The organism is Geothrix fermentans DSM 14018, assembly GCF_000428885.1.
GTDB classification, from domain to species: Bacteria; Acidobacteriota; Holophagae; order Holophagales; family Holophagaceae; genus Geothrix; species Geothrix fermentans.
Window position 1 is genome coordinate 54246 of record NZ_AUAU01000011.1, and the last position, 57081, is coordinate 111326.

Consider the following 57081-nt stretch of genomic DNA (forward strand, 5'->3'; position numbering starts at 1 on the left):
CCATCCTCCGCCAGATCGGCAACATCCTGGCCCTGAACCTCATCGTCCTGGCCGTCAAGGGTGACGAGCGCATCAGCCTCAGCGACATGCTGGCGAAGACCGAAGTCCTGAAAGTGGACCGCTGACGGTGATCCTCACCGGCCGGCAGATCCTCGAGGCCAGGGCCCAGGGCCGCATCCGCATCGACCCCTGGCGGGACGAGCAGCTGAATCCCAACAGCTACAACTTGCGCCTGGGGGACGACCTGGCGGTCTACACCGACCGCGAGCTGGACATGGCCAAGCCCAACGGCATCGAGTTCATGAAGATCCCCCCCGAGGGCCTGCTGCTGAAGCCGGGAACCCTCTACCTGGGCCGCACCCAGGAGTACACGGAGACCCACGGCATGGTGCCCATGCTGGAGGGTCGCAGCAGCGTGGGGCGCCTGGGCCTCTTCGTGCACGTGACAGCAGGTTTCGGCGACATCGGCTTCTGCGGCTTCTGGACGCTGGAGATCAGCTGCATCCAACCCGTGCGCATCTATGCCGGCGTGGGCATCTGCCAGATCTTCTACCACACGGTCAGCGGCGAGTACGAGAGCTACGAATCCGGCAAGTACCAGCGCAACTCCGGCATCCAGCCCTCGATGCTCTGGAAGGACTTCGTGAAGGAGTAGTCAGGACTGGGTCTGGAGCACCCAGATCCAGTTGGCCAGCAGCAGGGTTACCCCGGCGGCCAGCAGGGCCCCGCGCTCGCGGAGGGAGAGGTCCAGCCGCAGCGTCCGGCCCGAGACCGCCCGGAGCAGCAGCCACAGCGCGCCGAGCCCCAGGCCCAGGGCCACCAGGGGGTTCAGGCGGAGCGCCCCGCCCCAGTCCCCGCGCGCGAAGGCGAGCACCACCCGCGTGCTGCCGCAGGTGGGACAGGGGTGGCCCGAGAGCCGGTGGAAGAGGCAGGTCTCCAGGGAGGCGTGGCCCCGGTGCTCCAGGAAGGCGCCTCCCGCCACCAGCAGCAGCCAGGAACCCACCAGCGCCGCGGCCCACAGGGGGGGCCGCGGCAGCCGGGGGGCGGAGGCCCATCTGACCTTCATCAAACCTTCATCAAACCTGGGGCTCAGTGCCCGCGCATGGCCCCGAGGGCGGCCATGCCGCCGAAGAAGACCACCCACACGAGCGACAGGATGCCCAGCACGCAGCCGATGATCCCGAGGATCTTGGCGGCCTTGGTGAGGCCCTCGCCGCTGGGATCCATCCGGCCCTCGGCCATGGCCTTGAGGTCGTTGCCGCCCATGACCCAGGCGAGGATGGCGAAGATGATGCAGCAGACGATGCCGAGGATGCCGAACACAAGCAGCATGACGCCCCGGTGGGCCTTCACCGGCGCGGCGGACGTGTAGTCGTTCATTGGGGGCTCCTGGGAGCGGAAAGCCGGGGCGTGGCCCCGGGAATATGGGGGGAATGGGCCCAGTCTAGAGAGAGTGCGCGGCCTTGGGTAGGGGCGTCCTGGAGAAAAGCCGGTTCAGCCCTCCGCCGTCGGCCGCGCCTCTTCCCACAGCACCTCGAAGGGCCGCACCTCCTGCTCGATGCCCTTGAGCAAGGAGCCTTCCAGGGCCCGCAGGCACGCAGTGCCCACCAGTTCCGCCGTGCGGGGCCCGATGACGATCTGGCCGGGCTTGGCCACGCCGCTCTCCAGGCGGGAGGCCAGGTTCACGGTGCTGCCCATGACGGTGTAGTCCATGCGCTTCTCGCAGCCGATGTCCCCGGCGAAGGCCTCCCCGCTGTTGATGCCGATGCGCATCCTCAGCTCGGGGTAGCCCTCGGGCCGGGCCGCGTTCAGGGCGCGCAGGGTCTCCTGCATGGCTGCGGCGGCCTCCACGGCGTGCTTCGCGTGGTCGGGATCGGGGTTCGGCGCGCCGAAGAAGGCCATGATGGCGTCGCCGATGTACTTGTCGAGGGTCCCCCCCCGGCTGAAGATCTGGTCCGTCATGGCCTCGAAGGTGCGGTTGAGGATGCCCGCCAGCACCAGGGGTTCCATGCCCTCGCTCATGCGGGTGAAGCCCGAGATGTCGGCGAAGAGCACGCTGATCTGGCAGCGCTGGGCCTGAAGGGCCGGCGCCTCCTTGCTCTGGCTGGACTTGAGGATCTGGTCCACCACGGCGGGGCTGTGGTAGCGCTCCAGGCGCTGGCGGAACTTCGCCTCCCGTTCGCGCTGGATGCCCACGGCGGCGAAGTTGGCCATGGCGCTGAGCAGGTGCTCGTCCTCCCGCTTGAAGCTGCCCTTGCTGAGGCTGGTCTCCAGGTAGATCACGCCCAGGGCCTGGTTCTCCACGATGAGCGGCGCGCACAGGGCGGAGGTGATGCCGTGGATCTTGATGCTCTCGCCGGCGCTGAAGCGGGGATCCAGGCGGGCGTCCGTGGTGAGGATGGCCACGCGGTCCTTCATGGCCGTGCGGGCGATGGTGCGGCTGATGGGGTTGGGATTGAGCCCCGGCTGCTCCTCCCAGACCAGCTCGGGCACCAGCTCGCCCCCGGTGTCCGCCAGGAGGATGAAGCCCCGCTGGCAGGGGATCTGGGAGGTCACCAGGCTCATCACGGATTCCAGCAGCTCGGCCAGGCCCGCGGCCCGCAGCAGGGTGCCGGCCATGGTGGCCAGCCGCTGGAAGAGGCTCGCCGCGTCGCCCGCCGGGTGCTGGCCGCCGGCCTGGGCCAGCATGGCCTCCAGGCTGGCGTGGGGCACGAGGATGGAACCCGAGGCATCGAAGGCCCGGTCCTCCAGGGAGATGCGGGAGGTGCCCGGCCGGAGCGCCATGGCGGGACCCGCCCCGGAGGCGGCGTCCTGGTCCGGGATCCACCGCACCATGGCCTCGCCCAGCAGCACCGTGTCGCCGGGGTGGAGGGGCGCGGGCTCGGAGAGGGTGTGGCCGTTCAGCGACGTCCCGTTGAGGGACTTCATGTCCATGACATGGGGCTGGCCGTCCTTGAGGAAGACCCGGGCATGGATCCGGCTCACGGCATTGGCCTGGATGCGGATGGTGGCCTGGTCCCCCCGCCCGATGGTCACACCATCTTCCGTGAGGGTCACGGGGTGCAGGGCGCCGTCAACCTGGAGGGTGAGCTTCATGGCCAATCCGGAGGGGGCGTTGAGTTTAGCACGCGCTGCTGACCTCATCGGCCGGGCGCGGTATTCTATGAGGTTCATCCCGGACGGGGTGCGGAGGTCCGTTGACCAAAGTCGGTTTCATGTCCCTGGGCTGCCCCAAGAACCTGGTGGATTCGGAGGTCATGCTGGGGCACCTGCGCCTCAAGGGCTACCAGATCACCCCCGTGCTGGAGGAGGCCCAGGTACTGGTGGTGAACACCTGCGGCTTCATCGACGCCGCCAAGCAGGAGAGCGTGGAAGCCATCCTCCAGGCCGCGTCCATGAAGCAGCAGGGGGCCTGCGAGAAGCTCATCGTGGCCGGCTGCCTGGTGGAGCGCTACCGCGACGAGCTCATGAGCGAGATGCCCGAGATCGACGCCTGCCTTGGCACCCGGGACATCGAGCAGATCGCCGAGGTCATCGGCGCCGGCGCGGCCTACGAGCTGGATCCCAACCCCGACTACCTCTACACCGAGGCCAGCCCCCGGATGCTCACCACCCCCAAGGCCAGCGCCTACCTGAAGATCAGCGAGGGCTGCGACCACGCCTGCGCCTTCTGCGTCATCCCCCAGCTGCGGGGCGCCCAGCGCAGCCGCAGCATCGAGAGCGTGGTGGCCGAGGCGAGGAACCTGGTGGCCCAGGGCGTGCTGGAGATCAGCCTCGTGGGTCAGGACACCACGGACTACGGCCGCGACTTCGGCGATCCCGATGCCCTCGAGAAGCTGGTGCGGGCCCTGGGCCGGGTGGAGGGCCTGCGCTGGTTCCGCATCCACTACGCCTATCCCAACCGCCTCACGGACGGCCTTCTGCGCGCCATGGCGGAGACCCCGAACTGCGCCAAATACCTGGACATGCCCCTCCAGCACGCGGATGCCGGGATCCTCAAGGCCATGGCCCGGGGCGGCAGCCGCGAGTCCTTCCTGAAGCTCATCGAGAAAGTGCGCCGCATCGTACCGGGCATCGCCATCCGGTCCAACTTCATCGTGGGCTTCCCCGGCGAGGACGAGGCGGCCTTCGAGGAGCTGAAGGCCTTCGTGAAGGAGGCCCGCTTCGACCATGTGGGCGTCTTCACCTACAGCCCCGAGGAGGGCACCACCGCCCACGGCCTGGGCGACCCCATCCCCAAGCGCACCAAGGAGGCCCGCAAGCGCCGCATCCTCGAGCTGCAGCAGAAGGTCGCCCGGGAGAGGAACCAGGAGAAGGTGGGCCAGGTGATCGACGTGCTGGTGGAGGGCGCCCACGAGGAGACCGACCTGATCGTGAAGGGCCGCCACCAGGGCCAGGCCCCGGACATCGACGGCAACGTGCTGCTGGTGGACGGGGCGCCGCAGCCGAACACCATCCAGAAGGTGCGCATCGTGAAAGCCCACGCCTACGACCTCATCGGCGAAGTGGAGGAGGGCGGGCTCGAGGCCAGCACGGCGGCCTACGAGGCGGCCTTCCGGAACCGGAAGGGCTAAACGGGCCTGCGAAGGTCCTCGTAGCTACCCCGAATCCTTCCGATTTGGGGATCTCCGCATGCGCCTTCCGGCCCTGGCCCTCCTGTCTCTGCCCGTCCTGGCCTCCCAGGCGCCCAACCCGCCGCACCTGGCCATCCCCCGGCTGGCCCAGGCGCCCTCCATGGCCCGGGACGCGGACCTCTCCACCTGGAAGGACGCCCTGGTGATCACCGAGTTCGGCATGATCATGCCGGACGACCAGGGGGTGAACCGCTGGCCCACCATCGTCCACGCGGGCTGGGGCCCCGACGCCCTCTACGTCGCCATCGAGGCCAAGGACCCCGAGCCATCGAAGATCCACGCGGCGCGCCACATGCGGGACACCAACCAGGGCGACTTCGACTTCGTGGGCGTGGACCTGGACTCGTCCGGCAAGGGCCAGAGCATCGTCCGCTTCTTCGTGACGCCGCTGGGCGGGCAGATCGACGAGATCATGACGGACAGCGCCGGGGAGAACGCCTCCTACGACTGCCTCTGGGATTCCACGGGGGTGCTGACGCCGGACGGCTACGTCGTGAAGATGCGCATCCCCTACAGCAGCCTGCGCCGGCGGCCCGGCGACTGGGCCTTCCGCATCCTGCGCATCATTCCCCGGGAGCGGCGCTACGGCATCTCCTGGCCCCGCATGAGCAAGGACGTGCAGTGCGACATCTGCCAGATGGCCCGCGTCTCCGGGGCCCCGGTGGACAAGCCTGGCTCGCCCTTCCTCATCATCCCCTTCGCGACCTACAACCGCACCCAGTCCCTGGAGGCTGATCCGGCCGCGCGGCCGGAGTCCAAGGCCCGCCTGGGCATGGACGTCCGCTACGCCACCACGGCCCTGACCTTCGAAGGCACGTACCGGCCCGACTTCGCCACGGCGGACGCGGACGTGGACCCGCTCCAGATCAACAGCCGCTTCAAGGTGTTCTACCCCGAGCGCCGCCCCTTCTTCCTGGAGGGCATGGACCTGCTGGGCGTGCAGGGGGCCCAGCGCCAGTTCTTCAGCCGCTCCATCCAGAGCCCGCTCTACGGCCTGAAGGCCTCGGGGCAGAGCTCGCTGGCCAGCTGGACCCTGCTCCACGCCAAGGACGAGGACGGCGGCCTCATGCTGGGCGCCAACGGGGCCTCGGGCCTGGAGGGCCTCGCCACCCGAGACACCGCCGCCTCCGTGAAGTTCCAGACGGACAGCCGCGGCTCGGGGTTCTCGCTCCTGGGCACGGACAAGCGCCTGCAGGGCGGGCCCGACCGCACCGGCGGCCAGAGCGGCGGCATCTACCTGGACCAGTACCTGGGTTCCGAGTTCCACTTCATCGGGAGCGCCGTGGGGGCGACCTCCCGCCTGCCCCAGGCGGACGGGACGGTGGCCTCCCGCCGGGGCACCACCACCTCCGCCGAGCTGGACTGGAACACGCGAAGCTGGACGGCATGGGCCCTGACCCAGGCCACCAGCCCGGACCTGACGCTCCTCTCGGGCTTCACGGACCTCCAGGGCTACCGCCGTGACAACGCCGGCTTCGGCTGGCGGGGCAACTGGAACGACGGGCGGCTCTCCTCCGCCAATGCCACCCTGCGCTGGCGGCGCCTGACCTGGTGGAACGGCGATCCCATGGACCGCGCCCTGGGGCTCGACCTCTGGGTGGAGACCTCGGGACGCCACAGCTTCTTCCTCAACTGGGATGCGGCGGGCCGCACCTGGGCCGAGGACCGCGTCCGCTCCGTGGCCGCCCGCTCCCTCACCCTGGGCGGCAACTGGCGGCGGCTCTCCGCCGTGCGCTTCGGGTGGAACGCCACCCGGGGCCGCACCCTCGATCTGGCCACGGGAGATCCGGCCAAGGCCACCTCCGCCCAGCTCTTCCTCTACGGCACCGTGGCCTCCGTGTCCTACAACCTCACGGCCCTCCAGGCGAACCTGGACCGGGAGGAGGACGGGGCGCGCCTCATCCGCGCCCGGGAGCTGACGGCCACGGGAAGCTGGCAGCTGCCCGCCTCCTTCTACGTGAAGACCCAGGCCTTCGTGGTCCGCTACGACGGCACCCTCGCCGAGGGCGTGGACAAGTTCCTCAAGGCCTTCCTGGGCTGGCAGCCCAACGCCTTCACCAACGCCTACGTGGGCTGGTCGGGCCAGCGGCGGCGGGATCCCCTCGCCATCGTCCCCTCGGAGCGCATGGTGGAGCGGGGGGTGTTCGCCAAGCTGGCCTACGCCATGCAGTTCTGAAGCGGCGCCCCGCTACACTGGGGCCATGCTGGAACTCCGCGCCATCACACGCGCCTACGAACTCGGCGGCGAGCGCGCCGGCGTGTTCGGCGTGTCGCTGGAGGTCCCGCGGGGCTGCCTGGCCGTGCTGGCCGGCCCCAGCGGCAGCGGCAAGACCACCCTGCTCCAGCTGGCGGGCCTGCTGGATTCCCCGGACGAGGGCGAGGTGCGGCTGGATGGACAGTCTGTGTCCAGCCTTCCCGAGCCCGCCCGGTGCGGCCTGCGCCTCCGCCGTCTGGGCTTCGTGTTCCAGGCCTTCAACCTCGTGCCTGTGCTCACGGCCCTGGAGAACGCCATGCTGCCCCTGCAGCTCCAGGGCCTGGCCGAAGGCGAGGCCCGCCGCCGGGCCGGGGCCGCGCTGGACCGCGTGGGCCTCTCGGACCGCCTGCACCACCGTCCCGGCCAGCTGAGCGGAGGGCAGCAGCAGCGCGCCGCCATCGCCCGGGCACTGGCCCCGGACCCCCTGCTGGTGCTGGCGGACGAGCCCACCGCCAGCCTGGACCACGCTCACGGGGGCCCCCTCATGGACCTCATGGCCGAGCTGGCCGCCGAGCGCGGCACCACCTTCCTGGTGGCCAGCCACGACCCCGCCGTCATCGCCCGGGCCCACCGCGTCTTCCGGCTGGCCGACGGGCGGCTGGTGGAGGCTCCGTGATCCTCCCGCGCCTCGCCCTCCGCAACCTGCTGCGCCAGCGACGGCGCACGGCGCTCACGCTGATGGTGGTGGTGGCGGGCTTCCTGGCTCTCAGCCTCGCCGGGGGCTTCATGGCCCAGACCTTCCAGGGCCTCTCGGACGGCGCCATCCGCGGCGGCCTGGGCCACCTCCAGGTCATGGCCCCGGGCGGCCTGGAGGGCGACGAGGCCCAGACCCTGGAGAGGTCCCTGCCCGACGGCGAGGCACTCGCCGTGCGGCTCCGGCAGGATCCCGCCGTGGCCGAGGTGCTGCCCCGCATCCAGTTCATGGGCCTGCTCAGCAGCGGACCCAAGAGCGTGGCCTTCCTGGGCACCGCCGTGGACCCGGCCCTGGAGCCGAAGCACATGGCCTGTCTCGATTCGCTCAAGGACGGCGCCAAGGCCCCCGGCGGCGCGGGCTCCCGCTGGCTTTCCGCGGACCCGTCGGCCCGCGAGGTCATCCTGGGCACCGGCCTGGCCCGCAGCCTGGGCGCCTCCGTGGGCAGCCTGCTCACCCTCATGTCCACCACCCGGGACGGCGCCCTGAACGCCGTGGACGTGGAGGTCGTCGGCCTCCAGGACCAGGGGCTCAGGGAGCTGAACGACCGTGTGCTCACCGTGAGCCTGGCCACCGCCGCCCAGCTGCTGGACGCGGGGCCGGCCCGTTCGCGCCTCTCGGTGGTGTTGAAGCGTCCTGGCGATACGGCCGCCGAGCAGGCGCGGCTCCAGGCCCTGCTCCCGGACACCATCGTGAAGCCCTGGTTCGAGCTGGCCTCCTTCTACCGGCAGGTGAAGCTGCTCTACTTCGCCATCTTCGGTTTCATGGGCCTGGTGCTCTTCCTGGTGGTGCTGCTGGCCACGGCCAACACGCTGCTCATGTCCGTCATGGAGCGCGTCCGTGAGTTCGGCGTGCTGCGGGCCATGGGCCTCCAGGCCCGGCAGCTGCTGTCGCTCCTCCAGTGGGAGGGCGCCTTCCTGGGCCTGGCCGGGAGCCTCCTGGGCCTGGCGGCCACCCTGCTGCTGCGGGCGGGCCTCAACGCCCTGCACCTCCAGATGCCCGCCCCGCCGGGCACCAGCCACGGCTACGAGCTGGACATCCACCTCGTTCCCGCCGTCTATCTCGCGGTGGCCCTGGGCCTCCAGGCCACGCTCCAGGTGAGCGCCCTCTTCCCGGGCCTCAAGGCCGCCAAGCTCCGCATCGTGGAGGCATTGCGACATGTTTAAGGCACCCCACCATGTCTAAGGCACCTCGCCCCGCCTGGTGGCTGGCCACGGGCTTCGGCAGTGGCTACCTGAAACCCGCCCCGGGCACCTGGGGCAGCCTGGCAGGGCTCGCCGCCTGGCTCCTGCTGGTGTGGGTGGTCCGCGGCTGGGCCCTTCCGGCCTGGATCCTCCTGGCGGCGCCGCCGGCCCTCGCCCTCATGGCCGTGTGGGCCGCGGACGCCGTGGTGAAGGAGGCCGGCCAGGAGGACCCCTCCTTCGTGGTGGCCGACGAGTGGGCCGGCATGTGGTTCGCCCTCACCCCCCTGCTCTTCACGATGACGGTCCAGCCCCAGCCCTGGACCCTCTGGGCCGCCCGCCTGGTGGCCCCCTTCCTGCTCTTCCGCCTCTTCGACATCTGGAAGCCGGGCGTGGTGGACCGCTCCCAGCGCCTGGCAGGTGGCTGGGGCGTGGTGATGGACGACGTGCTGGCGGGCCTGCTCGCGGCCCTCATCGTCTGGCCCCTGGACCGCTGGCTGGGCGCCCAGTCGCTGCTGCACCCGGAGCTGTGGCGCTAGGTCCTCCGCACCAGCAGGATGGTCCGGTCGTCGAGGTAGGGCGCGCCGCGGGTGTGGCGGTCCAGCTCGTCCATGAGGTGGGCGTCGATGGCCAGCAGGGGCTCCGCGCGGCGTTCCGCGAGGAAGGCCGCCAGGGCGGCCTCTCCGAACTCCTCTCCGGCGGGGGAGGCGCTTTCCGTGAGGCCGTCCGTGTACAGGGCCAGCAGGTCCCCGGACCACATCTGCAGGGAGGCGGCCCCGTAGGGGTTGCCCGGCAGCATGCCGATGGGGAGCCCCTGGGATTCCAGGAGGTCCACCTCCCCGCCGCGGTGGATGAAGAGGCCGGGGTTGTGCCCCGCGTTGGTGTACGTCAGCACGCCCGTGGATGGATCCAGCAGGGCCAGGAAGGCCGTGATGAAGCGGCGGCCGTCCGTGTGCCGGGCCACGGCCCGCGAAAGGCGGAAGGCCAGGTCATCCACGGCCAGGTCCCGTTCCGTCCAGGCTTCCAGCGTGGCCTGCATGGAGGCCATCAGAAGGCCCGGCCCCAGGCCCTTGCCGCTGACGTCCGCCAGGCAGAGGAGCCACTGCCCATCCTGGCGGGGCCACCAGCCGAAGAGGTCCCCGGACACCTGGCGGCTGGGCAGGTTGTTGCCGTGCACCTCGAAGCCCTCCAGCTCCGGCGGGAAGCCCGGCAGGAGGCCCTGCTGGATGTGGCGGGCCAGGTCCAGCTCCTGGTCCACCTTCTTCCGGGCCAGGGCCTCCTCCCGCATGCGAGCCTGCTCCAGCTTCGCCGTGGCCAGGTGGGCGAGGGTGCTCGCCAGGCGCAGGTCCTCCTCGTCGAAGGGGGGGCGCGGGGGGCGGCAGTCCAGGTAGAGCAGGCCCTTCACCACCCCCCGGTGCTCCAGGGGCGTGACCATGGCCGAGGTGATGCCGCTGCTCACCAGCGAGGGCGAGGCCAGCCCCGGGTCGTCGCCCGCATCGTTGAACAGCACGGACTCCTTGCGCTTGAGGGCCGCCTCCACGAGGCTCTGGGCCAGCAGGATGGGCTGATGCCCCTCGGGGCCGCGGGAGGCCACGGTGAGGAGGCCGGCCTTCGCGTCCTGGATGAGCACCGCGGCGCGCCAGGGCCGGAGGAGGGTCCAGATCCGGTCCAGCAGGTGCGAGAGCAGGAGCTCCGGGGGGCTGTCCTCCAGGAGTTCCAGGGAGAGGCCCTGGATCTCCCGCACCACCTCCCGCAGGCGGAAGGTTCCGGGCGCCACGCCGCGGGTGGGCGCCGCCCGCAGCCGGTCCAGGGGCAGCACCAGGGAACCTGCCGAGGACGAGGCCTCCGCGTCCGGGTGGATGCGGACCCGGGGTCCGTGTTGCGGCGGCCCCAGGTTCAGGGGCACCTGCCCCAGCAGGATCTCGTCCCCCTCATGCAAGGGGTGGATGGACTTGATCCGCTCCCCGTTGATGGACGTCCCGTTCAGGGAGCCCAGGTCCTCCAGGTAGGGCAGGCCCTCCTTCAGGGTGATGCGGGCATGGTGGCGGCTCAGGCTGGCGTCGGCGATGACCACGTCATTCTGGGAGGAGCGCCCCACCGTCCAGGCGCCCCCGGCGCCTTCCAGGGGGAAGGGGGGCCGGCCGGGGATGTGCAGGACCAGGGGCTTCATGGGAGACCGGGATCACCTACGGAGACCATGCCTTGATCGGGCAGAGTACACCCTCACGCCAGTCCTCACATCGACTATTATTTTATCGACACGAAATGGTTCGACACCTGGAGGTGCCGGGCGGTTCAGCCGGCGGTTTCCGTGAGCAGTTGCTTCCACACGGTGGGCTCGCTGAGGCGGCCGGTCTCGTCGAAGTGGCGGCTCTCGATGAGGTAGCGGTAGCCCTGCTCGGTGAGGAAGAGCTGGCGGTTGCGCGCGAACTCCTGCTCCGTGGTGTCGCGGCTGATGAGCGAGTAGAAGTAGCTCACGTTGCGCTCGCCCTTGGGGCGCAGGATGCGGCCCAGGCGCTGGGCCTCCTCCTGCCGTGAGCCGAAGGTGCCGCTCACCTGGATGGCCACGGAGGCGTCCGGCAGGTCGATGGCGAAGTTGGCCACCTTGCTCACGATGAGCACCCGGAGCTGGCCTTCCCGGAACTGCCGGAAGAGCACCTCGCGCTCCTTCTCCGGCGTCTGGCCCGTGAGCACCGGCGCGCCGAGCCGCTCGCCGATGATGCGGAGCTGCTCCAGGTACTGGCCGATGATGAGGATGTTGTCGTTGGGATGGCCCGCCAGCAGCTCGTCCATCACCACCAGCTTGAGGCTGTTCTCGGAGGCGATGCGGAAGCGCTGGCGCTGGTCCGCCACGGCGTACTCCATGCGCTCGTCCGTGGGCAGCGGCACGCGGATCTCCAGGCAGTGGGCGGTGGCGATGAAGCCATCCTTCTCCAGCATCTTCCAGGGCACATCCACGCGCTTGGGGCCGATGAGGCTGAAGACGTCCTCCTCCTTGCCATCCTCGCGCACCAGCGTGGCCGTCAGTCCCAGCCGCCGCTTGGCCTGGAGCTCGGCCACGGCCCGGAATACCGGCGCGGGCAGCATGTGCACCTCGTCGTAGATCACCAGGCCCCAGTTGGCCGCCTCGAAGAGCTTGAAGTGCTCGAAGGGGCCGGTCTTGCTGCGGCGGTAGGTGAGGATCTGGTAGGTGGCGATGGTGACGGGCTTGATCTCCTTGGTGTCGCCCGTGTAGAGGCCCACCTGGTCCTCGGTGAGCGAGGTCTTGTCCAGCAGCTCCTGCTTCCACTGCTTCACGGCGGTGCCGTTGGTGGTGAGCACCAGGGTGTGGGTCTGAAGGCTGCCCATGCAGCCGATGCCGATGACGGTCTTGCCCGCTCCGCAGGGCAGCACCAGCACGCCGGCGCCGCCGTCGGGCCCGCCGCCGGCGTGGAAGACATCCACGGCCGCCTGCTGGTAGTGGCGCAGGCCGAAGGGCCTGCCGTTCTGCTTGGTGATGGGGGACAGTTCGAAGGGCAGCGGATCGCCGGGCTTGTAGCCCGCCATGTCCTGCACCGGATGGCCCAGGCGGATGAGCTGGAGCTTGGCCTCGCCCCGCATGCCCGTCTGGAGGTAGATGCCCTTCTCGTCCGGGTAGGGTTCCGCCAGCAGGCCCTGGAGGGACTTCTGGTTCTCCAGCTCCCAGAACAGACCCCGGTCGTCCATCTCCAGAGCCAGCCGGTCGCCCTTGGCCACCAGGCGCAGCTTGCCGTAGCGGGTGCCGTGGTCCTCGATCTCCTGCAGCAGGTTCTGGGGCACCGGGTACTTGGACCAGGTGTTGAGGGTCTCGATCATCTCGGCGCAGCTGACGCCCGAGGCCGAGGCATTCCACAGGCTCAGGGGCGTGATGCGGTAGGTGTGGATGTGCTCGGGGCTCTTCACCAGCTCTGCGAAGCGCGCCAGCTCGTCGCGCACCTGCTCGAAGACCGGGTGCGCCACTTCGAGCAGCAGCGTGCGGTCGCTCTGGACGATCAGCGGGTTATCGGGGCGGAGGGCGATCACGGTGGCGGCAGACCCAAACCTCCAGCCTAGGGGGGGGCGCCGGCAGGGTCAACGCAAGGCTCTCCCAGGGGGCGGGGTCCGGCCTCATAAAACCAAGCTGGCGCGGGGGTTTCGCCGTCGTATAGTTTGGAACCCACGGCCCCGGTCCGAACCCTTCCGGGCCGCATCTTCTCCTGGAGACGCCATGAACCCCCGGGCGACCAAATGCCTATCCCTGCTGCTGTTGTCGGCTGCCCTCTCGGGCCTGGCCGCCCAGGAGGGGAACCCCGGGGAGCGCCGCCGGGAGTTGCCCTACCGCAGGAGCCCCCACGCCCTGGGCGGCCATGACCGTGCGGACCTGCGGCGGGACTGGAACCTCTTCTGGTTCGGAGGCAAGGCCAGCCCCGCCTACCTGGACTTCAAGAACCAGGCGGCCATGCGCGAAGCCCGCGCCTGGGCGCCCCACCGTCTCCCGCTCGCCGGCGGCGCCCTCCCTGCGGCCACCGGCCCCTCGGGCGTGGGCGGCACCTGGACCAACCTGGGGCCCTTCTCCCAGCTCACCAGCACCACGCCGGACATCGACAGCGGCCGGCCCGTGGCCATCGTGGCCCATCCCACGGCCCCCACCCTCTACCTGGCCACCAGCGGCGGCGGCGTGTTCCGCTGCGACAACGCGGATCCGGCCAGCTCCACGGACTGGACCTGGTACTCCGTCACCGACGCCCTGCCCACCAGCAGCAGCGGCGGCAATGTCTCCGTGGGGGCCCTGGCCATGAGCCCCCTGGATCCGAAGGTCCTCTACCTCGGCGCCGGCGACTTCTTCGACGCCGAGGGCCGCGGCTTCTTCAGGACCACGGACGGAGGCTCCACCTGGACCGCCGCGCCGGCGAGCAGCCTCGGGAACGCCACCCGCTCCTACGCCATCCTCCCCCTGGACGCCAGCCGCATCCTCTGGGCCACCAACGACGGCCTCCGGATCTCCACGGACGGCGGTGCCACCTTCGCCGGCGCCACCGGCGGGCCCGCCACCGGGCAGGTCTGGTCCCTGCAGAAGGTCACCGCCTCGGATCTCGTGTGCTCCGTCGAGGCCACCAGCGGGAACACCAGCGTCGGGTCCATCTACTACTCCAGCAACGCCGGCGCCGCCTGGACCCTGGCCACCCTGCCCAGCGCCGCCACCCTGGGCTTCACGCCCGGCCGCATCACCACCCGGGCCGCCGGGGACGGAGCCACCGTCTACGCCATCCTGGAGGACACCACCAACGCCAGCAGCACCAAGGTCGCGCGGGGCGTCCTCAAGAGCACCGACAAGGGCGTGACCTGGGTCTGGCAGGCGGCGCCCACGGTGAGCGGCGGCCTCTTCCAGGGCACGGGCCCCACCATGTCCAGCGACGGCGGGCAGGGCTGGTACAACCACGGCCTCGCGGTGGATCCCAACAACCCGTCACGGCTCTTCGTGGGCGCCAACCTCGCCCTCTACCGCTCCATGGACGGCGGCCTCAGCTGGGTCCAGCTCACGCACTGGTACGGCAGCGGGCACGTCTACGCCCACGCGGACTTCCACGGCTCGGCCTGGTCCGCCAGCGGCGCCACCCTCTACTTCGCCAACGACGGCGGCCTGGCCGTGTTCCGGGATCCCTTCCGGGCCACGATCCCCACCGCCGCCTACGACCTGTCGTTCCTCGACAACCGCCGCAACAAGGGCTTGGCTTCGCACATGGCCTACAACGTGGGCTCCACGACGGCCGTCAGCCCCTCGGATTCCCGGTGGCGGGTCTCCCTCGGCCTCCAGGACAACGGCACCCGCCTGCGCCAGCCCGCCTCATCCGGCGGCGCCCTCACGGGCACCGAAGGCGTCTTCGAGGACAGGATCGGCGGCGACGGCTTCGCCACCCTCTTCCACCCCGCGGACGGAAACCAGGCGCTCGGGAGCATCTACTACACGGACATCTACCGCAGCACCGACGGCGGCGGCACCTTCAACGAATCCATCTCGGGCATCGCCGAGGCGAACAACCAGAACCTCGCCCCCTTCGCGCCCAAGCTCGCCCCCGGCGACACCGCGCGGCCCGCCGTGGTCTACACCTCCACCAACGGGAAGGTCTACCAGAGCACGACCTTCGGCGCGAGCTGGACGGCCCTGGGCACCAGCGGCCTCCCGGCTCCCCTCGACATGTCCTCCACCAACACGACCACGGAGCTGTTCATCCGGAACCTCGCGGCCGCCCCCGGCAGCCAGGGCACCCTCGGCATCGCGGCCAACCAGTCGCGGGTCTACCTGACCGCCAACGGCGGTTCCTCCTGGACCAAGGCGGGATCCCTGCCCGGGACCGGGGCCTCCCTGAGCAGCATCGCCTTCGACCCAGCCTCCACTTCCACCGTGTACGTGGGCTCCGTGGCCACCAGCGCCACGGCCAACCACCTCTGGAAGAGCACCAACGGCGGTGCCACCTGGTCCGCCATCGACACGGGCACCGGCTTCCCCTTCGGCATCCCCGTCCACGTGGTGAGGCCCGATCCCGTCACGCCCCAGAAGGTCTATGCAGGCACGGACTTCGGCGTCTACGTGAGCAGCGACGGCGGCACCACCTGGAACCGCTTCGGCAGCAACCTGCCCCTGGTGGCCGTGCGGGACCTGTACATCGCCCCGGATGGCACCTTCGTCCGCGCCGCCACCTACGGGCGCGGCGTGTGGGAGATCCGCACCGCCCTCAACCTCGATCTGAACGGGGACGGCGTCGTGGACCTCCGCGACCTGCTCTTCTTCGCCAAGTACTACGGCACCGCCAATGCCACCTGCGACCTGGACGGGAACGGCGTGGTGGACGACCAGGACCTCAAGCTCCTGCTGGCCGGCCTGTGAGGAGAACGACCATGACCCACCTGAAGACCCTCCTCACCGGTTCCGCGGCGCTGGGCCTGGCGGCCATGCTGGCGTGCGGCGGCGGAGGCGGAGGCTCCTCGGCGCCCCCGCCGGTGCCCACGGCCACGAGTCTGGGCTACACGGATCCCACCTCCGGCACCTACCAGCTCAAGAAGAACGCGGCCCTCTCCACCGCCACCCACCTGGTCCTTGACCTGGTGGGGCCCGCCTCCGGCACGGGCAGCGGCGTCACCGCCACCTTCAGCGCGGACACCGCCCGGGTGGCCTGGTCCAATGTCGCCGCCTCCGATCCCACGGGCACCTTCGTCCAGAACGGCACGGCCTTCTCCCTGGGCACCGATCCCCTGATCCTCAAGGGCAAGGCCAGCGGAGGCACCCTCCAGGTGACGGTGGCGCAGAAGGGCACCGGCAGCCCCGTCTCCCTGGGCGCTCCCCTGCTCCGGGTGGCGCTGGACCTCCGCCCCTCCCAGCTTCCGGGCGCCGTCAGCCTCAGCGCCGATGCCACCCGCTGCCAGGTGCTCGACGGCACCGGGACCATCGTCTCCCCCATCCCCGTGACCGTGGGCACCCTCGCGGCCCAGTGACCCGATGTGGCCTAGGCGTCGGGGACGCTTCATGCATCAATAGGCGAAGCAATCCCCAGATGCCGGCCCGTCCAGATCCCTAGACCGGATCCACGGATTCCGGCCCAGGAGCCGCCATGCACGCCTTCCCGACCCGATGCCTCCCCTTCGTGGCCCTGGCCGCGTTCCTGGCCTGCGGGGGCGGCGGGGGCGGTTCCACCCCGCCGGCCCCCGTGGGCCCGGCCATCAGCGCCGTGAATCCCGGCCACGGGAGTCCGGGGACCGCGGTGGTCCTCACGGGGACGAACCTCCTGGGCGCCTCGGCCGTCTCGTTCAACGGAAGCCCCGCGTTCTCCTACCAGGTCGTGAGCGCCTCCGAGATCGACGCCGTGGTGCCGGGCGGCGCGACCACGGGCCCCGTCCGGGTCACCACCACCGCGGGCTCCGCCACCTCGCCCGCCTTCACCGTCGACCCGTTCCAGGTCCCGACCCTCACCTCCTTCGCTCCGGCCAGCCTCCAGGCCGGAGCCACGGTGACGCTGACGGGCACGCACTTCGTGGGAACCACCCGGGTGCAGTTCAACGGTCTCGACGCGGCCTCGTTCACGGTCCTCAGCGACACGAGCCTCCAGGCCACGGCGCCCTCGGGGCTGACGGCGGGCACCCTGGCCGTGACCACCCCCGGCGGCATCGCGACCTCCGCCACGACCTACACCGTGGCCACCTCGGCGCAGGTGCTGCTGAACACCGGCTTCGAGCAGACCTCGCCCATCATCTGGAGAGGGGACGTCGGCACCATCCAGGGCGCCTCCGGCACCCAGCCGGAGGTGGTGCCGCACGGCGGGACCCAGTTCTCCTGGCTGGGTGGATACGGGTCCACGCAATCGGACCAGATCACCCAGGACCTCTACGTTCCGGCGACGGCCACGAGCGCCACGGCCACGTTCTACATGAAGATCGTCACCGCGGAGCCAGCCTCGGGCGGCGCCAGGGACTCCGTCCTCATCGAAGCGCTGGACACCAGCGGCGCCTCCCTCGGAACCTTGCTCACGCTGACCAACCTGGACGCCTCGGACTACAAGGCGCGCTCCGTGGACCTGCGGCCGTACCGGGGCCGCGTGGTCCGCCTCTCGTTCAAGAGCGTGGAGGATGCCCAGAGGGCCACCAGCTTCCTCCTGGACGATGTCCTGGCCAACATCCAGGCGCCCGCGGGCGATCTGGCGCCCCTCATCACCAGCTTCACGCCCAGTTCCGGCGTCGCGGGGGAGACGACCCTCCAGATCTCCGGCGGAAACTTCTTCGGCGTGACCGGCGTGGCCATCGGAGGCGCCATCGTGACCCCGACCCTCACGGACGGGACGAGCCTGGCCGCCGCGGTCCCCGCCAGCGCGTCGGTCGGAAGCGCTCCCATCCAGATCACCAACGCCATGGGCACGGGCACCTCCGCCCAGCCCTTCTCCGTGATCTACGGCGTGCCCGTCGTCACCGGCGTGAACCCGACCCAGGGGCCGGTGGGAACCCCCGTGGTCATCACGGGCAGCTACCTGGGCTATCCGGCCACCACCCTGACCCTGAACGGACTGGGCATCACGCCCGCCACCCTCAGCCCCTCCCGGATCACCTTCACCGTGCCCGCGGGGGCCACGAGCGGCAACCTGGTCATCAGCACGCCCGGCGGATCGGCCACCCGGCCCTTCACGGTCAACACCGCCGGCACCACCCTCGATCTCCACGTGGAAAACGTGCAGGTCACCCAGAGCACCCAGGATCTGAACGGGTCCGTGCCCCTCGTGGCCGGAAAGGACGCCTTCATCCGGGTCTTCGTGCTGGCCAACCAGGCCAATGCCGCCACTCCCTCCGTGAAGATCACGCTCATGGACCAGAACGCGGTGGCCGTCCCGGGCTATCCGAAGATCGTCGCACCCGCGCGGTCCAACGTCCCCACCTCGCTGGACGAGTCCAGCCTCGCCTCCAGCTGGAACCTGGCCGTTCCCGGAACGGACCTCACCATGGGGCTCAACGGGGTCTACCTGGTCAGCGCCGAGGTGGACCCGGCCGGCGGCATCCCCGAGGCCGACAAGTCCAACAACACGCTGGTGCGAAGCTACAGCGGGATCGCCGTTCCCGTCTTCCGGACCACCATCTTCCCGGTGGCGCTGGCCAACGGCACCGGCAACATCACCGAGGCCAACAAGGGCGCCTGGGTCGCCCGCCTCGCGAAGATGTTCCCCGTGGCCAGCACCGAGGTGGCCGTGGGCGCCACCTTCACCTCCTCCGTGACTCTCAAGACTGACGGCACCGGCTGGGACACCCTCCTGAACGAGCTCACGGCCAAGCACCTGGCCGATGGCGCCAGCGGACGCTACTATTTCGGCGCCATGAACGTCCCCTACAGTTCGGGCGTCGCCGGCGTGGGGTGGGCGCCCTACGCGAGCAGCCCCTTCCATTACCGCACCGCCATCGGATGGGACAAGACCGGCTATCAGGACGGAGGCAACTTCCCCGAGGTGTTCGCCCACGAGACCGGCCACAACATGGGCCGCCCGCACAGCCCCTGCGGCACCGCAGCCAGCCCCGATCCGGCCTATCCCTACCCCGGCGGCAGCATCGGCGTCTGGGGCTACGACACCACCACCGGCCAGCTGAAATCGCCAGCCACGGACAAGGACATCATGGGCTACTGCTCCCCCAACTGGGTGAGCGACTACGTCTACAAGAAGATCCTCGATTTCCGGAGCGGGCCCACGGGTCTCATCAAGGTGACGGATGAGGATGCCCCGCTCCCCCAGGACCAGTCCACGGCCCGGGAGTGCCTGATCGTCCGCGGGATCGTCCATGCGGACGGCCAGGTGGAACTGCTCCCGTCCTTCCGCACCCGGTCGCTGCCCACCTCCGCGCCGGAGCCGGGGGACTACACGCTGGAAGGCGTGGACCAGAAGAACCTCACCGTCTTCAGCACGCCCGTCGCGCTCATGGACCTGGGCTGCTGGCCCAAGGGCCGGGAGCGCCATTTCGTGATGGCGCTGCCCCTCGAAGCCGCCGTCCTGGACGCCGTCACCGGACTGCGGATGCTCCGGGCGGGCCGGCCGGTCGCGAGCCTCCGCGGCTCGGCCGCGGAGGCCGCGCCTCCTGAGGTCCAGCGCCTGCAGAACGGGAAGGTCCAGCTCACCTGGGATGTCTCGGTCCACCCCGCCGTCCTGGTGCGCGACGCCGATTCCGGGGAGGTCCTCGCCATCCTCTCCGGCGGCCGTCAGGCCTTCACGGCCAGAGCGAGGCGGTTCGAACTCGCCTTCGGCGACGGCGGCGGAGGACGGACCCTGCGCCTCAAGGCCCCCGAATAGGCGCGCCCGCGCAGGTAGAACCATCCAGCGCAGCGGTCGTTTTTTCCGCGTGAGCGTTCCGGGGTTCCGTGGGACACTGGAGGATCATCTGTACCCAGGTGTCCATGGCGCTCACCCACTACCAGCTCCTGTCGAACTGCTCGGATGAGCAGCTCAGGACCATCTGTGAGCGGCGCCGCCTGCCCATCCCCCTCCGCTGGGAGGACGAGGCCGAGGGCCGCGTGCGCCTGCTCAAGACCATGGTCTTCCACCTGGAGGACCACAAGCGGCTGTCGGACACCCTGGCGGATCTGGACAGCGCCTCCCTGGTGGCCCTCAAGCACCTCGCGGGCGAAGGCACGCTGCCGCCGCCGCCGGTCATCGAGGCCCTGCGCGCCCTGGGGCTGATCTTCCCGGACAGCGATGGCTGGGCCGTGGCCGAGCGCGTGGCCGACGCCCTGGACGACTTCGACGACGGGGCCCTGAACTTCCAGGCGCCGGAGGCCGTGAAGCTGCGGCCCGCCGAGCCCTTCCGCTTCTCCCTGGCGCTCACGAGCGTGCTGCTCCGCTGCGTGGCGGGCCTGCGGGTGCTCAAGGGCGGCCTGCCCGCCAAGAAGGAGCTGGGCCAGCTCATGCAGCGCAACGCCATGCTCCAGGAGGAGCAGGACGCCACGTTGCTCTTCACCCTGCTGCACCGCCTGGGCCTGCTGTGGAGCCGCGAGGGCCGCGTGGAGACGCTGCTGCCCGCGGTCACGAGCCATCCCCCCCGCTGGGTGGCGGAGCGCGCCTTCGCCAGCCTGCTGGAGCACGACCTCAAAGCCTGGGGCATGCCACCCGCCGAGGACCGGCACTTCCTCATGCAGCACCTGCTGGAGCGCCGGGGCCAGGCCCTGGCCGTCCAGCCCTTCCTCGCCTTTCTCAAGACCCTCCATCCCCTGGACGAGGAGCGCACCCGCACGGTGTTCCTGCCCTTCCTGGGGCGCATGGGCATCATCCAGGGCGACGAGGGCTTCGCGCATCTCAAGCTCACAGAGCACGGCGAGGCCCTGGCCCACGAGTACCTGCTGCGCGACCTGAAGGGCACCGCCGCCCACTGGCAGCCGCTGGAGCTGGACCAGCCCATGATCCTCCAGCCCACGCTGGAGCTGCTGACGCCCCTGCTCCAGAATCCCCATCGCCTGCTCCAGCTGGCCCAGCTGGCGGACGTGGAGGCCCTGGACGCCATGGGCACCTTCCGCGTGGCCCACGCCACCCTGGTGCGCGCCCTGGATGCGGGCGTGCCCCTGGAGGAGCTGGGCCGCCGCCTGGGGGCCTCCACCCAGACCCTGCCCCAGCCCCTGCTCCAGCTGCTGGAGGACCTCTCGCGCCGCGTGGGCGAGGTGGAGGTGCACCAGGGCGTGCGCCTCGTGCGCGCCCGCACGAGCCACCTGGCGGATGAGCTGAAGCTGCGTCCCGAGCTGGCGCCCCTGAAGCTGGCCTCACTCTCGGACACGGTCCTCGAGGTGCGCGGCGACGGCAACGCCCATGCCCTGCTCAAGCAGGCCGGCTTCATGCCCAAGCCCGGCCGCTTCCTGGCCCTGAGCGTGGACTCGGACGAGAAGTTCTACCTGTGGGCCCTGGCGGCCCTGGCCTTCGTGGACGAGAAGGGCATGAACCACCACCTGGAGCCCGTGCAGCAGATGGTGCGATCCGCCCTCCAGAAGCTCCACGACGAGGACCCGGCCCTCTACCAGGAGGTCCAGCGGCGCATCCCCATGCTCCACCTGGGCGGCGAGGACCAGCTGGCCGAGGAGGTGCAGCGCATTCTGGAATACGCCGCCGGCCACACGCTCATGGTGGAGCTCACCTACCTGCCCCCGGCCGCCCACCGCACCCAGCTGCGCCGCGTCTCGCCCCGCACCATCCAGGAGGACCACCTGCTGGCCTTCTGCCACCTCCACCAGGAGGAGATGGCCTTCCGGCTCACCCGCATCCAGGGCGTGAAGCTCCTCAACGAGCGCGGCTGGACGCCCGCGAATCACAGCCAGGCGGGATGAGAAAGGGCCGCTTCCGCGGCCCCTCCTCCACCCCCCCGGGTTGAACGGATCCTGGACTAGGGCTTCCCCTTCACCCGCTGGTAGTCGTCACCCTGGAACTTCAGGGGCTTCTCCACGGGAATGACCAAGTAGGGCTCGGCCTTCCGCCCCCCCTGCTTCGAGGCCAACTGAAGCTGCTGCTGGGCTTCTTCCTTCGCCTGGCGCTCCTGGGCCACTTCGGCGGCGTGAGCGGCGGCCATGCGGGTGAGCTCCTGCTCCTGGCGCTGGGCCTGGAGGGCCAGCCCGTCGGCCCGGTGCTTCTGCTGGAAGCCCCAGGTGCCCAGGCCGGCCAGGGCCGCCAGCAGGGGCAGGGCCGCGGCGGCCAGCAGGCCCCAGGTGGGCCGCTTGCGCTCGGTGCGGCGGCGCCGCTGGGCCTCCCGGCGCAGGTCGTCCGCCAGGGCGGCCAGCTCGGCGCTGGGGGCGGCGGGGGTGCTGGCGACGGCCACGGGCCCGAGGCCCAGGAGGTCGCGGAGCTCCGCCCGCAACTGGACATCCTCGGCGGGTTCGAAACGCCGGGCGGGATCAGACCAGGACATGCACGCCTCCAGAGGGATTGAGCTGATCTTTGAGCTGGGCCTTGGCCCGGTGGATGCGGGTCTTCACGGTGGCCTCGGGAATGCCGAGGATGTCCGCGATCTCCCGGATGGACAGCCCCTCCACCACGAAGAGCCAGAGGGCCTCGCGGAAGGTGGGCGACAGCAGCCGCATGCGCTCCCGGACCTCCTGGTTCAGCACCTGGTCGTCGGCTCCTCCGGCCAAGCCGGGCTCGGAGACGGCTTCGAGGCTGAGGTTCTGGTTCTTCATGGGGCGGCGCTCGGTGAGGGACAGGGTGCGGACGGTGCCGTAGAGGAAGGCGGTGGGGTGCTCCACCCGCACATCCCGCTGCATGAGGATGACGAAGGCCTCCTGGGCAATGTCTTCCGGGAAGGTGGCCCCATAGCGGCGGGCATAGCTCACCAGCCGGGGATAGAGCTCCGCGAAGGCTCCGTGAAAGGCCTCCTCGCTGCCGAACGGGGTTTCCTGGGGGGACTGCTCCATGCGGGGCTCCGACAACCTAGGATGCCCGAACCGGGGGCGAGGTTCCGGCTAGGCTGGAAGCTATGGATTCGCCGCTTCAAGCTTGGCGCGACACCCTGGAGGAACTGGGGGTGATGGGCCTCGTCCGCGAGCCGGTGGCCGCCCAGGCGCCTGTCCCGGAACCGGTGCCCGCCCGCCCGGCAGCCCGGCCCGCCCCGGCGCGGCCGGCCCCCCAGCCCCGGCCGGCCGCCGCAGCCTACCTCCCCCCCTCGGACCCCGTGGGCTGCCCGCCGCCGGAGGCCGTGGCCGCCGCCGCCACCCTGTCCGATCTGGAACAGGCCATCCGGGGCTGCCTGGCCTGCCCCCTGGGCCCCGGCCGCCTGAAGTTCGTGTTCGGGGAGGGGGATCCCGGGGCCCGGCTCATGTTCGTGGGCGAGGGCCCGGGCCGGGACGAGGACCAGCAGGGCCGCCCCTTCGTGGGCAAGGCTGGCGAGCTGCTGGACAAGATGATCGGCGCCATCGGCCTGAAGCGGGAGGAGACCTACATCGCGAATGTGGTGAAGTGTCTGAGGTACAACGCCCAGGTCCTCCTGGAAGACGGGCGATGGGAGCGGATCGGGCGGCTCGTAACCCAGCGGTACTCCGGTCGGGTGATGTCCGTGGACGCCGAGGGACACCTCGTCCCTCGGAGGGTCACCGGATGGCACCGGACCCCCCTCGGCGAGCGCCGCATGCTCCGGCTCTGGCTTCCGGAAGTCAGAGTCAAGGGAGGAGGGCTCGCCACCACCTGGCTGACCCACGACCATGAGGTGCTCACGCCCCGCGGATGGGTCCAGGCCGAGGACTTGACGGACCAGGACACGATCGCCGCCGGGTTCGGCTTGTCGGAGGCGGCTGTCCAGGTGCTGGAAGGAGCCCTGTTGGGTGATGGACACCTCGATGCGCGCAGTGCCCACCTCTCCATCGTCCACGCGGCTGGACAGGAATCCTGGGCCCGCTGGAAGGGCCGGGCCCTGGAGGAACTCGCCCCCGTGATCCAGTCGGGATCCAGCCGTGCAGCAGGCAAGGCCCACCCCACCATCCGCCTTCGGACCTTGGCCGCCCGGGCCCTTCAGGACGTCAGGAAACGCTGGTACCCCGAAGGCCGGAAGCGGATCCCGGCTTCCTTCCGCCTCTCACCCATGGCCCTGGCGGTCTGGTTCCTGGACGACGGGCACCTTCGGGTGCGCCCCGGAAAGGCGCCCCTGGCGGAGATCGCAGCCCACGGCTTCACCCAGGAGGACCGGGAGCGGCTCATCATCCGCCTGGCCGAAGACTGTGGGGTGGAAGCCTACCAGCGCCCCGCCCACCCGGGCCGGATCCACTTCGGAGTCGAGGCCACCCTGGGCCTGTCGGCCCTGATCGCCCCCTTCGTTCCGCCGGGGATGCGCCACAAGCTCCATCCGCACGTGGAGGCAACCTGTCCTTTTGAACCGGATCGCTACACGGCGGGCCCCGTTTCCACGGCCTTCACTCCGGTCCGGGTGGACCGGGAGGCCTTCAGGGGCACGGACCGCAGCGTGTTCTGCCTGGACGTTGAGGAAACCCAGAACTTCGTGACCTCCGCGGGCGTGGTCCACAATTGCCGCCCCCCCGACAACCGGACCCCCACCCCCGACGAGGCCCGGGCCTGCCTGGGCTATGTGCGCCGCCAGATCGAGCTGATCCGGCCCGCCGTCATCGTCACCCTGGGCGCCACCCCCCTGCGTGAGCTGGTGGGCGTCAGCGAGGGCATCACGCGCGTGCGCGGCCAGTGGAAGCGCGTGACGGTGGGCGGCCGCGAGATCCCCGTCATGCCCACCTTCCACCCCGCCTACGTGCTGCGCCAGTACACCCAGGACGTCCGCCGCGCCGTGTGGGAGGACCTGAAGGCGGCGAAAGAGTGGGTCGACAAGGCCGCAGGAGCGTAGCCATCCGGTTCGCCAACCCCTGAACGGGAGAGGTCTGAGCCCGCAGGGCGAAGAAGGCAGCGAAAGAGTGGGTCGACCGCGCTGACAGCTGACAGCCGATAGCTGAGAGCCCATCCCCACCTGTGTCATGCTAGGCCCAGCTTTCGAGGTCGGCCCATGCGTCTTGTGAACGTCTTTTTCTTCGTGCTCCTGGCCTTCGTGCTCTTCGTGCTGGGCAACCTGTACCTGACCAACCACGACCTGCTGGTGCGCGAAGTCGTCATCTTCGGCGAGGACATCAAGATCCAGAGCGTCATCCTCCTGGCCTTCCTCCTGGGCTTCCTGCTGAACGTCCTCTACACCGGCATCATGGAGCTGGTCCGCCTGGTGAAGGGGCTGAATGCCTCCGCCGACACGCGGCTGGTGAAGCGGATCTCCGAGCGCATGCAGGACGCCCGCGACCTCGTGGCCCATGGCCTGCCCCGGGAAGCCAAGGAGATCCTGGAGAGCATCCTCGACCAGCGCAAGGAGCACGTGCCCGCCCGCATGCTCATGGGCGAGGTCCTCGTGAAGACCGGTAGCCCCGACGAGGCGGTGAAGCTCTTCCAGGCCCTGTGCGACGACGAGCCGGAGCTGGTGGAGGCCGCCTACCAGCTGGCCGAGGCCCTCGTGGCCGCGCGCAACCCCGAGGCTTCCGCCGCGGTGCTGGCCAAGCTGGCCGCCGCCCACCCCAAGAAGGCCCTCCGCGCCTGGCGGCGCCTGCGGGCCATCCATGTGGACGCCCAGCGCTGGGAGGAGGCCCTCGAGGCCCACAAGAAGCTGCAGAGCCTCTTCGCCGCGGAGCTCACCCAGGGCGAGAAAGCCCAGGGCGCGGCCCTGGCCTACCAGGTGGGCATCGCCAAGGTGGAAGCGGACCAGTTCAAGGATGCCGCCCAGATCTTCCAGCAGGTCATCAAGGACGAGCTGGACTTCGTGCCCGCCTACCTCAGCCTGGGCCGCTGCATGATCCTCCAGGACCAGGAGGCCCAGGGCCTGGAGATCTGGCTGGAGGGCTTCCGCAAGACCGGCGAGGGCACCTTCCTCCAGGAGATCGAGGACTACTTCATCCAGCTGGGCCGCCCTGAGGACGGGCTGGCCCTCATGCGCCGCGTGGCCGCCACCTCCAAGCACGCCACCACCGCCAAGTTCTTCCTGGGCAAGATGCTCTACCGCCTGGAGATCCTGGACGAGGCCCTGGACCTGTTCCAGGAGGTGCGCGCCCAGGTGGTCTACAGCCCCATCCTGTTCTTCTTCATGGCCAAGATCCACAGCCGCCGCGGCCGCCTGGACGCGGCCCTCAACGAGTACCGCCAGCTGCTCCGCAACCTGGGCGTCCTCAAGCTCCGCTTCGAGTGCGCTGTCTGCGGCCACAAGAGCCAGGACTACACGGACCGCTGCGACAGCTGCGGCAGCTGGAACAGCAGCCACTTCCTCTTCAAGGAGAGTGACCTGCCGGATGGACCCATCCGGGGGGCGGAGTCGGGGAGTTGGATGGCGATGCTGTGACGGGTGGCGAGGGACGCGGCAGTGCCGCGTTCCGAGCCGGCACCCGTCCAGCAGAGCATCACACCCAGGTTGACCAATGCGATTGGCTCTCAGCCATCAGCTGTCAGCTGTCAGTGAACGGGGGCGCCAAATGGCGCCCCCGCTGCTTTAGCTGAAAGCTGAGAGCTGACAGCTGATAGCCCCTAGGCGATCGCCTGTCGAATATCGAACAGGAGCCGTTTCAGCTCCAGCTCGGTGAGGTTGAGGGGCACCTGCTGCTTCACTTCCTCCTTGCGGAAGAAGGCGATGCGCTTCACCACCACCTTGTTCTTGCCCAGGCTGATCTCGTTGAACTGGATCTGGGTGTCGTCCTTGTAGGGGGGGAGGCTGCGGAGCTGGATGTACATCCCCCGGCGGTCGTGGTCCACGATCTCCAGGCGCTCCTTCAGGTAGTTCACCTTCTCGGAGAGCATCTCAGCCTTGGTCTTGAGCTTGGCGAAGCTGAGCCGCTTGGGGGCGTGGCACTCCAGGACCACCTCGCCCAGCTGTACGCCGCCATCCCCGCGCCGGAGGAAGCCTTCCAGGGTGCTGTCCCGCTCCGCATCCGCCCGGTGGAAGGGCTCGAAGCCCTGGAACTCGCCGGGGAGTACGGAGGAGTCGTCGTAGCGCTTGGCCTTGCGGGAGAGTTTCATGGTGCACCTCGGAAGGGTGGGACACCCCCCTAAGGGCCAGAGGCGTGCCAGAGCGACTCCCTCAGGGCACGTTTGGCACATCGCCTGAATTATCAGGACTTCTTTCCCTCTTCTGCCGAGCCGGACCTGCCCAGATGAAGCAGAATCCCCTTAAACATGACCACAAGTGGCCATGCCGTCTTTCATATTGTTCACTTTTGGACAGCGCCGCTCCGGGGCCAGCGCCGGCGGTAGATCGAGCGGTCCAGGGCGCGGCTGTAGGGGCTCCAGGATCCGCTGTCCGACTCATCCTTCACCGCCCGGAACATCACCTCCAGCTTGCCGTCCAGGTCGTCCAGGTAGTGGACCAGCAGGGCCTCGGGGGTCTTGGGCAGCACCGGGGATCCGAACTCCAGCCGGCCGTGGTGGCTGAGGACGATGTGCAGGATCTGCAGGCGGAGCTCCTCCGGGAATCCGGGGATCTTGCCCACTGCGCGGTTGACCCGGTCGGCCTCCAGGGCGATGTGGCCCAGGAGGTTGCCGGCGTCCGTGTAGCCGAAGCTGCGCTGGTAGCTCAGCTCGGCGGTCTTGCCCACGTCGTGCAGGAAGACCCCCGCCAGCACCAGGTCGCGGTTCAGGTCCCCGTAGTGCCCGCAGGCCCGGTCCGCCATGCCCGCCACGGACAGGGTGTGCTCCAGCAGTCCCCCCAGGTAGACGTGGTGCATGGACTTGGCCGCCGGCGCCTGGGCGAAGGCCGCGCGCAGGTCCGCATCCTCCAGGAACAGGGACTCCAGCAGGCGGCGGATCCAGGGATCCTCCACGGAGGCGACGAGCCCGTCCAGCTCCGCCAGCATCTCCGCCACGGGCCGGACGCTCACGGGGAAGAACCGGGAGAGGTCGCCCACCTCGGCGTCCGCCGCGAAGCGCACCTTGTCCAGCTTCATCTGGAGGCGCCCGTTGTAGCTGGTGACGGAGCCCTTCACCCAGAGGAAGGCATCCGCCCGGACGGCGTCCAGGTCCCCCTCGATGGCCCGCACGTCCCAGAGGAAGGCCTTGAGGTCGCCGGAGGCGTCCGACAGCTTCAGCTCCAGGTACTCGCTGCCCTTGGCGCTGACCTTGTAGGCCGCCTCCTGGGCCAGGAGGAAGCCCTGGAAGGCGCCGCCTTCCTTCAGGTTCCGGAGGAGGGGCTGGTCGGACATGGAGGCTCCCTGCGTCCCATCAGCCTGGGGCGGGCGATGCGACAGCGGCTGTCAATGATTGCGGGGGGGCTTGGACGGCGCCGCGAAGGGATCCTCGTCGCCATAGCCCAGGTCCAGGGGGAGGCGCTTGTCCTCCAGCACCTCGAAGAGCGACCACTGGTCGGCCTTCTTCACGTTGCCCTCGGGGAGGCTGAGCACCCGCACCTTCAGCACCCGGTTGTAGAGGGGGAACTCGATCTCGTCCTGGACCTTCAGGTCGTGGCTCGCCTTCCGCGGCACGCCGTTCACGCGCACCATCCCCTCGTCGCAGAGCTGGTTGGCCAGCTCGCGCCGCTTGATGAGCAGGCTCTTCTTGAGGAACGCGTCGAGTCTCACCGCATCAGCCTTTGAGGATCGTCTCTTTGGGCACCAGGTAGCGGATGTTGGCCCGCATCCGCAGGCCGGAGAGGTACTGCTCGATGGCATTCTGGGCTTTGGGTTCCTGGAGCTTCTCCAGGATCTTGGCCTTCACCTCGCTGAAATCCTTGACCGGCGCGTCCTCCAGGGAGATGAGCTGGATGAGGTAGAAGTCCTTGTCCGTCTCGATGGGGGCCGAGACCTGGTCGGGCTTGAGCTTCACGGCAGCGTCCTCGATGCTGGCGCGCAGGAAGCCCTTGTTCATCCAGCCCAGGTCGCCGCCCGTGGCCTTGCTGGGGCTGGTGGAGTACTGCCGGGCCAGCTCCTCGAAGGACTTGCCGGCCTTGAGCTCGGCCTGGATGGCATCCAGCTTCTTCCGGGCCTCGGCCTGCTCCTCGGGCGTGGCGCCCTTGGCCAGCACCAGCTCGCGGATGCGGAAGCGGAAGGGGAGGCGGTACTCCTCCTTGTGGTCCTCGTAGTAGGCGCGCAGCTCGTTGTCCTCCACGGCCACCTTGGAGAACACCTCGCGCTGGAGCACGAACTGCTGGGTGGCCTGCTGCTTCTGGCGCTTCATGAACTCGGGGAGGCCGATGCCCAGGCTGCCGCGCAGGGCCCGCTCCAGGTCCGCGTCCGTGGCGAAGTTGTTCTCCTTCTTGATGCCGTCGATGCTGGACCGCACGTACTCGTCCGTGACAGGCGAGCCCAGCTCGGCGCCCTTGTCCTCCAGCAGGTAGGCGTCCACCATGCCCTGCAGCGTCTTCTCCCGGGCCTCCTTGAGCTTCTCGTCCAGCTCCTTGCCGGAGAACTGGCGGTAGAGGGCCGCGTGCTGCTGCTCCACGGCCTGGGTCAGGTCGCGGCGGGTGATGATGTGGCTGTTGACGATGACGAGGATCTCCTCGCGCACCTCGGCGCGGAGGCCCGCGGGCGCCAGGAGCGCCAGGGCCAGGACGGGGGCCAGCGCCCTCACTGGGCACCTCCCTTGGCGTCAGCCTTGGGCTCGGCCTTGGGTTCAGCCTTGGGTTCAGCCTTGGGTTCAGCCTTGGGTTCAGCCTTGGGCGCAGGCTTGGACTCTGGCTTGTCCGTGGGCGAAGGCTTGGTCAGCTCGAAGGGGATCTCCTTGCGGAGATCGGTCATCAGCTCGTTCCAGACGACGGCCTGGCGCTCGCGCTGAGCCCCCTGCTCGGCGACCTGCTTGGCCTCCTCGAAAGGCACCTGGCGGGCGGCCTTGCGGCTCTCGACCTTCATCAGGTGGTAGCCGTACTGGGTCTTCACCGGGGCCCCCACCTTGCCGATGGGCTGGGTGCGGGCGGCGGCGCCGAACTCGGGCACCCAGGTGGAGGGGTCGGCATCCTCGTAGAGGCCGCCGTTCTCCTTGCTGCCAGGATCGTCGCTGTACTTCTTCGCCAGGGCTTCGAACTTGGCACCCTTCTTCAGCTCGGCCTGGATCTTCGCCACCTTGGCCTTGGCCTCGGCGTCGCTGAGCCCCTTCTCCTCCCCCTCGCGCTTCACGGAGACCAGGATGTGGCGCACGGTGGCCAGCTCCGGCTGCTTGAAGCGGTCCTTGTTCTTCTCGTAGAAGGCCTTCACGTCGTCCTCGGAGACCATCAGCCGCTTCTGGAGGGCCTCGCCCTCCTTGGCCAGGAACTCGCGGGCCAGCAGGTCGTCCTTGGTGCGGTCCAGGGCCCGCTGGAAGGCGGGGGTCTTGTCCAGGCCCATGCGCTGGGCCTTCACCGCCAGGAGCTTGCTCTCGGCCATGCGCTTGACGAACTCCTCCTTGCCCCCCTGGACCATGAGGATCTGCATCTGCTCCTGCTGGCCCAGCAGGCGGAAGGCGGCCTGGAAGTCGGCCTCGGTGATGGGCTCGCCGCCCACCTTGGCCAGGAGGACGTCCTCGGGCTTGGGGGCCGCGGGCTGGGCCGGGGCGGGGACCTGCGCAGCAGGCGCCGGGGCCGCGGGCGCCTTGGGGGGCTCCTGCGCGACGACACCGAGGGCGATCAGGGAGATCAGGGAGGCACGGAGCATGTGGATCCTTGGATGCCGGGAAGGCGCCTAGCGGCGCCGACCGCCGAGAAGGTTCATCAGGGAGATGAGGATGTTGTAGAGGCTCACGAACAGGGCCAGGGCGAAGCCGGCGGGATCGCCGAAGTCGTTCGTGCGGAGCATGGCGGAGGTGTCCCAGAGCAGCTTGGCCGAGCAGGCGATGACCGCCACGCCGGAGATGATCAGGCTGAAGGTCTCCAGGTGGAAGATGGCCGCCGCCAGGCTGCCGAAGAACATCACCGCGATGCCGACGATGACGAAGTTCCGCAGGAAGCTGAAGTCCTTCTTGGAGACGAAGGCCGTCACCGTCAGGGTGAGGAACACCACACCCGTGAGGCCGAAGGCGGTGAAGACCGGCATGAACCCGGCGCCCGAGGCCAGCGCCAGGGCCACGATTCCCGCGATGACGCCCGAGAGGAACGTGAACAGGACGTAGGCCACCCGGTTGAGGGGCTTCCGCCGGCTCACCCGCGAGGCGAACATCAGCGACCCGAACTGGATCCCGAAGAGGACCCAGAACCAGAAGCGGCCGGCCACGGAGATGAGGGCGTTCCCCACCAGGGGGGCGCTGAAGGTGCCCAGCGCCGCCACGGCGAACCCACCCATGAGCCACAAGTAGACGCTTCGGACAAAATCGACGCGGGATTGCGTTCCGGTGGAAGCCCCCTGCCACGACTGCTGGTAATCCATGCCACGCTCCAAGGGGGATCCGCGTGGATCCCCCTCAGATCCTAACATTCCCCCACCCTTACCCTGCCTCCAAGGACCCCGAGGTTCCATGATCCCCCCGCCCTGGCGGCAACGCCTTCAAGACCAGTCGGATCGGCGCCGGGCCCTGGGCCGGGACCGGGCCATCCACCCGGCGGCGGGGGTGGACTTCTGCTCCAACGACTACCTGGGCCTGCGCCGGGACCCGCGCCTGGCGGAGGCCGCCGCCGCCGCCGCCCGCGAGTGGGGCGCAGGGACCGGAGGGGCGCGCCTGCTGCGGGGCACCACGCCCCTCCACGGCGAGCTGGAAGCCGCCCTCGCCGCCTGGAAGGGCGCTGAGGCCTGCCTCCTCTTTAACACCGGGTTCCAGGCCAACGCCACGCTTCTTCCCGCGCTGGTGGGCACCGGCGACGCCGTCTTCTCCGATGCCCTCAACCACGCGTCGCTGGTGGACGGCTGCCGCCTGGCCCGGGCCGGGGGGGCCCATCTGGGCATCTACCGGCACCTCGACCTGGCGGACCTGGAGGCGCAGCTGGCCGCCTGGCGGGCTTCGGCGCCCGCGGAGGGCCTGGCCCTGGTGGCCACGGACGCCGTGTTCAGCATGGATGGCGATGCGGCGGACCTGCCGGCCCTGCTGGACCTCTGCGGACGCCACGGCGCCCTGCTCCTCATCGACGAGGCCCACGCCACGGGCCTGCTGGGCGCGGACGGCGCCGGCCTGGCCCAGCTCCAGGGCGTCCACGGGCGGGTGCCCCTCGTCATGGGCACCCTTGGGAAGGCCCTGGGCGCCTTCGGGGCCTTCGTCTGCTGCGATGGCCTGCTGCGCGAGCACTTGCTGAACACCGCCCGGGGCTTCATCTTCTCCACGGCCCTGCCTCCGCCGGTGGTGGGCGCGGCCCTGGAGGGCGTCCGCCTTGCCCGCGCCGAGCCCTGGCGCCGGGCCAGGGCCCTGGCCTTCGCGGACCGCCTCCGGGCCGGCCTGGGACAGCCCGCGATGCCCTCCGCCATCGTCCCCGTGCCCGTGGGTCCGGATGCGGAGGCGGTGCGCCTGGCGGAGGAGCTCCAGGCCCGGGGCTTCGACGTGCGCGCCGTGCGCCCCCCCACGGTGCCCGAGGGCTCCGCGCGCCTGCGGATCACCCTCGGCGCCCACCTGCAGGAGACTCAGGTGGACGCGCTGGCGAAGGCCCTGCGGAGCGCCGGGCTCCGCTGATTCAGCTCCCCAGGGCCTTGCGCATGGCCAGCATCAGGTCCCCGCGCTGGAAGGGCTTCTGCACGAAGGCCACCAGGCCCTTGCCCAGGAAGTCCTGGATGGCGTCCTGCTCGTTGTAGCCGCTGGTGAGCACCACCCGGCACTGGGGATCCAGGCGCCGCAGCTCCCGGAAGGTCTCGGTCCCATCCATGTGCGGCATGGTGAGGTCCATGAGCACCACCCGGATGCGCCCCTGTCCCTCCTTGAACCGCGTCAGGGCCTCCAGGCCGTCCTGCGCCAGGATCACCTCGAAGCCCATGGAGCGGAGGAGGGCCTCGGCCACGCTGCGCACGCCCTCCTCGTCGTCCACCACCAGGACCGTGCCCGAGCCGGTCCAGCCCGGGGAGGCCTCCTCCACCACCGGGGCGGGCGCGGCGTCGGGCAGGCCCGCCGGGAAGATGAGCTTGAAGGTGGTGCCCTTCCCCACTTCGCTGTAGACCCGGATGCCGCCCTTGTGGCCCCGGATGATGCCCTGCATGGCCGACAGGCCAAGCCCCCGCCCCGTGAACTTGGTGGTGAAGAAGGGCTCGAAGATGCGCGCCTGCACCTCGGGGGTCATGCCCTGACCCGTGTCGGACACCTCCAGGGTGAGGAAGGTCCCGGGCGCGATGTCCTGGCCCTGGAAGTCCCGCACCAGCTCCGGTTCCTGGTACTCCCGCGTCCCGGTGCGGATGGAGACGATGCCCTCCCGGTCGCCGATGGCCTCGGCGGCGTTGGTGACGAGGTTCATGACCACCTGCTGGATCTGGGAGGCCTCGGCCATGAGGACGGGAAGGCCCGCCTGGAACTGGTACCTCAGGGCGACCTTCTTGGGGATGGAGACCTCCAGCAGGTGGGACATCTCCTCCACGGCCTGGTTCAGGTCCAGGGGGCCCACCATGAAGCGGCCCTTGCCGGAGTAGGCCAGCATCTGCCGCGTGAGGCCCGTGGCGCGGTGGACCGACTTCTCCAGGTTGTCCAGGTAGGGCTGCGCCGGGGAGAGGGGCGGGGTGCACATCTGCACCAGGTTGATGTTCCCCAGGATGGCCGTGAGGAGGTTGTTGAAGTCATGGGCGATGCCCCCCGCCAGCACGCCCAGGCTCTCCAGCTTCTGGCTCTGGAGCTGCGCGAGCTCGGCGCGCCGGCGCTCCGTGATGTCCGTGATGATGCCCAGCACGCTCACCACCTTCCGGTCTTCGTCGAGCACGGGGTTGCCGGTCACGATGGTCCAGACCTCCGACCCGTCCTTCTTCCGGAAGCGGAAGTCGTGCTGGGCGCTGATCCCCTCCCTGCGCCGGGCCATGTTGCGGTCGGAGGTGGCGACATCCTCCTCGAACATGAAGTCGGACAGCGGCCTGCCCACCATCTCCTCCGCGGCGTAGCCCAGCATCTCCGCCATGCGGCGGTTCACGAAGGTGGTCAGCCCCCCGGGATCCACCACCCACATGCCCTCGCCCATGACCTCCACCAGGTGGCGGAACCGCGCCTCGCTCTCCCTCAGGGCCTGGGCGTCGCGGCGATGGCTCTCGGTCTCCAGCGCCAGCTCGCGGGTCCGGGCTTCCACCTGCGTCCGGATCTGGGCCTGACCCTCCAGCAGGCCCTTCACGTAGGCCGCCAGGAGCAGGCTGAAGGCGAGCCCTCCCGCCAGGAGGCCCCAGGCCCGCCACCCGGCAGCCAGCTCGTAGTAGCCCGGCGTGGGCGTCACCACCAGGTCCCAGCGCCGCCCCGCCAGGTCGAAGGCCACGGTGTACCGGAGCCGAGAGGGCCGCTCCACGCCCAGGGACGGAAGCGGCGAGGGCTCGCGGTGGAGCAGGGCCTCGCCTTCCGGGGCGCCGTCATCCATCAGGCTGAGATCCACGCCGCGGGGCTCCAGGATGCCGATGGATTTCTGGATCAGATCCCCGGCGCGGAAGACGCCCTGGACCACGCCCCGAGGCCGGCCCTGGGCGTTGCGGACGGCGGCCATGGCCAGGAAGCCCGACTGGGAGCCCGTCTCCTGGATCAGGCGGATCCGACCGCTGGCGGCGACCTCCTCGCCGCGCAGGGCCCTGGTCAGCATCTCCTGCCGGGCCGGCAGATGCTCCGCCGAATAGCCGAGGGTGACCTCGTTGCCCCGGAAGGGGGTCACGTACTGGATGGCATGGAAGCGGGCCTCCGCGGGGAGGGGCACCCTGCGGCCCTCTCCGTCCTGCCGGAAGAAGCGGAAGTCCGGCCGGAAGGCGCGGCCCTCGGCCTCCAGGGCCGCCCGGTTCTCCGGCCCCACCTCCGGCAGCCATTGGAAGGCCTGGATGTAGGGATGCATGGCCAGGATGGGCGAAGTGAACGCATCGAAGTCGGACCGGCTCACAGCCGCGCTGGATTCAAAATAGTTCCGGACCACGAGCACGTCTTCGAAGCTGTGGCGGAGCCCCTGGGCCACGCTTTCGGCGCGGTCGCGGGCAGCCTCGCGGAACTGCGCCTCCACCTGCCGGAGATGGGTATCCCTCGCGAGGAAGAACCCCCCGAGCGACACCCCCACACCGGCCACGAGCAGGATGGCGGCACGGAATCGACCCGGAGCGGAAGGGCTGGGCGGGGGGGCGGCCACGGATACCTCGATCAGGGGTGGGGGTCGGAATTATCCTGGCATGGGGGCGTCCCTCCAGGGAACCTCCAGCTCTTTTTCATCGGCGGCCTGCTCCCGGACATGACCTGTGGGAGAATGACAGACGACCGGAAGGTCTTCAGGAGGTGCTTCTTGGACCGGAACACCATGTTCACCCTGGCTGGAGGGCTCCTCGCGGGATTCCTGGCCGGTTATTTCGTCGGTGGCAGGAGCGCCCATGAGCAGGGTGCCGCCACCCCCGCCGCGCCTTCGGCTGGCGTGGTCCTCCCGGCCCCCTCCCTGGGCGGCGGCATGCCTGCGGGGGCCCCGGCGCCGGGCCAGATTCCGCCGGGCATGGGCCTCCCCAACGCGGAGATGCAGGCCCGCATCATCAAGCTGGAGGCCCTGGTGAAGTCCGATCCCAAGAACCACGATGCGTGGGTGGGCCTCGGCAACGACTACTTCGACACCCACCAGCCCCAGAAGGCCGTGGACGCCTACGCCAAGGCCCTGGCCCTGAAGCCCGACGATCCCGACATCCTCACGGACCAGGGCGTGATGTACCGCCAGCTCAACCAGTTCGACAAGGCCATCGCCAACTTCCAGAAGGCGGGCAAGATCAGCCCCTCCCACGTGCCCAGCGTCTTCAACCTCGGGATCGTGTACGCCGCCGACCTCAACAAGCCCGACGAGGCGGCCAAGGCCTGGAACAAGGTGCTGGTCATGGCCCCGAACAGCCCCCAGGCCGCCCAGGCCCGGCAGCTGCTGGCCCAGCTCAACCAGGGCGGCATGCCCCGCTGAGGGTTCCGCCCTCCATGCTGAACCTGGACACCCTCCCCAGCCCGCTCTGGGTGCTCGGCACCGGAACGGGCGTGGGGAAGACCCACGTCTCCGCCCGCATCGCCCGCGCCTGGGCCGCCGCGGGCCCTGTGAGCTACCGCAAGCCCTTCCAGACCGGCGTGGACCGACCGGACCACCCCGAGGCTGACGCCACCGCCGTGGCGGGCCCGGGCATCACCGCCGAGAGCCACGTCCTCCTGGAAGCGCCCCTGTCGCCCCTGGCGGCCGCCCGGAGGGAAGGCCGCGTCCTGGACCTGGAAGCCACCGCCGCCTGGTGCCGCCGCCCCCCCCACTCCGGGAAGGGACGGATCCTGCTGGAAGGCGTGGGCGGCCTCATGGTGCCCCTGGCGCCCAAGGTGCACTTCCTGGCCTGGGCCACGGAGCTGCACATCCCCTGCGTGCTGGTGGCCCAGGGTGGCCTGGGCACCCTGAACCACACGCTGCTCTCCGCCGAGGCCCTCATGCTGCGCGGCTGGCGCATCGAGGCCGTGCTGCTCAACCCCGGCGCCGACGGAGCCCGGCCCGAGGCCGCCGCGGAGAACGCCGCGCTCCTGCGGGAATTCCTGCCGGTGCCCGTGCACGTCCTAGACTGAGGTCATGCCGAGCCCCCTGCCCCCCGACTGGACGGACCGCCTCACCCTCGACCGCGCCCACGTCTGGCACCCCTTCACGCAGATGCAGGTGCATGAGGCCGATCCGCCGGTGCCCGTGATCGGCGGCGAGGGCTGCGACCTGCTGCTGGCCAACGGCGAGCGGGTGCTGGACGGCGTCTCCAGCTGGTGGACCTGCCTCCACGGCCACGGCCATCCGAGGCTGGTGAGCGCCCTGGAGCGCCAGGCCGCGAAGCTCGACCACGTGATGTTCGCCGGCTTCACCCACGAGCCCGCCCTGGAGCTGGTGGCGCGGCTGCGGCCCAAGCTGCCTCCGAACCTCACCCGGGCCTTCTTCTCCGACGACGGCAGCACCGCCGTGGAGGTGGCCCTCAAGATGGCCTTCCAGGCCCAGCTCCAGCGGGGCGAGCAGGGCCGCGACCGCTTCGGCGCCCTGCGGGGCGGCTACCACGGCGACACCCTGGGCGCCGTGGGCGTGGGCGAGCTGGAGAACTTCATGACCGGCCTCTTCCGGCCCCTCCTCCTGGCCTGCGAGCGGCTGGAAGTACCCGAGGATCCCAGGCGCGAGCTTCAGGCCGATCCCGCGGGCTGGCCCGCGCGCCTGGACGCCGCGCGGGAAGCGATGCGTGCCTTCTTCGCGGCCCACGGGGAGCGCCTCGCCGCCTTCATCGCCGAGCCCCTCATCCAGTGCGCCGGCGGCATGCGCATGTGGCCGCCGGAGCTGCTGCAGGAGCTGCGCGCCCAGTGCGACGCCCACGGCGTCTACCTCATCCTCGACGAAGTGGCCACGGGCTTCGGCCGCACCGGCACCTTCCTGGCCTGCGAACAGGCCGGTGTGGCACCGGACCTGCTCTGCCTCTCCAAGGGCCTCACGGGCGGCACCCTGCCGCTCTCCATGACCTGGGCCACGGAGGAGCTCTACGGCCACTTCTGGGGCACGCCCGCCTCGGGCCGGGCCTTTCTCCACGGCCACAGCTACACGGGCAACCCCATCGCGTGCGCCGTGGCCTGCGCGAGCCTCGCCCTCTTCGACGACGAGCCCGTGCTGGCCAACGCCGCCGCCCTGAACGAGGCCATGACAGCGGCCTTCACCGCCCTCTCCGCCCACCCCGCCGTGCGCCAGGCCCGCGTGCTGGGCGCCATCGGCGCCTGCCGCCTCGTGGATCCCGCCACCGGCCAGGCCCACGACGCCGAGGACCGCTTCGGCTGGAGGCTCCACCGCCGGGCCCTGGACCGCGGCCTCCTGGTGCGCCCCATGGGCGACTGCCTCTACCTGCTGCCGCCCCTCAGCACGCCGCCGAAGAGGATCCTCGAGGCCGCGGAGACCCTGATGGAGCTGCTCTGATCCAAAAGGTTTCCCGATTATCGGCGAACCTCAGCCTCAAAAAGATCTCCACGAAGAACACGAAGGCGCCCTGCGGGCGCATGAAGGGCGCGAAGGGGCCTCGACCACCGTGGACATCCCTTCGCGGGCGGCGGCCACGGCGGCCTTTGGAAGCCGCCCGGAGCCGCCGCCCGCGAAGCCGGTTGCGCCATGCGCGACCGGGGGCCAGAGGCCCGGATGTCCTAAGCCGGAACGCTGGCACCTGTCTTCGTGGCCTTTTTCTTCTTCGTGTTCTTCGTGGAGGCTTTTGAATCTTTTGATCAGGCTGAGGTTCGCCGATCATGAGGAAAGTTTTAAGCAACGAAAAACTTTTCACCACCAAGACACCAGATGTCTTTTGGGAACATCCGCTTCAGGGCACCGGCACTGCCTCGTAACCCTCGCCCTTCGCCTCGATTCGGATGACCTTCGGCAGGTGGGCGCCGGCCAGAACCACCTTCCGGCGCGCCGCCTCGCGGAACAGGTCCTGCCGGACCTTCACGGCGCGATCGCCGTCCACGTCGAAGGCGACGCCCACGCCAGGGCGCTCGAACTGCACGGCGCCGAAGTGGATGAGGTCGCCGATGCACCAGAGATCCCGCCCTTCGGAGGTGAAGGCGTAGACCGTGTGGCCGCCCGTGTGGCCGTGGGCCGGGATGGCGCGGAGGCCCGGGGCCAGCTCCTCGCCGTCCTCGAAGGGGCGGAAGGCCCCGGCCTGCTCGTAGACCGCGAAGAGGGCCTTCAGCTTCGGCGCCCGGTCCCGAAGGCGCTCGGGCAGGCGCGAGGGATCCTCCGTCCAGAAGGCGTGCTCGCGGCGGGCCACCCGCAGGACCGCCTTGGGGAAGGCGCGCGTGCCATCGGCCTTCAGCAGGCCGCCGATGTGGTCGAAGTGGTCGTGGGTGATGAGGATGAGGTCCACGTCCGAGGGCGCCACGCCCGCCGCGGCCAACTGCGCCATCAGGTGTCCCGAGTCCTCCTCGGGGTCCTTGCCCATGCCCGTATCCACGAGGACGGTGCGGCCGGGCATGCGCACGAGGAAGGCGTTCACCGGCGTATCGGCCGTGTCCTTCCCGCCCAGCATCCGCCGCGCCTCCGCGGCGTCGAGGCCCTTGAGGAGCGAGGCGGCGAGGGGGATCCGCCCGTCCGTCAGCATCCAGACCTGCATCTGGCCCAGGCGCAAGGGCTCAGGGCGGGAGGCGGTCGTCGGGGCGGGAGGCGTCATGGCGGCTACCGGGAGCAGGAGGATCGTGGCGAGGAGGAGGGCGCGCATGGGCCGAGTGTACCCCGTTCCACCGGCCGCGAATGACGATGCGGGGGTCGTGTTTTTCCGGCATTACACTGGGGTTTTGCGGAGAATCCGATGAAGCTGGTGACGTTCCTGAAGGCCGAGGCGGAGAAGATCGGCGCCGTCATGGCGGACGGCCGCATCCTCGACTTCGCCGCCGCCGAGCCCCGCTTGGCCGTGGACATGCTGACCCTCATCCGCCGCCAGGACGCGCTCATGCCCCTGGCCCGGAGCCTCGCCGCGGCCCCGCCGGCCACCGCCCTGGTCGATCCCGGCGCCGTGCGCCTGCTGGCCCCCGTGACCCGGCCTGTCTCCATGCGCGACGGCTACGCCTTCCGCCAGCACGTGGCCACGGCCCGGCGCAACCGCGGCCTGGACATGATTCCCGAGTTCGACCTCTTCCCCGTCACCTACTTCACCAACCACCTGGCCGTCACGGGCCCGGGCGAAGTGCTCGTGCAGGACCACCACCTCACCCGCCTGGACTTCGAGCTGGAGGTGGCTGTCGTCACGGGCCGCCCCCTGAAGAACGCCACGCTGGAGGAGGCGGACGCGGCCATCTTCGGCTACCTGGTGATGAACGACTGGAGCGCCCGCATGCTCCAGATGGAGGAGATGAAGCTCTCCCTGGGCCCCTGCAAGGGCAAGGACTTCGCCACCAGCCTGGGGCCGTGGCTGGTGACCAAGGACGAGCTGAAGCTGGAGCGGACCGCCACCGGCGAGCTGCTCCACGCCCGGATGACCTGCGAGGTGAACGGCCACCGCCTGTCCGACGGTAACGCTGACAGCATGAACTGGACCTTCGCCCAGATCCTCCAGCGCACCAGCTACGGCATCCAGATGCACCCCGGCGAGGTCATCGGCAGCGGCACCGTGGGAACCGGCTGCCTGCTGGAGCTGAACGGATCGAAGGTCACCGACAACCTCTGGCTCAAGGCCGGCGACGAGGTGGTGCTGGAGATCGAGGGCCTGGGCCGCCTGGTGAACACCATCACCCATGTGCCGGAGCGGCTGGTGGACATGCCGACCCACTTGGTGGGCGGAACGCTGCCCGATCTCTACGCCGGCACGCCCTCCGGCGAGGCCGGGGACTAGACTGGGACATCTCCCCGGGAGCCATGATGCGCCGCGCCCTCGCCCTCCTCCTCGGCCTGCTGGCTGCCGCGAGCCCCGTCCTCGCGCAGAGGCCCACCTTGAAGGCCTACTTCGCCCCTTCGCGAAGGCGGCGTGAAGCTCATCCCCATCCAGACGCCCAAGGGCACGTTCAAGGTCTGGACCAAGCGCTTCGGGAACAACCCGCGCATCAAGCTGCTGCTGCTCCACGGCGGACCCGGCTCCACCCACGAGTACTTCGAGTCGCTGGAGGGCTACCTGCCCGCGGAGGGCATCGAGTTCATCTACTACGACCAGCTCGGGTCGGCCTACTCGGACCAGCCCAAGGACCGCGACCTGTGGACCACGGAGCGGTTCGTGGAGGAGGTCGAGCAGGTGCGCAGGGCCCTGGGCCTGGATCGCTCCAACTTCTACCTGCTGGGCCACTCCTGGGGCGGCATCCTGGCCGCGGAGTACGCGCTGAAGTACGGCGCCAACCTCAAGGGGCTGATCATCTCGAACATGATGATGAGCATCCCCGACTACAACCGCTACGCCGCCGAGGTGCTGGCGAAGCAGATGGATCCGGCCGTGGTGAAGGAGGTGAAGGAGCTCGAGGCCAAAGGCCAGTACGAGAATCCGCGCTACATGGAGCTGCTGATCCCGAATTTCTACAACCAGCACCTCTGCCGTCTGCCGGAGTGGCCGGACGCCTTCAAGCGATCCTCGGCGCACTCGAACAACGACATCTACGTGCTCATGCAGGGCCCCAGCGAGTTCGGCGCCTCAGGCCGGCTGGAGAAGTGGGACCGCAAGGCCGACCTGCCGAAGCTGGCCATGCCCACGCTGGTCATCGGCGGCACCTACGACACCATGGACCCCGCCCACATGAAGTGGGTGGCTGGCCGGGTGCAGCGCGGCAGCTTCCTGCTCTGCCCCAAGGGCAGCCACATGTCCATGTGGGATGACCAGAAGACCTACTGCGAAGGCCTCATCCGCTTCCTGAATGAGACGGACGCGGGCCGGAAGACGGTGCGGTTCGGGAAGTCATGAGCCTGCGCACGATCCTCCCGGGCGACCTCACGGCCATCGAGGCCAACACCCTGCTCTGCGGCGGCGTGGCGCCCCGGCCCATCGCGCTGGCCAGCACCGTGTCGAAGGACGGCATCCGCAACCTCTCGCCCTTCAGCTTCTTCAACGCCTTCGGTTCCAACCCGCCCACGGTGGCCTTCGCGCCCAACCGCCGAGGCCGGGACGGCACGGTGAAGCACACCTACCTGAACGCCGTGGCCACGGGGGAGTTCGTCATCGCCGCGGTGAGCCACGCCATGCTGCACCCCATGAACGTGGCCAGCGCCGAGTGGCCGGATGGGGTGGACGAGTTCCCCAAGAGCGGCCTCACCCCGCTGCCCGCGCAGCTCGTGAAGCCCGCCCTCGTGGCCGAGAGCCCCTTCCAGATGGAGTGCCGGCTGCGGCAGGTGGTGGAGCTGGGCACGGGTCCGGGGTCCGGCCTCATGCTCCTCGGCGAGGTGCTGGCCTTCCACGTGCGGGAGGACTGCTTTGTGGACGGCCTCCTCCACCCCGACGCCCTGGACCTCATCGGCCGCAACGGCGGAGCCTTCTACACCCGGGCCAGCGGGACGGCGGTGTTCCAGGTCCCCAAGCCTGCCGGGAAGCCCCTGGGCTACGACGCCCTGCCCGAGGCGCTCCGGCAGAGCCGCATCCTCACGGCCAACGACCTGGGCCAGCTGGCCAACAGCCCCGGCCTGCCGGACCTGGACGCCCCGACCCGCCGCCCCGGCGACCCCGAAGGCCCCGAGGCCCTGGAGCGTGCCCTCCAGGCCGCCCTCGGCCGCAACGACCTGGACGAGGCCTGGCGGCTGGCGGCGATCCGGCTGCGGGGCTAACCCTCGAGGTCGGCTCCCACTGCGCCGCGGTGATGGACCACGCGCTGCGGGTAAGGGATGTCGATGCCGGCCTCGCGGAAGGCCATGAGGATGCGGCGGCGCAGTTCCCGGGCCACCTCCCACTGCTTGGCGGGGGCGGTCTTGGTGAGGGTCCGCAGCGTCACGGCGCTCTCCCCCAGGTCCTCCACGCCCAGTACCTGGGTGGGCTCCAGGACGCGGTCCGGCCAGGCCTCGGCCAGCTCCTTCCCGATGCGCGTCAGCAGCTCGATGGCCGCGTCGATGTCTGTGTCGTAGCCCACACCCACATCCACCTTGGCCCGGGAGAACTCCTTGGAGAGCACCACCACGCGGACCACGGAGCCATTGGGGATGAAGTGGGCCTTGCCCTCGGAGTCGCGGATCTGGGTCACCCGCAGGGTCATGCGCTCCACGGTGCCCGTGTGCTTCTCGTCCACGCTGATGATGTCACCCACGCCGAACTGGTTCTCCATCAGGAGGAAGAAGCCGCTGATGACGTCCTTCACCAGGCTCTGGGCCCCGAAGCCCAGGGCCACACCCGCGATGCCGGCGCCGGCCACCAGGGGCCCGATGTTCACGCCGAACTCCTGGAGCGTCATGAGCAGGAAGAAGACCATCGCCAGGACGCGGGCCGTGTTGTTGAGCACGGAGCCCAGGGTCTCCGCCCGGCGCTCGGCGTCCGAGGTCACCTCCGCGTTCCCGTCGTCCACGGCCCTGCGCACGGCCCGGGACACCAGCTTCACGCCCCACAGGATGGCCAGGCAGGCCAGGGCCGCCATGAGGAGGTGCTCCAGCCGGGACCAGCCCGTGCGATCCATCCATGCCAGGAAGTGGTCGAAGCGGCGGACTTCGGTCTTGAGAAGGGGCTGGATCGTCAGGAGCATCACCCGTCCAGTCTACTTCCAGGAGGCCCTCGCGACCATGCGGGTCGCGGATCACGAAGGTCGAAGCCGAGAGGACGACTACTTCCAGGACGCCCAATAGTTCATGTTCTCCACCAGCCCCGCCGCCGGCGTGGCCTTGAGGGGGCGGTAGGCGTCCACCATGACGGCCACCTCGTCCGTGCGCTCCTTGGTGCGGCTGAGGGGGATGGCCTTGGGGTGGGGTCCGTGGTGGATGCCCTGCGGATGCCAGGTCACCATGCCCGCGCCGATGCCATCCCGCGAGAAGAAGTGGCCCGCCGAGTAGAACAGCACCTCGTCGTAGTCGATGTTGCTGTGGAAGAAGGGCACGCGCATGGCGCCTTCTTCTTCCTCGAAGGGCCGGGGCAGGAAGGAGCAGATGACGAAGTTGTTCGCGATGAACGTGCTGTGGGCGCTGGGCGGCAGGTGGTAGCGGGCGCTCAGCACGGGCCGGATGTCCTTCACGTTGATGCGCCAGACCGTGAGGTCGCCCTTCCAGCCGACGACATCCAGCGGGTTGAAGGGGTAGAACACCTTCGTGATCTCGTTCTGCCGCTTGATGTGGACGGCCCACTCGCGCCCCTTCCCCTCTTCGTAGGGCTCCAGCTCCGGCGTGTCCACCATGGCCGGGTCGAAGATGGCGTTGGGTCCCAGCTGATTGCGGTCGGGGATGGTGACCTCGCTGAAGCCCTCGATGAGCAGGTAGCGCTGATCGGAAGCATCCGGAAGGAAGCGGTAGGTGGTGCCGCGCGGGATCACCAGGTAGTCGCCCGTGGCGTAGTGGATCACGCCGAAGGTGGTCTCCAGCTTCCCGCCGCCGGCGTGGATGTAGTAGACGTCGTCGCCGTCGGCGTTGCGGTAGAAGAAGTCCATGGCGGCAGGCGCCACCCAGTGGAGGGCCACATCCGCGTTGTGGAGGATGCAGATGGGCGCGAAGGCGGGCTCGCGCGACCCGAACATCGAAGCCTGGATCGCCTCGTCCGTCGAAGGCTCCAGCCCGTTCAGGTCGTAGCTGTGGGGCCGCAGCGGCCCCTCGATGCGCGTCCAGTCCGTCACCGGGTGCAGCCGGTAGAGGTGCGTGGTGCGGCCGAAGAAGCCCTGCCGCGCATGCTCCTCCTCGAAGGTGCCCGCGGGCAGGTCCACATGCGCCTGGCGCGTGTGGAGCCCCTTGCGCAAGGGGAAGAGCGACGTTTCCTTCTTGGACATGGCAACCTCGGGACGATGCTCCATTATCGCGGGAATCTGTAATTACAGGTTTCGCCAAATGCGGCAATGACCACAAATATCTATCTTTTGAATCAATGCACTCGGAACACGGGACAGGTCCCCGGTGGCGAATTCAAGGACCGTCCGATCAGGACGATACGTAGGGTTGCAAGCGATGGTTATTTTTCGTCTGCGTAATTAGAATTACATCGATTTACTCATACTTTTCCAGGAAGCGCCATGGACCGGAACTTCCCTCAGGAGCTTCTGGAGACCATCCAGAAGGCGGACCGTGCGGGCGCCCAGGCGGTGATCGATGCCTGGGCCGTGGGGCGACCCTTCCACCGGGTGATCCCCGAGCTGCTCTCCCCGACCCTGGAGACCTTCGGCAGGCTATGGGCCAGCGGCAAGGACGGCGTCTCGCTGGCGGAGGGCTACGTGGCCGCCAAGGTCGCCGAGGATGTCCTGTCCAGGGTGCTGCTCGACGCCTCCGGCGATGGAACCCCGAGGCCTTCCTCCAAGGGCCCCGTCCTCGTGGGGAACGTGGAGGATGATTTCCATCCCCTTGGGCGGAAGATGGTCGCGGCCTTCCTCCGGGCGGATGGCTGGGAGGTGCATGACCTGGGCGTGGACGTGGGCCCCGCGCAGTTCGTCGACAGGGCCGAAGAGACCGGCGCCCGGGTCATCGGCGCCTCGGCCATGATGTTCACCACGGCCAAGAACGTGGCGAAGCTCAGGGAGGAGATCGACCGCCGGGGTCTGGGCAACCGCGTGCAACTGGCTGTGGGAGGCGCCGTCTTCAAGCTGAGGCCCGAACTGGTGGCGGCCTTCGGGGGCGATGGCACCGCGGCCAGCGCGCTGGAGGCCTCGGCCCTGTTCGCGCGGTTGGCGCGGCGCGCCTCCGAGGCCAGGGGCGAGGTCCCGGCATGAACAGTCTCGAGCGTGTCCTCGCCGCCCTCCAGAACCGGTCCTCCGACCGGCCGGCCCTCCTCCTCAATGCCGGACTCTACGGCGCGCGGCTCACCGGCGCGGCGCTGAAGGACCACTACCGGGATCCCGAGGTCTTCGCCGAAGGCCAGATCGCGGTGCGGGAGGCCTTCCAGCCCGACCTGCTGGTCAGCCCCTTCGCGCTGGCCGGACTCGGGGCGGCCTTCGGAAGCAGGCTGAGCGAATCCAGCCGGCGGCCTCCCAACGTGGCGGCCTTCGCCGCGGACTCCGCCGAAGCGGCCCTCCGGCTCCCCCTCCCCGACGTGGACAGCCATCCCCAGGTGGGCTATCTGCGGGACAGCATCCGCATCCTGGCCAAGCGGTACGCGGGAGAAGTGCCCGTCATCGGCCTCCTGGCGAGCCCCCTGGACCTCCCGCCCCTCATCATCGGGCTGGAGGCCTGGTTCGATGCCCTCCTCTTCCAGCCTGAGACGGCCCGCGCCCTCCTGGACCACCTCACCCCCTTCTTCGTGGCGCTGGGCAGGGCCATGCTGCACGATGGCGCCACCGCCCTCGCCCTCACCGCCAACCTGGCGAATCGGTCCATCCTGCCCGCGCCGGTGGTGGAGCGCCTGGGGCGTCCGTCGCTGGAGCAGGCCCTGGCGGAGATTCCGGGGCCCGTCATCCTGCACCACGGCGGCTGCCCGCTGCTGCCCCACCTGGCCGACTTCAAGGGGCTGCCGAACACCGTGGGCTACGTGGTGGATGCGGGGGAGGATCTGGCGGCGGCACGAGCGGCCCTCGGCCCGGGCCCCCTGCTGCTGGGGAACCTCCCCGGCCCGACCCTGGGGGACCTCTCCCCGGAGGACATCGGCGCCCTCTGCGACCGGGCCCTGTCCCGGCGGGCCGCAGACCTCCAGTTCATCCTCGCCACCTGCGGCGCCGACATCCCCCTGGACACGCCAGCGGATCGCCTCGAGGCCATCGCAGATCGCGTCCACCGGGCGGGAAGGGTCGAAGCATGAAGGACGGCCGGCCCCCCAGGTGCATCTCCTGCTCGATCTTCCGGAGGGAGATCGAGGCCCTCCAGTCCTCGGGAAGGCTGGACCTTTCCGTGGACTACCTCAACTCCATGCTCCACATGGCGCCCGCCAGGCTGGAGGCCCGCCTGGGAGAAGCCCTGACGGAAGCCCGCGAGCGCCAGGCGGATCAGGATGTGGTTCTGGCCTTCGGGGATTGCTGCAGCCACATGGAGGCCTTTGAAACGGAACCCGGCACCCGCCGGACCGAGGGCATCAACTGCTGCGAGATCATCCTGGGCCGCGAGGCCTACCGCCGCCTGCGGCGGGAAGGCGCCTTCTTCCTCATGCCCGAGTGGGCCCTCTCTTGGAAGAAGGTCTTCATCGGCCACCTCGGCCTGCTGGGCCCCTGCGCGAAGGAATTCATGCAGGAGATGCACACCCGGCTCGTCTACCTCGACACGGGCATCTTGCCCGTGCCCCACGCTACGCTGGCAGAGGCCAGCGCGTTCCTGGGCCTTCCGGTGGAGATCGTGCCCGTCTCCCTGGATGCCCTGCTCCACAGCCTGCTCCAGGCGACCCATGCTGCGAGGCCCCATGCCAGGGACTGACCCCAGGCGCGCGCCCGACAGCGCGGCCGTCCAGTTCATGATCCTCGATCTGCTCGAGGAGATCCTGGAGTTCTCGGACAACCCGGGTGAGATGGGGCACTTCCTGACCCGCCGGCTGCGCGAGGTGATCGGCGCCCGGACGGTCCTGCTCCTCCAGCACGGCCCCGGACCGGAGCTCGGCCAGGCCCAGATCGTAGCCGTGGAGCCGGAACGGGCCCGCTGCTCAAGCCTCCTCGCGGGAGTGGAACCGCTGGCCTTCTTCCATGAGGATGTAAAGGACGCGGCCTTCTTCGCGCGCTCATCCGTCCCTCCCGGCATCGCAGCCACGATGGACGGCCTGGGCCTCTCCTCCTTCAGCAGAACGCCCCTTCGCGTGGGGGGACTGCGGGTGGGCACCCTCCTCGCCCTGGATCACGTCGAAACCCACCGGTCCGAGGACATGGCGCGCCTCCTGAGCGTCCTCTCGCCGGTGCTGGCCCTCATCCTCCGGAACACGCTCCACTTCCAGTCCCAGGAGGCCAGGGCCCTCGCGAAGGCCGAGGACTACGAGGCCCTGCTCCAGACGAACCTGGATGGGTACCTGGTGGTGGGCAGGGACGCGCGGATCCTCGCCGCCAACGATGCCTACCTCCGGATGTCGGGCTACCGGGCGGAGGAGATGCAGGCGCTGCGCGTCACCGACCTGGACGCATCCGAGACCCTCGAGGCGGCCGCTCGCCATATCGCGCAGATCATGGCACAGGGGTCGGACCGGTTCACCTCCCGGCACCGGCGCAAGGACGGGACCACGTATCCGGTGGAGATCTCCGCCACCTACGTCCCCAGCCAGGGCCACGCCATCGGCTTCATCCGGGATCTCACCGAGCGTCTGGCCTCCGAGACCGCCCTTCGCGAAAGCGAGGCCCACCACCGGGAGCTGGTGGAGATCCTGGGCGAGGGCATCGCCGCCACGGACGAGGAGGAGACCATCTGCATGGCGAACCGGGAGGCCGAGCGGATCTTCGGCCTCTCCCAAGGCAGGCTCGTCGGGAAGAACCTCCGGGCCTTCCTGGATGACGCCGAATGGCAGCGGGTGGTGGAGCACACCCGGCGGCGGCAGGAGGGCCTGCGGGACACCTACCAGATCCGCATCCGCCGGGCGGACGGAGAGGCGCGCACCCTGCAGCTCACCGCCACCCCCCAGCGCGACGCCGGCGGGCGGTTCACCGGCAGCCTCGCCGTCCTCCGGGACATCACGGATGAACTCCAGACCCAGGAGGCCCTCCGCCTGTCCCAGAAGATGGAGAGCCTCGGCAACCTGGCGGGCGGCGTGGCCCACGACATGAACAACATCCTGGGAGCCATCCTGGGCCTGGCCACCATCCACCTCGATCTCGAACCCGAGGGGTCCGCCCGTCACGCCGCGTTCAAGACCATCACCAAGGCCTGCCTGAGGGGGCGGAACATGGTGAAGCGGCTCCTGGACTTCTCGCGCAAGGACGTCGCGGGGGAGCGCTCCGTGGCCCTCAACTCGCTCCTCCGTGATGAAGCCCGCCTGCTGGAACCGACCATCCCGGCGAACATCGAGATCCGCCTGGATCTGGATCCCGCGGCGGGAACGATCCTGGGCGATCCGGACGCCCTCAGCCTCATGCTCATGAACCTCTGCGTGAACGCCATCGACGCCATGCCCGGGGGCGGCATCCTCTCCCTGCGCACCCGGCCCCCGGCCCAGGGCCTGGCGCTCCTGGAGGTCTCGGATACCGGCACCGGCATGCCGCCGGAGGTGCTCGAACATGCCTTCGAACCCTTCTACACCACCAAGCCGCACGGAAAGGGCACCGGCCTGGGACTTTCCCTGGTGTACAACACGGTCAAGGCCCATCACGGCGAGCTGGAGGTCCACAGCCGGCCCGGCCAGGGAACCACCTTCACGATGCGCTTCCCCTCCACGGGTCCTGAACCCAGCCAGGCCCACGCGAAAGCGCGTGAGGCAGCCGCGGTTCCGGCCTCTCTGGCCGTCCTGCTGGTGGACGATGACGAGCTCATCCGCTCCGCCATCTCCGCCCAGCTGGAAGCCATGGGGCACACCACCGCCCAGGCGGCCTCCGGAGAGGAGGCCATGGACCAGGTGGAGCGGGGCCTCCGGCCCTCGGTGGTCCTCCTGGACATGAACATGCCGGGATGGGGCGGTGCCCGCACCCTCCCCATGCTGCGGGCCACCCTGCCTGGAATCCCCATCCTGCTGTGCACCGGACGGGCCGACCAGCAGGCCATCGACCTGGCCCACGCCCACCCCGGCGTCACCATCCTGGCCAAACCCTTCAGCTTTCGGGAGCTCCAGGCAACCTTCGCGGCGGTCCTCCCGGGACGCTGATCAGGCCTGTTTCTGCAGCCACCGGTTATAGACCCACAAGCTGAGGGCGCTGCCCAGACCGAAGAGGGTGAGGATGATCCAGCCCGTGGCGGCGGCCTTGGAATCGAGCTTCAGCAGGCCATCCGCCTGCTTCACGGCCCCGGCGCACATCACCTGGTTGAAGAGCCAGGCGCCCGCGGGGCCGCCCACCAGGCTGCCGATGGCCATGGGCAGGTTGGCGTAGCCCAGGAAGAGGCCCTCCTGGCCCTTGGGCGCCAGGGAGCCGATGTACTCGTAGAGACGGCTGGAGGCGAAAAGCTCGCCGAAGGCGATGAGGGCCACGGTCAGCACGATGAAGAGGCTGCCCATCGGCAGCAACGCCTTGGCCGTCACGCCCCCCGCCATGAAGAGGGGCGCCACGTTGATGAGCATGGAGAGACCGATGATCACCGTGCCCACGATGATGGACTTGATGGGCGGCAGCTTGCCGAAGAGCTTGGTGATGAGCAGCTGGAACAGCACGATGGTGACGGGGTTGGCCATGGTGTAGAGGTCCATGGCCGGGCTCAGCTCCACGGTCTTCTTCACGTAGAGCGGCAGCACGTTGTAGACCTGGTTATAGATGAAGTAGAAGCCGCTGCTCACCAGCATGAACATCGTGAAGCGGCCGCTGCGGAGCACCTTGAAGATGCCGAGAAGCACCTCGGGGATGGTGCGCCTGGGCTTCGCCGGGTCCACGGCAGATTCAGGATCGCGGTAGAGCAGAGTCACCACGAGGAAGGCCATCACGGAAGCCGCCATGGCCACCAGGAAGATGGTGTCGAGCTTGCCGAGCTTGGTGCGCACGAAGAAGGCTGTGATGCGGCCCACCACGCTGCCGATGTTGATGACCATGTAGAAGATGGCGAAGGCCAGCGTGGCCTTGCCCATGTGGGTGCGCTGCACGGTGCCCGCGATGCAGGGCTTCACGAAGGAGCCGCCGATGCCCACGAGGAGGATGGCCAGGGAGACCGGCACCACCACGCCCGCGCCCGCCGTCACCTCATGGCCCACCTGGAGGGCCAGCGTGTGGCCCCCGAACCAGACCGGGTAGCCCATGAGGAAGTAGCCGCCCACCAGCAGCACGCAGGCCAGCAGCAGGCTGCGCCGGAAGCCGATCTGGTCCGCGATGGTGCCGCTGAGGATGGGCAGGAAGTAGACCAGGAACCAGAGCACGCCGTTCAGCGTGCTGGGCCAGTAGTCGCCGAGGCCCAGCCGCCCCAGGTAGATGACGATGAAGCTCGCCATGGAGTAGTAGGCCGCCCGCTCGAACAGCTCCGTGAGGTTGGCGTTCCAGTAGCTGGCAGGGAAGGAGTACTTCTCGCGGAAGGTAGGTTCGGCGCTCATGGATACCTCAGGGTCGGACTAGTCTCGCATGGCGAGGTGTCCCCGTTCCCCGGATTCTGGTATCTCTGGCGGATGTCCCCCCGCCCTTTCCGCTGGTTCCGCTCCTGCCTCGCCTTGGCCCTGGGTGTGGCCTTCCTGGCCGCCGCCCACCCCCCGCCCCGGCGCCCCTGTCCCCGGCCGCCCAGGCCCTCGTGGACCGCGCCTTCGCGGACCTGGATCCCGCTCGCCCCATGGTGGACGTCCACGTCCATGCCATCGGCCTGGGCCAGGACGGCGATGGCACCTTCGTGAATCCGGAAAAGCTGAGCCCCCGGCACCCGGTGAAGCGCCTGGAGACCAACCTCTACCTGAAGGCCACCGGGGTGAAGGGGCTGGCGCACTTCGATCGGGACTACCTGGACATCCTGGCCGCCCGGGCCCGGGCCTTCCCCCATCCCGTGAAGGTCCAGCTCCTGGCCATGGACCGGGCCTACCGCGCCGACGGCACGCCGGATCCGGCCCGCACCGAGTTCCACGTGCCCAACGCCTACGTGCTGGAGGCCGCCGCGAAATACCCGGATGTCTTCGTGCCCGCGGCCTCCATCCACCCGGCGCGCGCGGACGCCATCCGGGAACTGGAGGCCTGCGCGGCAAAGGGCGTCCGGCTGCTCAAGTGGCTGCCCAACGCCCAGGCCATCGATCCCGCCGATCCCCGCTACGACGCCTTCTACCGACGCATGCGGGAGCTGGGCGTGGTCCTGCTCACCCATGCCGGGGAGGAGAAGGCCGTGGCCGTGAAGGGCGCCCAGGCCCTCGGCAATCCGCTGCGCCTGCGCCGGCCGCTGGACCTGGGCGTCACGGTGATCGTGGCCCACTGCGCCAGCCTGGGCCGCAACGACGACCTGGACCACCCCGGGAGGACGGCCGCCAACTTCGACCTCTTCCTGCGGCTCATGGACGAGCCGAAGTACCAGGGCCGCCTCTACGGCGACCTCTCCGCCATCACCCAGGTCAACCGCCTGCCCCGTCCCCTCCAGACGCTGCTCGCCCGCGACCTGGACGCCCGCCTGCTCAACGGGAGCGACTACCCCCTGCCCGGCGTGGACCTCGTCGTGTGGACCCGGCGCCTCGTGCAGATGAAGCTCATCACCCCCGCCGAGCGGAAGGCCCTGAACGAGGTCTGGAAGGCCAACCCGCTGCTCTTCGACTTCGTGCTCAAGCGCACCCTGCGGGATCCCCGCACCGGCCGGCGGTTTGCGGCAAGCGTCTTCCAGCGGGATCTGGCCGCCCTCAGCGGATGACCGCGCCCCGCTCCGCCAGCAGCTCGCGGAGGACGGAGCGGTGGCAGTGGGCCTCGTCCTCGCAGTAACAGCCCACCGCCAGGTCCGTCCGGTGGGACAGGGCCGCCAGCAGGTCCAGGAGCCGCGCCTTCTCAGGGTGCCCCATCTCCGACCGGTACTTCTTCTTGAAGGCCGCCCAGTCCTTGTCGCTGGCGGCGGCCTGGGCCTGCTTCACCAGCTCGTCGCTGGGCGCGGCCTCGGGCATCCACACGTCGTAGAAATCGCGGGCGGCGAACTCGGCCTTGGGTACGCCCCGGGGTGGCCGGCGCACCGTGCCGATGCGGAGTCCTTCATTCGGCAGCCTCGGCGTTCCCAGTCGCACCACACGGATGGCCATGGCGTCCTCCCCGCGCAGTTGTAGCACCAACGGCCTCAGTGGTCTTCCGCCAGCTCCGTGAGGTGGAGCGTGATGGCGCCACCCGGTTCCACCCGGTCGGTGCCCGCCGGGATCACGGCCAGGGCATTGGCGTGGAGCATGGAGGACAGGATGGCGGAGCCCTGGGGCCCCGTGAGCCGGGCCCGCAGCCGCCCGCCCTCCGTGCGCGCCACCACCCGCAGGAAGGTGGTGCGGCGGTCGCCGGCCTTGCCGGTCCAGCCGTCCTCCAGTACCGCTTCCGCCACGGGGCGGTGCAGCGCGGAGAAGCCCATGAGGCGCCGCAGGGCGGGCCGGACGTACTCCTCCACCATGAGCATGGCGGCCACGGGGTTGCCCGGGATGCCGAAGACGGGTTTGGACCCCGCCATCCAGAACCCCAGCGGGCCGCCGGGCTTCTGCGCCACCTTCCAGAAGACACGCTCGGCCCCCAGCTCCTCCAGGATGGGCTTCACAAAGTCGTAGTCGCCCACGGAGATGCCGCCGGTGGTGAGGATCGCGTCCGCCTGCAGGGCCTCCCGGAGCGCGGCGCTCAGCGTGGCGCGGTCGTCCTTCACCCGCGGGAAGGGGATGGGGATGGCCCCGCAGGCGGCCACCTGGGCGCAGACCGCATGGATATTGGCATCGCGGATCCGGCCCGGGCCGGGCTTCTCCGAGACGTCCACCAGCTCATCTCCGGTGGTGAGCACGGCCACCCGGGCCCGCGGGTGGACGGGCACGGCGGGCATCCCCACGGCGGCCAGCACGCCCAGGTCGCCGGGGCGCAGGGCGTGTCCCGCCGGAACCAGGGCGAGCCCCGCCCGGATGTCCTCCCCCGCGTGGCGCACGTGGATACCTTTCCGCAGGGGGCCGCGGACCTCCACCCAGTCCGCGCCGCGGACGGTGTGCTCCACGGGCACCACCGTGTCGGCCCCGTCGGGCAGCGGAGCGCCGGTCATGATGCGCCAGGCGGTGCCGGGCGCCACGGGCCGGTCCGGCACGGCCCCGGCCGCCAGATCCCCCAGGACCTGCAGCCGGACCGGATGCTCCGGTGAGGCCGCCGCCAGGTCCCCGGCCCGCACCGCGTAGCCGTCCATGGCCGAATTGGTGAAGGGGGGCACCTGCTCGGCGGAGACGAGGGCCCTGGCGGCGGCCAGGCCCAGGGCCGCGCCCAGGGGCGCCGTCACGGGCGGCAGGGGCGCCAGGCGGTCCAGGATCAGGGCCAGGGCTTCGGCGGGCGTGGGCATCAGTCGGGGTACCTCAGGACCTTCCACTGGACGAAGGAGAAGTGCCGCCAGCTCCCCGTCATGTGCGACCCCACCGAGGCCACGAGGGTGGCGGCCAGATACCAGGGCAGGCGGTGGGCGGGCTGCAGGAGGCCCGCGCCCAGCAGGGCCAGCTTCAGCAGCACGGCCACGCCGCTGCCCTGGACGAGGATGCCCATGTCCCGCGCCAGGTCGATGGCGAAGAGCAGGAGGCCGCTGGCCACCGTGAGCAGGATGGGGAGGCGCAGGGCCTCGTGGCCGGCACCGAAGGGGAGCGCTCCCACCACCAGGGCCATGGCGGCGATGTGCACGCTGCGGAGGACCAGCTGGACCGGCCGCGCCCAGGGGAAATGCCGGGGCCGCTCCGGAAAGAGCAGCGCCCTGGGCGTGGTCGGCGTATCCATGCTTCCCTTCTAGCAGATTCCCCCTTCCCGCCCGTGCTGAAATGGGTCCGCCCGAGGTCCCCATGGCCAAGCCCGCCTCCCCCGCCGCCTCCATCCGCATCCGCATCGCCTACGGCACGGACATCGCCATCGGCCAGGGCAAGGCCGACCTCCTGGAGGCCATCGGGCAGACAGGTTCCATCTCCGCCGCCGCCCGGCAGCTGGAAATGAGCTACCGCAAGGCCTGGCTGCTGGTGGACGAGATGAACCAGTGCTTCCGCCTCCCCGTGGTGGTGGCGGCCAAGGGCGGCCACCAGGGCGGGGGCGCCACCCTGACCCCCACCGGCCGGGAGGCCCTGACCCGCTTCCGGGAGATCCAGGCCAAGGCCGCCGCCGCCATCGCCGCCGACGTCCGTGCTTTCCGGAAACGGCTGCTGGACTGAAATCACAACCTGGACATGCGGCCGGGCTGGCCTCCCCCCACCGTTGTATCCTGTGAAACCCATCGCACCGGAGGCGACCATGCGGACCCCGAGACTCCCTGGCTGGACCTGGCTGCTCTCGGCGTCCCTCGCCTGCGCGGGCCTCCAGGCGGGCCCGCCCGTGGCGAAGACCGTCATCCTCGCCACCACCACCAGCACCCAGGACTCGGGCCTGCTGGACGAACTCATCCCCCGCTTCGAGAAGCAGACGGGTTATGTGGTGAAGACCATCGCCGTGGGCTCGGGCCAGGCGCTGGCCATGGGCAGGAAGGGCGAGGCGGACGTGCTGCTCGTGCATTCGCCCGACGCCGAGAAGGCCCTCATGGCCGAGGGCTCCGGCGTGAACCGCCGCATCGTCATGCACAACGATTTCGTGCTCCTGGGCCCCGCCGCGGACCCCGCAAAGGTCCGCGGCAAAGCCGCCCCGGCCGCTCTCCAGGCTCTCGCGGCCGGGCATGCCGTCTTCATCTCCCGGGGCGACAACTCCGGCACCCATGCCCAGGAGAAGAAGCTCTGGGCCGCGGCGGGCCTCAAACCCGAAGGCCAGGCCTGGTACCAGCAGACGGGCCTCGGCATGGGCCAGACCCTGGCCGTGGCCGCCGAGAAGCGGGCTTACACATTGTCAGATCGGGGCACCTACCTGGCCCTGCGCAAAAAACTCGGCCTGGAGATCCTCAGCGAAGGCGATGCGGCCCTCCTGAATGTCTACCACGTCATCGAGGTCAACCCGGCGCGGCATCCCAAGGTGAACACCCCCGGAGCCCGCGCCTTTGCTGACTTCATGGTGTCGAAAGATGTGCAGACCACCATCAAAGATTTCGGAATTTCACTCTATGGCTCGCCGTTATTCTTTCCTGATGCCGGTCGGCCGGAATAGGCGGGCCGGACGGAGGGAACCCCATGTCCAACGCCATCTTCAGCCTGCCCGAATCCCACAATGAGCCCATCCTCCCCTACGCGCCCGGCTCGAAGGAGCGCGCCCTCCTGAAGGCCGAGCTGGAGCGCCAGTACGCCCTGGAGCTGGACATCCCGCTCATCATCGGCGGAAAGGAAGTGCGCACCGGGAAGACCCAGAAGGCCGTCTGCCCCCATGACCACCAGCATGTGTTGGCCCGATACCACGAGGCCGGCGAAGCCGAGGTGCGTCTGGCCATCGACGCGGCTATGGCCGCCAAGAAGCAGTGGGAGGCCACGCCCTGGGAGGACCGCGCCGCCATCTTCCACAAGGTGGCCAGCCTCATCTCCTCGAAGTACCGATACATCCTCAACGCCGCCACCATGCTGGGCCAGTCCAAGAGCGCCTACCAGGCGGAGATCGACAGCACCTGCGAAACCGCGGACTTCTTCCGCTACAACGCGAAGTTCATGGAGGAGATCTACAAGCAGCAGCCGATCTCCGACCCCCACGTGTGGAACCGCGTGCACTACCGGGCTCTGGAGGGCTTCGTCTTCGCCGTGACGCCCTTCAACTTCACGGCCATCGCCGCCAACCTGCCCACGGCCCCGGCCGTCATGGGCAACACCGTGGTCTGGAAGCCCGCCTCCACCTCCGTGGTGGCGAACTACTACCTCATGCAGCTCTACCAGGAGGCCGGCCTGCCGGATGGCGTCATCAACTTCATCCCCGGCCGCGGCTCCATGATCGGCAAGATCGCGCTGGAGGATCCCAACTTCGCGGGCCTCCACTTCACGGGCTCCACGGGCGTCTTCAACGGCATGTGGAAGACCATCAGCGCCAACCTGGAGCGCTACCGGAGCTATCCGCGCATCGTGGGCGAGACCGGCGGCAAGGACTACGTGTTCATGCACGCCTCTGCCGATGTGGACGAGACCGCCGCGGCCATCGTGCGCGCCGGCTTCGAGTACCAGGGCCAGAAGTGCTCGGCCTGCTCCCGCGTCTACGCGCCCGCCTCCCGCTGGGCCGAGCTCAAGGCCAAGCTCCTCGAGCTGATGGGCGAGATCCGCATGGGCGACGTGCGCGACTTCCGCAACTTCTTCAACGCGGTGATCGACGAGGCCTCCTTCGACAACGCCATGAAGTACATCGGGCTGGCGAAGGCCTCCAAGGACGCGGAGATCCTCGTGGGCGGCAAGGGCGACAAGGCCAAGGGCTGGTTCGTGGAGCCCACCATCATCCTCACCACGGACCCCAAGTTCGTGACCATGCAGGAGGAGATCTTCGCGCCCGTGGTCACCCTCTACGTCTACGACGACGCCAAGCTGGACGAGACCCTGCGCCTGCTGGACGGGACCTCGCCCTACGCGCTGACCGGCGCGATCTTCGCCCGCGACCGCTACGTGATCAACCACCTCACGGACGCCCTGGCCAACACCGCCGGCAACTTCTACATCAACGACAAGCCCACCGGCGCCGTGGTGGGCCACCAGCCCTTCGGCGGGGCCCGCGCCTCGGGCACCAACGACAAGGCCGGCAGCTTCCTGAACCTGATCCGCTGGACCTCTCCCCGCACCATCAAGGAGAGCTTCACGCCGCCCCGGGACCTCAAGTTCCCCTTCCTCGAAGCGGAATGACCAAGACTAATCCACCACGGAGACACGGAGTGCACAGAGGACTACACGGAGGAGACCGTGGAGGAAGATACGTTAGGACACGGCATTGCTCCGTGTTCTCCTCTCCGTGTCATCTCAGTGGCCTCCGTGCCTCCGTGGTGAGTTCTTTTTTGAATGGCTGCTAAATGGACCTGATCTGGGAGGGCCTGCGGAAGGCGCTGGAGCTGCTGCTCACGCTGGATCCCGAGGTCCTCCGGATCACCCTGCTCTCCCTCGAAGTCTCCGGGGCCGCCACCCTCATCAGCCTGGTGATCGGCCTGGGCGTGGCCATCCCCGTGGCCCTCAATGAG

50 protein-coding genes (2 of these 50 running past the window's edge) are annotated in these 57081 nt (G+C 69.7%); 29 read left to right on the top strand and 21 right to left on the bottom strand.

The annotated features are described in order from the left end of the window. A protein-coding gene (locus tag G398_RS19340) for an FHA domain-containing protein (RefSeq protein ID WP_026852816.1) crosses the window boundary here: on the top strand, window positions 1–125 show its 3' portion. It extends 829 nt beyond the left edge of the window; the window shows 125 of its 954 coding nt (coding positions 830–954); its start codon lies off the left edge, out of view; its stop codon occupies window positions 123–125. A gap of 2 nt (window positions 126–127) precedes the next feature. After that, window positions 128–655, top strand: a complete 528-nt coding sequence (gene dcd / locus G398_RS0105210; protein WP_026852817.1) for a dCTP deaminase — start codon at window positions 128–130, stop codon at window positions 653–655. Here the strand turns inward: dcd and G398_RS16385 are convergent, their stop codons facing one another. The 3 genes from G398_RS16385 to G398_RS19345 all read right to left on the bottom strand — a co-directional run bounded on the left by G398_RS16385 (window position 656) and on the right by G398_RS19345 (window position 3096). After that, window positions 656–1066, bottom strand: a complete 411-nt coding sequence (locus G398_RS16385; protein ID WP_052571489.1) for a DUF2752 domain-containing protein — start codon at window positions 1064–1066, stop codon at window positions 656–658. 23 nt (window positions 1067–1089) lie between these two features. Then, a complete protein-coding gene (locus tag G398_RS16390; RefSeq protein WP_043483744.1) occupies window positions 1090–1380 on the bottom strand; it encodes a hypothetical protein in 291 nt (96 codons plus the stop codon). Between the two features lie 114 nt (window positions 1381–1494). Next, window positions 1495–3096, bottom strand: a complete 1602-nt coding sequence (locus tag G398_RS19345) for an adenylate/guanylate cyclase domain-containing protein (RefSeq protein ID WP_052571491.1) — start codon at window positions 3094–3096, stop codon at window positions 1495–1497. A gap of 101 nt (window positions 3097–3197) precedes the next feature. Between G398_RS19345 and rimO the strand changes: the two genes are divergently transcribed. From rimO to G398_RS16405, 5 genes are read left to right on the top strand one after another with little or no spacing between them, the layout of a single operon-like run. Beyond that, window positions 3198–4574: a 30S ribosomal protein S12 methylthiotransferase RimO gene (rimO, locus tag G398_RS16400; protein ID WP_052571492.1), complete on the top strand. Its 1377-nt coding sequence runs from the start codon at window positions 3198–3200 to the stop codon at window positions 4572–4574. Window positions 4575–4632: 58 nt separating this feature from the next. Continuing rightward, a complete protein-coding gene (locus tag G398_RS0105235) occupies window positions 4633–6810 on the top strand; it encodes a DUF5916 domain-containing protein (protein WP_026852818.1) in 2178 nt (725 codons plus the stop codon). Window positions 6811–6835: 25 nt separating this feature from the next. Then, complete coding sequence (locus G398_RS0105240) at window positions 6836–7504, top strand: ABC transporter ATP-binding protein (RefSeq protein ID WP_026852819.1); 669 nt, start codon at window positions 6836–6838, stop codon at window positions 7502–7504. Continuing rightward, window positions 7501–8745, top strand: coding sequence for an ABC transporter permease (locus G398_RS0105250; RefSeq protein WP_043483747.1), 1245 nt, complete (start codon window positions 7501–7503; stop codon window positions 8743–8745). Before G398_RS0105240 ends, G398_RS0105250 begins: the two co-directional genes overlap by 4 nt. Before the next feature lie 11 nt (window positions 8746–8756). Continuing rightward, window positions 8757–9299: a phosphatidylglycerophosphatase A family protein gene (locus G398_RS16405; protein ID WP_052571494.1), complete on the top strand. Its 543-nt coding sequence runs from the start codon at window positions 8757–8759 to the stop codon at window positions 9297–9299. Here the strand turns inward: G398_RS16405 and G398_RS19350 are convergent. Together G398_RS19350 and G398_RS0105265 are read right to left on the bottom strand one after the other, a co-directional pair. Beyond that, window positions 9296–10930 carry a SpoIIE family protein phosphatase gene (locus tag G398_RS19350; RefSeq protein ID WP_026852821.1) on the bottom strand — a complete coding sequence of 545 codons (1635 nt, stop codon included), beginning with the start codon at window positions 10928–10930 and terminating at the stop codon, window positions 9296–9298. The two genes, G398_RS16405 and G398_RS19350, sit on opposite strands and share 4 nt — an antisense overlap. A gap of 125 nt (window positions 10931–11055) precedes the next feature. Beyond that, window positions 11056–12801 carry a DNA repair helicase XPB gene (locus G398_RS0105265; protein WP_026852822.1) on the bottom strand — a complete coding sequence of 582 codons (1746 nt, stop codon included), beginning with the start codon at window positions 12799–12801 and terminating at the stop codon, window positions 11056–11058. Between the two features lie 184 nt (window positions 12802–12985). On the opposite strand from G398_RS0105265, the gene G398_RS0105270 reads away from it, so the two are divergent. The 4 genes from G398_RS0105270 (at window position 12986) to G398_RS0105285 (ending at window position 21583) form a co-directional block, all read left to right on the top strand. Further along, on the top strand, window positions 12986–15643 hold the full coding sequence (locus tag G398_RS0105270) for a hypothetical protein (protein ID WP_026852823.1): 2658 nt from the start codon (window positions 12986–12988) through the stop codon (window positions 15641–15643). Between the two features lie 11 nt (window positions 15644–15654). Then, the gene (locus G398_RS0105275; protein WP_026852824.1) at window positions 15655–16248 is read left to right on the top strand and encodes a hypothetical protein; all 594 of its coding nucleotides are present in this window, start codon (window positions 15655–15657) and stop codon (window positions 16246–16248) included. 116 nt (window positions 16249–16364) lie between these two features. After that, window positions 16365–19568, top strand: coding sequence for an IPT/TIG domain-containing protein (locus G398_RS19355; RefSeq protein WP_052571496.1), 3204 nt, complete (start codon window positions 16365–16367; stop codon window positions 19566–19568). A gap of 104 nt (window positions 19569–19672) precedes the next feature. Then, the gene (locus G398_RS0105285; protein WP_026852825.1) at window positions 19673–21583 is read left to right on the top strand and encodes a helicase-associated domain-containing protein; all 1911 of its coding nucleotides are present in this window, start codon (window positions 19673–19675) and stop codon (window positions 21581–21583) included. 56 nt (window positions 21584–21639) lie between these two features. Here the strand turns inward: G398_RS0105285 and G398_RS0105290 are convergent, their stop codons facing one another. Further along, window positions 21640–22158: a hypothetical protein gene (locus tag G398_RS0105290; protein WP_026852826.1), complete on the bottom strand. Its 519-nt coding sequence runs from the start codon at window positions 22156–22158 to the stop codon at window positions 21640–21642. After that, the gene (locus G398_RS16420; RefSeq protein WP_043483750.1) at window positions 22145–22660 is read right to left on the bottom strand and encodes an RNA polymerase sigma factor; all 516 of its coding nucleotides are present in this window, start codon (window positions 22658–22660) and stop codon (window positions 22145–22147) included. Before G398_RS16420 ends, G398_RS0105290 begins: the two co-directional genes overlap by 14 nt. Before the next feature lie 62 nt (window positions 22661–22722). On the opposite strand from G398_RS16420, the gene G398_RS20665 reads away from it, so the two are divergent. Both G398_RS20665 and G398_RS0105310 read left to right on the top strand, forming a co-directional pair. After that, on the top strand, window positions 22723–24588 hold the full coding sequence (locus tag G398_RS20665) for a uracil-DNA glycosylase family protein (RefSeq protein ID WP_157492288.1): 1866 nt from the start codon (window positions 22723–22725) through the stop codon (window positions 24586–24588). A 156-nt stretch (window positions 24589–24744) separates the two neighbouring features. After that, window positions 24745–26112 (top strand): tetratricopeptide repeat protein, encoded by a 1368-nt coding sequence (locus G398_RS0105310; RefSeq protein ID WP_026852827.1) that lies wholly within the window; start codon window positions 24745–24747, stop codon window positions 26110–26112. A 182-nt stretch (window positions 26113–26294) separates the two neighbouring features. Here the strand turns inward: G398_RS0105310 and G398_RS0105315 are convergent, their stop codons facing one another. The 6 genes from G398_RS0105315 to G398_RS0105340 form a co-directional block, all read right to left on the bottom strand. Further along, on the bottom strand, window positions 26295–26783 hold the full coding sequence (locus tag G398_RS0105315; RefSeq protein ID WP_026852828.1) for a hypothetical protein: 489 nt from the start codon (window positions 26781–26783) through the stop codon (window positions 26295–26297). Window positions 26784–26974: 191 nt separating this feature from the next. Next, window positions 26975–27961 carry a 3'-5' exoribonuclease YhaM family protein gene (locus G398_RS16430; RefSeq protein WP_052571498.1) on the bottom strand — a complete coding sequence of 329 codons (987 nt, stop codon included), beginning with the start codon at window positions 27959–27961 and terminating at the stop codon, window positions 26975–26977. A 51-nt stretch (window positions 27962–28012) separates the two neighbouring features. Continuing rightward, window positions 28013–28336 (bottom strand): RNA-binding S4 domain-containing protein, encoded by a 324-nt coding sequence (locus tag G398_RS16435; RefSeq protein WP_052571500.1) that lies wholly within the window; start codon window positions 28334–28336, stop codon window positions 28013–28015. Window positions 28337–28340: 4 nt separating this feature from the next. After that, window positions 28341–29324, bottom strand: a complete 984-nt coding sequence (locus G398_RS0105330; protein WP_026852829.1) for a peptidylprolyl isomerase — start codon at window positions 29322–29324, stop codon at window positions 28341–28343. Continuing rightward, complete coding sequence (locus G398_RS19360; protein ID WP_052571502.1) at window positions 29321–30379, bottom strand: peptidylprolyl isomerase; 1059 nt, start codon at window positions 30377–30379, stop codon at window positions 29321–29323. The genes G398_RS0105330 and G398_RS19360 overlap by 4 nt, the downstream gene beginning before the upstream one ends. Before the next feature lie 27 nt (window positions 30380–30406). Then, on the bottom strand, window positions 30407–31177 hold the full coding sequence (locus tag G398_RS0105340; protein ID WP_084512022.1) for a Bax inhibitor-1 family protein: 771 nt from the start codon (window positions 31175–31177) through the stop codon (window positions 30407–30409). Between G398_RS0105340 and G398_RS0105345 the strand changes: the two genes are divergently transcribed. Further along, window positions 31176–32315: an aminotransferase class I/II-fold pyridoxal phosphate-dependent enzyme gene (locus G398_RS0105345; protein WP_026852831.1), complete on the top strand. Its 1140-nt coding sequence runs from the start codon at window positions 31176–31178 to the stop codon at window positions 32313–32315. The genes G398_RS0105340 and G398_RS0105345 overlap by 2 nt on opposite strands. 1 nt (window position 32316) lies before the next feature. Here the strand turns inward: G398_RS0105345 and G398_RS19365 are convergent, their stop codons facing one another. Next, window positions 32317–34920 carry a CHASE domain-containing protein gene (locus tag G398_RS19365; protein WP_052571504.1) on the bottom strand — a complete coding sequence of 868 codons (2604 nt, stop codon included), beginning with the start codon at window positions 34918–34920 and terminating at the stop codon, window positions 32317–32319. 150 nt (window positions 34921–35070) lie between these two features. On the opposite strand from G398_RS19365, the gene G398_RS0105355 reads away from it, so the two are divergent. From G398_RS0105355 to bioA, 3 genes are read left to right on the top strand one after another with little or no spacing between them, the layout of a single operon-like run. Continuing rightward, window positions 35071–35718 (top strand): tetratricopeptide repeat protein, encoded by a 648-nt coding sequence (locus tag G398_RS0105355; RefSeq protein WP_026852832.1) that lies wholly within the window; start codon window positions 35071–35073, stop codon window positions 35716–35718. Between the two features lie 14 nt (window positions 35719–35732). Next, window positions 35733–36350: a dethiobiotin synthase gene (gene bioD, locus G398_RS16450; RefSeq protein WP_052571506.1), complete on the top strand. Its 618-nt coding sequence runs from the start codon at window positions 35733–35735 to the stop codon at window positions 36348–36350. A 4-nt stretch (window positions 36351–36354) separates the two neighbouring features. Continuing rightward, window positions 36355–37713: an adenosylmethionine--8-amino-7-oxononanoate transaminase gene (bioA, locus tag G398_RS0105365; RefSeq protein ID WP_043483756.1), complete on the top strand. Its 1359-nt coding sequence runs from the start codon at window positions 36355–36357 to the stop codon at window positions 37711–37713. Window positions 37714–38104: 391 nt separating this feature from the next. Here the strand turns inward: bioA and G398_RS16455 are convergent, their stop codons facing one another. Then, complete coding sequence (locus G398_RS16455) at window positions 38105–39001, bottom strand: MBL fold metallo-hydrolase (protein WP_052571508.1); 897 nt, start codon at window positions 38999–39001, stop codon at window positions 38105–38107. 90 nt (window positions 39002–39091) lie between these two features. Between G398_RS16455 and G398_RS16460 the strand changes: the two genes are divergently transcribed. From G398_RS16460 to G398_RS16470, 3 genes are all read left to right on the top strand, one after another. Beyond that, on the top strand, window positions 39092–40111 hold the full coding sequence (locus G398_RS16460) for a fumarylacetoacetate hydrolase family protein (protein ID WP_084512024.1): 1020 nt from the start codon (window positions 39092–39094) through the stop codon (window positions 40109–40111). A 132-nt stretch (window positions 40112–40243) separates the two neighbouring features. Next, window positions 40244–41161: a proline iminopeptidase-family hydrolase gene (locus G398_RS16465; RefSeq protein ID WP_052571510.1), complete on the top strand. Its 918-nt coding sequence runs from the start codon at window positions 40244–40246 to the stop codon at window positions 41159–41161. Continuing rightward, window positions 41158–42015 (top strand): flavin reductase family protein, encoded by an 858-nt coding sequence (locus tag G398_RS16470; RefSeq protein ID WP_052571511.1) that lies wholly within the window; start codon window positions 41158–41160, stop codon window positions 42013–42015. Before G398_RS16465 ends, G398_RS16470 begins: the two co-directional genes overlap by 4 nt. On the opposite strand, the gene G398_RS16475 is transcribed toward G398_RS16470, so the two are convergent. Together G398_RS16475 and G398_RS0105395 are read right to left on the bottom strand one after the other, a co-directional pair. Further along, window positions 42012–42917 (bottom strand): mechanosensitive ion channel family protein, encoded by a 906-nt coding sequence (locus G398_RS16475; RefSeq protein WP_052571513.1) that lies wholly within the window; start codon window positions 42915–42917, stop codon window positions 42012–42014. The two genes, G398_RS16470 and G398_RS16475, sit on opposite strands and share 4 nt — an antisense overlap. A 78-nt stretch (window positions 42918–42995) precedes the next feature. Continuing rightward, window positions 42996–44141, bottom strand: coding sequence for a homogentisate 1,2-dioxygenase (locus tag G398_RS0105395; protein WP_026852834.1), 1146 nt, complete (start codon window positions 44139–44141; stop codon window positions 42996–42998). A gap of 240 nt (window positions 44142–44381) precedes the next feature. On the opposite strand from G398_RS0105395, the gene G398_RS0105400 reads away from it, so the two are divergent. The 4 genes from G398_RS0105400 to G398_RS0105415 are packed head-to-tail and all read left to right on the top strand — an operon-like array spanning window position 44382 to window position 49054. After that, window positions 44382–45071 carry a cobalamin B12-binding domain-containing protein gene (locus G398_RS0105400; RefSeq protein ID WP_026852835.1) on the top strand — a complete coding sequence of 230 codons (690 nt, stop codon included), beginning with the start codon at window positions 44382–44384 and terminating at the stop codon, window positions 45069–45071. Then, the gene (locus tag G398_RS0105405) at window positions 45068–46093 is read left to right on the top strand and encodes a uroporphyrinogen decarboxylase family protein (protein ID WP_026852836.1); all 1026 of its coding nucleotides are present in this window, start codon (window positions 45068–45070) and stop codon (window positions 46091–46093) included. The genes G398_RS0105400 and G398_RS0105405 overlap by 4 nt, the downstream gene beginning before the upstream one ends. Continuing rightward, entirely contained in the window at window positions 46090–46698 is a 609-nt protein-coding gene (locus tag G398_RS0105410; RefSeq protein WP_026852837.1) for a DUF1638 domain-containing protein, read from the top strand. The genes G398_RS0105405 and G398_RS0105410 overlap by 4 nt, the downstream gene beginning before the upstream one ends. After that, entirely contained in the window at window positions 46685–49054 is a 2370-nt protein-coding gene (locus G398_RS0105415) for a hybrid sensor histidine kinase/response regulator (RefSeq protein ID WP_169720617.1), read from the top strand. The genes G398_RS0105410 and G398_RS0105415 overlap by 14 nt, the downstream gene beginning before the upstream one ends. Here G398_RS0105415 and G398_RS0105420 read toward each other — a convergent pair whose 3' ends face one another. After that, window positions 49055–50419: an MFS transporter gene (locus tag G398_RS0105420; RefSeq protein WP_026852839.1), complete on the bottom strand. Its 1365-nt coding sequence runs from the start codon at window positions 50417–50419 to the stop codon at window positions 49055–49057. It abuts the gene before it with no gap. Window positions 50420–50610: 191 nt separating this feature from the next. Between G398_RS0105420 and G398_RS16480 the strand changes: the two genes are divergently transcribed. After that, entirely contained in the window at window positions 50611–51699 is a 1089-nt protein-coding gene (locus tag G398_RS16480) for an amidohydrolase family protein (protein WP_157492291.1), read from the top strand. On the opposite strand, the gene G398_RS0105435 is transcribed toward G398_RS16480, so the two are convergent. From G398_RS0105435 to G398_RS0105445, 3 genes are read right to left on the bottom strand one after another with little or no spacing between them, the layout of a single operon-like run. Continuing rightward, window positions 51689–52075 carry a DUF488 domain-containing protein gene (locus G398_RS0105435; protein WP_026852840.1) on the bottom strand — a complete coding sequence of 129 codons (387 nt, stop codon included), beginning with the start codon at window positions 52073–52075 and terminating at the stop codon, window positions 51689–51691. The two genes, G398_RS16480 and G398_RS0105435, sit on opposite strands and share 11 nt — an antisense overlap. A gap of 35 nt (window positions 52076–52110) precedes the next feature. Then, window positions 52111–53337: a molybdopterin molybdotransferase MoeA gene (locus tag G398_RS16485; RefSeq protein ID WP_043483759.1), complete on the bottom strand. Its 1227-nt coding sequence runs from the start codon at window positions 53335–53337 to the stop codon at window positions 52111–52113. Next, on the bottom strand, window positions 53337–53759 hold the full coding sequence (locus G398_RS0105445; RefSeq protein ID WP_026852841.1) for a hypothetical protein: 423 nt from the start codon (window positions 53757–53759) through the stop codon (window positions 53337–53339). Before G398_RS0105445 ends, G398_RS16485 begins: the two co-directional genes overlap by 1 nt. Window positions 53760–53821: 62 nt before the next feature. Here G398_RS0105445 and G398_RS16490 point away from each other — a divergent pair, with 62 nt between their 5' ends. The 4 genes from G398_RS16490 to G398_RS0105465 form a co-directional block, all read left to right on the top strand. Next, window positions 53822–54181, top strand: coding sequence for a winged helix-turn-helix domain-containing protein (locus G398_RS16490; RefSeq protein ID WP_043483761.1), 360 nt, complete (start codon window positions 53822–53824; stop codon window positions 54179–54181). A gap of 79 nt (window positions 54182–54260) precedes the next feature. Continuing rightward, the gene (locus tag G398_RS0105455) at window positions 54261–55097 is read left to right on the top strand and encodes an ABC transporter substrate-binding protein (protein ID WP_026852842.1); all 837 of its coding nucleotides are present in this window, start codon (window positions 54261–54263) and stop codon (window positions 55095–55097) included. Between the two features lie 23 nt (window positions 55098–55120). After that, entirely contained in the window at window positions 55121–56752 is a 1632-nt protein-coding gene (pruA, locus tag G398_RS0105460; RefSeq protein WP_026852843.1) for an L-glutamate gamma-semialdehyde dehydrogenase, read from the top strand. A 164-nt stretch (window positions 56753–56916) separates the two neighbouring features. Beyond that, window positions 56917–57081, top strand: partial view of an ABC transporter permease gene (locus tag G398_RS0105465; RefSeq protein WP_026852844.1) — the start only. Its footprint extends 534 nt past the window's final position; the window shows 165 of its 699 coding nt (coding positions 1–165); it begins with the start codon at window positions 56917–56919; its stop codon lies beyond the right edge, outside the window.

Coding starts and splice junctions, on each gene's coding strand:
- G398_RS0105310 (WP_026852827.1), top strand. CDS start 24,745: ATGCGTCTTGTGAACGTCTTTTTCTTCGTGCTCCTGGCCTTCGTGCTC.
- G398_RS0105395 (WP_026852834.1), bottom strand. CDS start 44,141: ATGTCCAAGAAGGAAACGTCGCTCTTCCCCTTGCGCAAGGGGCTCCAC.
- G398_RS16405 (WP_052571494.1), top strand. CDS start 8,757: ATGTCTAAGGCACCTCGCCCCGCCTGGTGGCTGGCCACGGGCTTCGGC.
- G398_RS0105240 (WP_026852819.1), top strand. CDS start 6,836: ATGCTGGAACTCCGCGCCATCACACGCGCCTACGAACTCGGCGGCGAG.
- G398_RS19355 (WP_052571496.1), top strand. CDS start 16,365: ATGCACGCCTTCCCGACCCGATGCCTCCCCTTCGTGGCCCTGGCCGCG.
- G398_RS16460 (WP_084512024.1), top strand. CDS start 39,092: ATGAAGCTGGTGACGTTCCTGAAGGCCGAGGCGGAGAAGATCGGCGCC.
- G398_RS0105415 (WP_169720617.1), top strand. CDS start 46,685: ATGCCAGGGACTGACCCCAGGCGCGCGCCCGACAGCGCGGCCGTCCAG.
- G398_RS0105340 (WP_084512022.1), bottom strand. CDS start 31,177: ATGGAACCTCGGGGTCCTTGGAGGCAGGGTAAGGGTGGGGGAATGTTA.
- G398_RS16430 (WP_052571498.1), bottom strand. CDS start 27,961: ATGTCCGACCAGCCCCTCCTCCGGAACCTGAAGGAAGGCGGCGCCTTC.
- G398_RS16470 (WP_052571511.1), top strand. CDS start 41,158: ATGAGCCTGCGCACGATCCTCCCGGGCGACCTCACGGCCATCGAGGCC.
- G398_RS0105435 (WP_026852840.1), bottom strand. CDS start 52,075: ATGGCCATCCGTGTGGTGCGACTGGGAACGCCGAGGCTGCCGAATGAA.
- bioD (WP_052571506.1), top strand. CDS start 35,733: ATGCTGAACCTGGACACCCTCCCCAGCCCGCTCTGGGTGCTCGGCACC.
- G398_RS19360 (WP_052571502.1), bottom strand. CDS start 30,379: ATGCTCCGTGCCTCCCTGATCTCCCTGATCGCCCTCGGTGTCGTCGCG.
- G398_RS16420 (WP_043483750.1), bottom strand. CDS start 22,660: ATGGAGCAGTCCCCCCAGGAAACCCCGTTCGGCAGCGAGGAGGCCTTT.
- G398_RS16455 (WP_052571508.1), bottom strand. CDS start 39,001: ATGCGCGCCCTCCTCCTCGCCACGATCCTCCTGCTCCCGGTAGCCGCC.
- G398_RS0105345 (WP_026852831.1), top strand. CDS start 31,176: ATGATCCCCCCGCCCTGGCGGCAACGCCTTCAAGACCAGTCGGATCGG.
- pruA (WP_026852843.1), top strand. CDS start 55,121: ATGTCCAACGCCATCTTCAGCCTGCCCGAATCCCACAATGAGCCCATC.
- G398_RS19345 (WP_052571491.1), bottom strand. CDS start 3,096: ATGAAGCTCACCCTCCAGGTTGACGGCGCCCTGCACCCCGTGACCCTC.
- G398_RS0105275 (WP_026852824.1), top strand. CDS start 15,655: ATGACCCACCTGAAGACCCTCCTCACCGGTTCCGCGGCGCTGGGCCTG.
- G398_RS16490 (WP_043483761.1), top strand. CDS start 53,822: ATGGCCAAGCCCGCCTCCCCCGCCGCCTCCATCCGCATCCGCATCGCC.
- G398_RS0105235 (WP_026852818.1), top strand. CDS start 4,633: ATGCGCCTTCCGGCCCTGGCCCTCCTGTCTCTGCCCGTCCTGGCCTCC.
- G398_RS0105455 (WP_026852842.1), top strand. CDS start 54,261: ATGCGGACCCCGAGACTCCCTGGCTGGACCTGGCTGCTCTCGGCGTCC.
- G398_RS0105445 (WP_026852841.1), bottom strand. CDS start 53,759: ATGGATACGCCGACCACGCCCAGGGCGCTGCTCTTTCCGGAGCGGCCC.
- G398_RS20665 (WP_157492288.1), top strand. CDS start 22,723: ATGGATTCGCCGCTTCAAGCTTGGCGCGACACCCTGGAGGAACTGGGG.
- bioA (WP_043483756.1), top strand. CDS start 36,355: ATGCCGAGCCCCCTGCCCCCCGACTGGACGGACCGCCTCACCCTCGAC.
- G398_RS16385 (WP_052571489.1), bottom strand. CDS start 1,066: ATGAAGGTCAGATGGGCCTCCGCCCCCCGGCTGCCGCGGCCCCCCCTG.
- G398_RS0105420 (WP_026852839.1), bottom strand. CDS start 50,419: ATGAGCGCCGAACCTACCTTCCGCGAGAAGTACTCCTTCCCTGCCAGC.
- G398_RS0105285 (WP_026852825.1), top strand. CDS start 19,673: ATGGCGCTCACCCACTACCAGCTCCTGTCGAACTGCTCGGATGAGCAG.
- G398_RS16485 (WP_043483759.1), bottom strand. CDS start 53,337: ATGCCCACGCCCGCCGAAGCCCTGGCCCTGATCCTGGACCGCCTGGCG.
- G398_RS0105315 (WP_026852828.1), bottom strand. CDS start 26,783: ATGAAACTCTCCCGCAAGGCCAAGCGCTACGACGACTCCTCCGTACTC.
- G398_RS0105400 (WP_026852835.1), top strand. CDS start 44,382: ATGGACCGGAACTTCCCTCAGGAGCTTCTGGAGACCATCCAGAAGGCG.
- G398_RS19350 (WP_026852821.1), bottom strand. CDS start 10,930: ATGAAGCCCCTGGTCCTGCACATCCCCGGCCGGCCCCCCTTCCCCCTG.
- G398_RS0105405 (WP_026852836.1), top strand. CDS start 45,068: ATGAACAGTCTCGAGCGTGTCCTCGCCGCCCTCCAGAACCGGTCCTCC.
- G398_RS16475 (WP_052571513.1), bottom strand. CDS start 42,917: ATGCTCCTGACGATCCAGCCCCTTCTCAAGACCGAAGTCCGCCGCTTC.
- G398_RS16390 (WP_043483744.1), bottom strand. CDS start 1,380: ATGAACGACTACACGTCCGCCGCGCCGGTGAAGGCCCACCGGGGCGTC.
- G398_RS0105410 (WP_026852837.1), top strand. CDS start 46,090: ATGAAGGACGGCCGGCCCCCCAGGTGCATCTCCTGCTCGATCTTCCGG.
- G398_RS0105290 (WP_026852826.1), bottom strand. CDS start 22,158: ATGTCCTGGTCTGATCCCGCCCGGCGTTTCGAACCCGCCGAGGATGTC.
- G398_RS0105270 (WP_026852823.1), top strand. CDS start 12,986: ATGAACCCCCGGGCGACCAAATGCCTATCCCTGCTGCTGTTGTCGGCT.